At 53.8% G+C, this 57,671-nt stretch carries 44 protein-coding genes (1 of these 44 running past the window's edge); 14 read left to right on the top strand and 30 right to left on the bottom strand.

What is annotated here, in order from left to right; genetic code table 11:
- Positions 1-908 precede the first annotated feature (908 nt).
- The 3 genes from BN8_RS32775 to BN8_RS00235 all read left to right on the top strand — a co-directional run bounded on the left by BN8_RS32775 (position 909) and on the right by BN8_RS00235 (position 16,571).
- Positions 909-12,908 carry an SdrD B-like domain-containing protein gene (locus BN8_RS32775; protein WP_192579001.1) on the top strand — a complete coding sequence of 4,000 codons (12,000 nt, stop codon included), beginning with the start codon at positions 909-911 and terminating at the stop codon, positions 12,906-12,908.
- Positions 12,909-12,913: 5 nt separating this feature from the next.
- On the top strand, positions 12,914-13,894 hold the full coding sequence (locus BN8_RS00230; protein WP_009279733.1) for a PorP/SprF family type IX secretion system membrane protein: 981 nt from the start codon (positions 12,914-12,916) through the stop codon (positions 13,892-13,894).
- A gap of 268 nt (positions 13,895-14,162) precedes the next feature.
- Positions 14,163-16,571, top strand: a complete 2,409-nt coding sequence (locus tag BN8_RS00235; protein ID WP_009279734.1) for an OmpA family protein — start codon at positions 14,163-14,165, stop codon at positions 16,569-16,571.
- Positions 16,572-16,597: 26 nt separating this feature from the next.
- Here the strand turns inward: BN8_RS00235 and BN8_RS31445 are convergent, their stop codons facing one another.
- Both BN8_RS31445 and BN8_RS00245 read right to left on the bottom strand, forming a co-directional pair.
- Positions 16,598-19,621 carry a sensor histidine kinase gene (locus BN8_RS31445; RefSeq protein ID WP_051040972.1) on the bottom strand — a complete coding sequence of 1,008 codons (3,024 nt, stop codon included), beginning with the start codon at positions 19,619-19,621 and terminating at the stop codon, positions 16,598-16,600.
- An 11-nt stretch (positions 19,622-19,632) separates the two neighbouring features.
- Positions 19,633-20,406 (bottom strand): LytR/AlgR family response regulator transcription factor, encoded by a 774-nt coding sequence (locus BN8_RS00245; protein ID WP_009279736.1) that lies wholly within the window; start codon positions 20,404-20,406, stop codon positions 19,633-19,635.
- 284 nt (positions 20,407-20,690) lie between these two features.
- Between BN8_RS00245 and BN8_RS00250 the strand changes: the two genes are divergently transcribed.
- Positions 20,691-21,095 (top strand): globin domain-containing protein, encoded by a 405-nt coding sequence (locus BN8_RS00250; RefSeq protein WP_009279737.1) that lies wholly within the window; start codon positions 20,691-20,693, stop codon positions 21,093-21,095.
- A gap of 55 nt (positions 21,096-21,150) precedes the next feature.
- Here BN8_RS00250 and BN8_RS00255 read toward each other — a convergent pair whose 3' ends face one another.
- The 13 genes from BN8_RS00255 to BN8_RS33830 form a co-directional block, all read right to left on the bottom strand.
- Entirely contained in the window at positions 21,151-21,672 is a 522-nt protein-coding gene (locus BN8_RS00255) for a hypothetical protein (protein ID WP_009279738.1), read from the bottom strand.
- A gap of 3 nt (positions 21,673-21,675) precedes the next feature.
- Entirely contained in the window at positions 21,676-21,987 is a 312-nt protein-coding gene (locus BN8_RS00260) for a hypothetical protein (protein ID WP_009279739.1), read from the bottom strand.
- Between the two features lie 37 nt (positions 21,988-22,024).
- Positions 22,025-22,354 (bottom strand): hypothetical protein, encoded by a 330-nt coding sequence (locus BN8_RS00265; RefSeq protein WP_009279740.1) that lies wholly within the window; start codon positions 22,352-22,354, stop codon positions 22,025-22,027.
- A gap of 8 nt (positions 22,355-22,362) precedes the next feature.
- Entirely contained in the window at positions 22,363-22,881 is a 519-nt protein-coding gene (locus tag BN8_RS00270; RefSeq protein ID WP_009279741.1) for a hypothetical protein, read from the bottom strand.
- Between the two features lie 34 nt (positions 22,882-22,915).
- On the bottom strand, positions 22,916-23,449 hold the full coding sequence (locus BN8_RS00275) for a DUF4468 domain-containing protein (protein ID WP_009279742.1): 534 nt from the start codon (positions 23,447-23,449) through the stop codon (positions 22,916-22,918).
- Positions 23,450-23,630: 181 nt separating this feature from the next.
- A complete protein-coding gene (locus BN8_RS00280; RefSeq protein ID WP_009279744.1) occupies positions 23,631-24,902 on the bottom strand; it encodes an HlyD family secretion protein in 1,272 nt (423 codons plus the stop codon).
- Between the two features lie 2 nt (positions 24,903-24,904).
- The gene (locus BN8_RS00285) at positions 24,905-27,151 is read right to left on the bottom strand and encodes a peptidase domain-containing ABC transporter (protein ID WP_009279745.1); all 2,247 of its coding nucleotides are present in this window, start codon (positions 27,149-27,151) and stop codon (positions 24,905-24,907) included.
- A gap of 4 nt (positions 27,152-27,155) precedes the next feature.
- Positions 27,156-30,341, bottom strand: a complete 3,186-nt coding sequence (locus tag BN8_RS00290; RefSeq protein ID WP_009279746.1) for a lantibiotic dehydratase — start codon at positions 30,339-30,341, stop codon at positions 27,156-27,158.
- A gap of 305 nt (positions 30,342-30,646) precedes the next feature.
- Positions 30,647-30,790: a class I lanthipeptide gene (locus BN8_RS33085; RefSeq protein ID WP_192579002.1), complete on the bottom strand. Its 144-nt coding sequence runs from the start codon at positions 30,788-30,790 to the stop codon at positions 30,647-30,649.
- Positions 30,791-30,975: 185 nt separating this feature from the next.
- Positions 30,976-32,175 carry a lanthionine synthetase C family protein gene (locus BN8_RS00295; protein WP_040005178.1) on the bottom strand — a complete coding sequence of 400 codons (1,200 nt, stop codon included), beginning with the start codon at positions 32,173-32,175 and terminating at the stop codon, positions 30,976-30,978.
- An 89-nt stretch (positions 32,176-32,264) separates the two neighbouring features.
- Positions 32,265-32,450 (bottom strand): class I lanthipeptide, encoded by a 186-nt coding sequence (locus tag BN8_RS33825; RefSeq protein ID WP_192579003.1) that lies wholly within the window; start codon positions 32,448-32,450, stop codon positions 32,265-32,267.
- A gap of 185 nt (positions 32,451-32,635) precedes the next feature.
- Entirely contained in the window at positions 32,636-33,835 is a 1,200-nt protein-coding gene (locus BN8_RS00300; protein WP_009279749.1) for a lanthionine synthetase C family protein, read from the bottom strand.
- Positions 33,836-33,962: 127 nt separating this feature from the next.
- On the bottom strand, positions 33,963-34,136 hold the full coding sequence (locus BN8_RS33830) for a class I lanthipeptide (RefSeq protein ID WP_192579004.1): 174 nt from the start codon (positions 34,134-34,136) through the stop codon (positions 33,963-33,965).
- A 344-nt stretch (positions 34,137-34,480) separates the two neighbouring features.
- Here BN8_RS33830 and BN8_RS00305 point away from each other — a divergent pair, with 344 nt between their 5' ends.
- Both BN8_RS00305 and BN8_RS00310 read left to right on the top strand, forming a co-directional pair.
- Positions 34,481-35,395, top strand: coding sequence for a PorP/SprF family type IX secretion system membrane protein (locus tag BN8_RS00305; RefSeq protein WP_040005193.1), 915 nt, complete (start codon positions 34,481-34,483; stop codon positions 35,393-35,395).
- An 80-nt stretch (positions 35,396-35,475) separates the two neighbouring features.
- On the top strand, positions 35,476-36,591 hold the full coding sequence (locus BN8_RS00310) for an AAA family ATPase (protein WP_009279751.1): 1,116 nt from the start codon (positions 35,476-35,478) through the stop codon (positions 36,589-36,591).
- Here the strand turns inward: BN8_RS00310 and BN8_RS00315 are convergent.
- The 4 genes from BN8_RS00315 to BN8_RS00330 all read right to left on the bottom strand — a co-directional run bounded on the left by BN8_RS00315 (position 36,588) and on the right by BN8_RS00330 (position 39,109).
- Positions 36,588-37,070: a thioredoxin family protein gene (locus BN8_RS00315; protein WP_009279752.1), complete on the bottom strand. Its 483-nt coding sequence runs from the start codon at positions 37,068-37,070 to the stop codon at positions 36,588-36,590. The two genes, BN8_RS00310 and BN8_RS00315, sit on opposite strands and share 4 nt — an antisense overlap.
- Before the next feature lie 29 nt (positions 37,071-37,099).
- Positions 37,100-37,609, bottom strand: coding sequence for a low affinity iron permease family protein (locus BN8_RS00320; protein WP_009279753.1), 510 nt, complete (start codon positions 37,607-37,609; stop codon positions 37,100-37,102).
- Between the two features lie 136 nt (positions 37,610-37,745).
- Positions 37,746-38,318 (bottom strand): hypothetical protein, encoded by a 573-nt coding sequence (locus BN8_RS00325; RefSeq protein ID WP_009279754.1) that lies wholly within the window; start codon positions 38,316-38,318, stop codon positions 37,746-37,748.
- On the bottom strand, positions 38,306-39,109 hold the full coding sequence (locus tag BN8_RS00330) for a thioredoxin family protein (RefSeq protein ID WP_009279755.1): 804 nt from the start codon (positions 39,107-39,109) through the stop codon (positions 38,306-38,308). The genes BN8_RS00325 and BN8_RS00330 overlap by 13 nt, the downstream gene beginning before the upstream one ends.
- Before the next feature lie 134 nt (positions 39,110-39,243).
- Here BN8_RS00330 and BN8_RS00335 point away from each other — a divergent pair, with 134 nt between their 5' ends.
- Genes BN8_RS00335 through BN8_RS00345 form a run of 3 tightly spaced genes read left to right on the top strand, consistent with a single transcriptional unit; the run spans position 39,244 to position 41,665 of the window.
- A complete protein-coding gene (locus tag BN8_RS00335; protein WP_009279756.1) occupies positions 39,244-41,103 on the top strand; it encodes an ABC transporter ATP-binding protein in 1,860 nt (619 codons plus the stop codon).
- Between the two features lie 50 nt (positions 41,104-41,153).
- Positions 41,154-41,408 (top strand): type II toxin-antitoxin system Phd/YefM family antitoxin, encoded by a 255-nt coding sequence (locus tag BN8_RS00340; protein WP_009279757.1) that lies wholly within the window; start codon positions 41,154-41,156, stop codon positions 41,406-41,408.
- A gap of 2 nt (positions 41,409-41,410) precedes the next feature.
- Positions 41,411-41,665, top strand: a complete 255-nt coding sequence (locus BN8_RS00345; RefSeq protein WP_009279758.1) for a Txe/YoeB family addiction module toxin — start codon at positions 41,411-41,413, stop codon at positions 41,663-41,665.
- Positions 41,666-41,754: 89 nt separating this feature from the next.
- On the opposite strand, the gene BN8_RS00350 is transcribed toward BN8_RS00345, so the two are convergent.
- The 4 genes from BN8_RS00350 to BN8_RS00365 all read right to left on the bottom strand — a co-directional run bounded on the left by BN8_RS00350 (position 41,755) and on the right by BN8_RS00365 (position 46,151).
- Positions 41,755-42,399 (bottom strand): carbonic anhydrase, encoded by a 645-nt coding sequence (locus BN8_RS00350; protein WP_040005196.1) that lies wholly within the window; start codon positions 42,397-42,399, stop codon positions 41,755-41,757.
- A gap of 392 nt (positions 42,400-42,791) precedes the next feature.
- Entirely contained in the window at positions 42,792-43,718 is a 927-nt protein-coding gene (locus tag BN8_RS00355; protein WP_009279760.1) for a sugar phosphate isomerase/epimerase family protein, read from the bottom strand.
- 127 nt (positions 43,719-43,845) lie between these two features.
- Positions 43,846-45,237, bottom strand: a complete 1,392-nt coding sequence (locus tag BN8_RS00360) for a Gfo/Idh/MocA family protein (protein ID WP_009279762.1) — start codon at positions 45,235-45,237, stop codon at positions 43,846-43,848.
- Between the two features lie 125 nt (positions 45,238-45,362).
- Positions 45,363-46,151, bottom strand: coding sequence for an NIPSNAP family protein (locus BN8_RS00365; RefSeq protein WP_009279763.1), 789 nt, complete (start codon positions 46,149-46,151; stop codon positions 45,363-45,365).
- A 45-nt stretch (positions 46,152-46,196) separates the two neighbouring features.
- On the opposite strand from BN8_RS00365, the gene BN8_RS00370 reads away from it, so the two are divergent.
- Positions 46,197-46,874, top strand: a complete 678-nt coding sequence (locus BN8_RS00370; RefSeq protein ID WP_009279764.1) for an HAD family hydrolase — start codon at positions 46,197-46,199, stop codon at positions 46,872-46,874.
- Positions 46,875-47,015: 141 nt separating this feature from the next.
- Positions 47,016-47,978 carry an alpha-E domain-containing protein gene (locus BN8_RS00375; protein WP_009279765.1) on the top strand — a complete coding sequence of 321 codons (963 nt, stop codon included), beginning with the start codon at positions 47,016-47,018 and terminating at the stop codon, positions 47,976-47,978.
- 109 nt (positions 47,979-48,087) lie between these two features.
- Here the strand turns inward: BN8_RS00375 and BN8_RS00380 are convergent, their stop codons facing one another.
- Entirely contained in the window at positions 48,088-48,861 is a 774-nt protein-coding gene (locus tag BN8_RS00380) for a hypothetical protein (RefSeq protein WP_009279766.1), read from the bottom strand.
- Between the two features lie 136 nt (positions 48,862-48,997).
- Positions 48,998-51,067, bottom strand: a complete 2,070-nt coding sequence (gene glgB / locus BN8_RS00385) for a 1,4-alpha-glucan branching protein GlgB (protein WP_009279767.1) — start codon at positions 51,065-51,067, stop codon at positions 48,998-49,000.
- A 252-nt stretch (positions 51,068-51,319) separates the two neighbouring features.
- Here glgB and BN8_RS00390 point away from each other — a divergent pair, with 252 nt between their 5' ends.
- Positions 51,320-52,150: a CvfB family protein gene (locus tag BN8_RS00390; RefSeq protein ID WP_009279769.1), complete on the top strand. Its 831-nt coding sequence runs from the start codon at positions 51,320-51,322 to the stop codon at positions 52,148-52,150.
- A gap of 94 nt (positions 52,151-52,244) precedes the next feature.
- Here BN8_RS00390 and BN8_RS00395 read toward each other — a convergent pair whose 3' ends face one another.
- Positions 52,245-52,643, bottom strand: a complete 399-nt coding sequence (locus tag BN8_RS00395; protein ID WP_009279770.1) for a hypothetical protein — start codon at positions 52,641-52,643, stop codon at positions 52,245-52,247.
- 75 nt (positions 52,644-52,718) lie between these two features.
- Between BN8_RS00395 and BN8_RS00400 the strand changes: the two genes are divergently transcribed.
- Positions 52,719-53,264 carry an SMI1/KNR4 family protein gene (locus tag BN8_RS00400; protein WP_144051544.1) on the top strand — a complete coding sequence of 182 codons (546 nt, stop codon included), beginning with the start codon at positions 52,719-52,721 and terminating at the stop codon, positions 53,262-53,264.
- A 644-nt stretch (positions 53,265-53,908) separates the two neighbouring features.
- On the opposite strand, the gene BN8_RS00410 is transcribed toward BN8_RS00400, so the two are convergent.
- On the bottom strand, positions 53,909-54,112 hold the full coding sequence (locus BN8_RS00410; RefSeq protein WP_009279771.1) for a hypothetical protein: 204 nt from the start codon (positions 54,110-54,112) through the stop codon (positions 53,909-53,911).
- Positions 54,099-55,207, bottom strand: a protein-coding gene (locus BN8_RS00415; RefSeq protein WP_374755517.1) for an IS3 family transposase whose coding sequence is annotated in 2 segments (ribosomal slippage) — positions 54,099-54,946 and positions 54,946-55,207 — 1,110 coding nt in all. Because the reading frame shifts where the segments join, the coding sequence is not laid out codon by codon here. Before BN8_RS00415 ends, BN8_RS00410 begins: the two co-directional genes overlap by 14 nt.
- Positions 55,208-55,512: 305 nt before the next feature.
- On the opposite strand from BN8_RS00415, the gene BN8_RS00425 reads away from it, so the two are divergent.
- Entirely contained in the window at positions 55,513-55,983 is a 471-nt protein-coding gene (locus BN8_RS00425) for an anthrone oxygenase family protein (protein ID WP_009279774.1), read from the top strand.
- Positions 55,984-55,997: 14 nt separating this feature from the next.
- Here BN8_RS00425 and BN8_RS00430 read toward each other — a convergent pair whose 3' ends face one another.
- Complete coding sequence (locus BN8_RS00430) at positions 55,998-56,360, bottom strand: hypothetical protein (protein ID WP_192579005.1); 363 nt, start codon at positions 56,358-56,360, stop codon at positions 55,998-56,000.
- A gap of 84 nt (positions 56,361-56,444) precedes the next feature.
- Positions 56,445-57,671: the 3' portion of a M24 family metallopeptidase gene (locus tag BN8_RS00435; RefSeq protein ID WP_009279776.1), read on the bottom strand. 144 nt of this gene lie beyond the right edge of the window; 1,227 of the gene's 1,371 nt are visible here — the last part of the coding sequence; its start codon lies beyond the right edge, outside the window; the stop codon is at positions 56,445-56,447.

Here is a 57,671-nt window from a genome sequence, read left to right on the forward strand (position 1 = left end):
CCGGACTTGGGTGCTTTTTTGTTATGATTGATAAATGATACTATTTATTTGGAATTGTAATTATCACTTGTACATTTGTGCAATCAAAGCGGGCAACCGCTTTCTTTAATACCTTGCCGTTCGGCACATTCTCTCTCTTATTGCGCTTGAAGCCCCTGCACAGGGCACTATTCGTTTCACAAAGCGCATAAAAATCTGTAACTGTTTCTGGGTTATCGTAAAGTCGCAGTTGGCATAATTTTCGCTAACTCCCTTTTGCACACTTGATCATTTGTGCGATTTATCCATCGCTCCAGCGGCCGGATACGCTCATGATTCAAGACCCATCTATCAGGACTATAATTCATTAGCTATCAATTGCTTATGGGTTATCAAAGGCCTGAGAAACAGCACGGTTACTAATTGGCATAGTTTTCGATATTTTCTAAAGGAGTCAAAGCTGCTGTTAGGGCCAGCTTGAACTGAACGTATCATACGCTCGGTTTAGCGGCCCGACCTATGGTTGATGAGAACTGAGCGGTTTTGCAATTCCACCCCAAATTCAGTTGCAGATGAAAGTAACTTCTACGCTTCGTGCTAATCTTCTTGCAATAAAAACCGGCCGGGTGCCCGGACAAGAAGCCGTTGCTGTTACAGCCCAATCCAACCGGCTTGCTTCATTAACCTGCCGACTGGTTCACTACGTCCTGCAACTACTGGGCAGGAGTGCATACGTGTCCAGACCCGCTTCAACCTGCCAGCCATCTACTTCGGCGGATTGGTCAACGGCACCAGCTTTATTCTACTCAGCACTAGCACGCGAGCGATCCGTTCAAGCCGATGGAGAACCACCCGGACGGTACAGAGCAGGCCCTTCCAATTCACTTATCAATCAGACAGCGACCAGTACAAATTTATTCTCAACTCCAATGGATGAGCAACTTTTACGAAGCCAATCCTTTCTTGTAACTACCAGTCACCCAGCCGTCGAACCGGAGTCGGCAACGCATCCGGCAACAACGCGGGGCACGCGTAGTACCAGCTTCGGCAGGCTACTATCCTGGGCAATGGCCTATGCTCATCCGGGCATAGCATTGAGTAATGTTACCCAGCGCGCCATTGCTTTACTGACAACCCTACTGGTAGGGTGTATTGCCGTTTCGGCCCAGGCTCAGTCAGGCAACGTTGATTTAAGCATTCGATCGGCTGTCAGTAATGCCAAGCCGCAACTCAACGATGTTGTTTCATATACGGTTGTTGTCCGCAACGCTGCTGGATCGGCCGGGGCAACCAACGTTGTGGTAAAAGATAGTTTGCCGGAAGGAGCCGTGGCCTTTATTAATTCGTCTGTCATTCGGGGCGGAGGTTCCTATAATACGGCCACGAAGCTCTGGAATGTCGGCGCCATCGCTCAGAATGATTCAGCCATACTCGTAATCACGGCTACGGTATTGCAACGGGGCGTCTGGTTCAAAACAGCCGAAGTTGTCGGGGCTGACGGTACCGACAGCGATTCGCAGCCGGGTAATGGAAGCATACAGGAAGACGACTACGAGGCTGTTTGCTTCTCGGTTCCTTTATTTATATACGCGGGTGAAGAATTCACGGCGACTATTCCGACCGGTTTCCAGAACGTGATCTGGTTTCGGAATAATGAAAACGTAGTGGCTAATGTCTCTGCCGATTCAGCCGTTGTCAATCCTGATAATTCAATTACTATTAAGAGTCCGGGCACGTATCGATTTACCGCCACATTCTCTAACGGGTGCCCGGCACTCAATTGTTGTGATATAGAAGTTATCCCAGGGCCATTGGCGAGCCTGGGTAATCTGGTATTTGAGGACAGTAACGCTAACGGCCAGCAGGATGCCGGTGAGCCGGGCATTGCCGGGGTGAGCGTTTCGCTTTTCGAGAGCGCAACATTAGTCGCTACAACGACGACTAACGCCAGCGGGGTATATAGTTTTACAGGACTCATCCCGACTGTACCGTATTCAGTAAGCTTTGCTGCACCAACCGGCTACACGGCCACGGTGGCCAATGTGGGCTCAGACGAAACGGACTCAGACGCTGATCCCATCACAGGTCGCAGTGGCAGCTACACCCTGGCGGCCAACGAGAGCAACCTGACGGTCGACGCAGGCTTCTTCCGCCCGGCTTCACTGGGTGACAAGGTCTTTGTCGATGCTAACCGGGATGGGCTGCAGGATGCGGCTGAGACGGGGCTGGCTTCAGTAACGGTAACGCTGGTGAGCAACGGTACGGTGGTGGCCAGCGTGGTGACGGGTGCCGATGGGGTCTACAGCTTCACGGGCCTGACGCCGGGCGTGCCTTACTCAGTGAGCTTCACAGCCCCGCACAACTACACGGCCAGTGTAGCCGACCAGGGCGGGGATGATACCTTAGACAGTGATCCCATCAACGGGGTGGTGACCAACATCACCCTGGCGTCGGGTCAGACCAATACGAGTGTGGATGCAGGCTTCTCGCTCTTGACGGCGAGCCTGGGCGACCTGGTGTTTGAAGATACCAACGCCAACGGCCAGCAGGATGCGGGCGAGGCTGGCATTGCCGGGGTGAGCGTACAGCTGCTGGCTGACGGCGGTGCTACGCCGGTGGCTTCGACGACCACCAACGCCAGTGGTGTGTACAGCTTCACGGGCTTGACACCAGGGGTAAGCTACACGGTGGTGTTCGCCACCCCGACGGGCTACACGGCCACGGTGGCGAACGTGGGCAACGATGCCACGGATTCGGACGCTGACCCCATCACAGGCCGCAGCGGCAGCTACACGTTAGCGGCCAACGAGAGCAACCTGACGGTCGACGCAGGCTTCTTCCGCCCGGCCTCACTGGGTGACAAGGTCTTTGTCGATGCCAACCGCAACGGCTTGCAGGATGCGGCTGAGACGGGCTTAGCATCGGTGACGGTGACGTTGGTGAGCAACGGTACGGTGGTGGCCAGTGTGGTGACGGGTGCCGATGGCGTCTACAGCTTCACGGGCCTGACGCCGGGTGTGCCTTACTCAGTGAGCTTCACGGCCCCGGCCAACTACACGGCCAGTGTAGCCGACCAGGGCGGGGATGATACCTTAGACAGTGATCCCATCAATGGGGTGGTGACCAACATCACCCTGGCGTCGGGTCAGACCAATACGAGTGTGGATGCAGGCTTCTCGCTCTTGACGGCGAGCCTGGGTGACCTGGTGTTTGAAGATACCAACGCCAACGGCCAGCAGGATGCCGGTGAGGCTGGCATTGCCGGGGTGAGCGTACAGCTGCTGGCTGACGGCGGTGCTACGCCGGTGGCTTCGACGACCACCAACGCCAGTGGTGTGTACAGCTTCACGGGCTTGACACCAGGGGTGAGCTACACGGTGGTGTTTGCCACCCCGACGGGCTACACGGCCACGGTGGCTAACGTGGGCAACGACGCCACCGATAGTGATGCCGATCCGGTGACGGGTCGCAGTGGCAGCTACACGTTAGCGGCCAACGAGAGCAACCTGACGGTGGACGCGGGCTTCTTCCGCCCGGCCTCACTGGGTGACAAGGTCTTTGTTGATGCCAACCGGGATGGGCTGCAACAGCCCTCAGAGACGGGGCTGGCTTCGGTGACGGTGACCCTGGTGAGCAACGGTACGGTGGTAGCCAGCGTGGTGACGGGTGCCGATGGGGTCTACAGCTTCACGGGCCTGACGCCGGGTGTGCCTTACTCAGTGAGCTTCACGGCCCCGGCCAACTACACGGCCAGTGTAGCCGACCAGGGCGGGGATGATACCTTAGACAGTGATCCCATCAACGGGGTGGTGACTAACATCACCCTGGCGTCGGGTCAGACCAATACGAGTGTGGATGCGGGCTTCTCGCTGCTGACAGCTAGCTTAGGTGACCTGGTGTTCGAGGACACCAACGCCAACGGCCAGCAGGATGCCGGTGAGGCTGGTGTTCCAAACATAACAGTAAGCCTCTACAACGCACTGACCAATGCAATTGTGTCTACTACGGTGACGAATGGGGCAGGTACGTACTTATTCACGAATCTGCAACCGGGTCAGTACTACATCGTCTTCGATACGGCTAGTCTGCCGCAAGGCTTTGTCCTGACGCAGGCCAACGTAGGCAATGACACGACCGACAGCGATGCAGGTGTAGATGGTCGTACGGGTAGCTATACCTTAGTAGCTAATCAAAGCAATCTGACGGTGGATGCGGGTATCATCCCGGCACCAGTGTTTGACCTTGCCTTGACCAAGGTGGTCTCGACTACCGCTGGTATACAACCTGGTGGTTCTGTGAGCTTCGTGCTGACGGTGGCTAACCAGGGTAACCAGCCAGCTTATCGCGTACAGGTAACCGACCGACTGCCAGATGGTATGAGCCTGACGGCTGGTGGTAGCTTCACAACCGGGGCAGGCAATACGGCCGTGGCCAGTGTGGCAGGGCCGATCCTGCCGGGCAACTCGGTGAGTCTGACTCTGACGGCTCAGATCTCGGCAACGTTTGTAGGCAGCAGCCTGACCAACGTGGCAGAACTGACCAGTGCCGACAACGACACGATCGCGGGCAACGCTCCACCGACGGATGTGGATTCTGACTTCGATAACAACGACGCAGGTGAAGATGACCAGGATGCGGTACTCGTACCGATAGGTCAATTTGCAAGCCTGGGCGACTTTGTCTGGTACGATAATAATGGCAATGGGCAGCAGGATACCGGTGAACCAGGTGTTCAGGGTGTGTCTGTATCGCTCTACAATGCCATCACGAATGCCGTGATTTCAACAACGGCAACGGATGCGAATGGTAAGTATCTGTTCAGCGGATTGCAGCCGGGTCAGTACTACGTAGTGTTCGGAACAGCGACGCTGCCGACGGGCTACACCCTGACCATGCCAAACCAGGGTGCAGATACGACGGACTCCGATGCTGATCTGGTAACGGGTCGTACGCAGACCTACACGCTGGCGGCAGGTGAGAGCAACCTGACGGTCGATGCCGGTGTCAAACTGGTGCCGATCTTCGACCTCGCGCTCGTCAAGCAACTGGCCGCTTCACAACCACAGCCGATTCGGGCCGGTGATACGCTGACATTTACAATCCGGGTAATCAACCAGGGTAACGTACCAGCCTACCGCGTACAGGTGACGGATTATATACCGACAAGCCTGTCCCTGGCTGATGCGAACTGGACGGCTGAACCAAATGGTACGGCTAGTCTTACACTGGCCGGGCCGCTGGCCGCTGGTCGGGATACGACGGTGAATATTCGCCTGGTACTGGATCCTGCCTTTACGGGAACCAGTCTGAACAACGTAGCTGAGATTACGCAGGCCGACGATGATATGATCCTCGATGATCTGCCTCCGCAGGACAACGATTCGACGCCGGGTAACGACGCCGAAAACGAAGATGATCAGAGCACGTCACCGATCGTGATTACACCAGCGCAATGCACCAACCCGGCTACGGTTGCGGTTGGTCCGAACAAAGCGATTTGCGCCGGCGAGGTTGTATCGCTGACGGCTACGATTGGCGGCTCAGCGACCAGCGTACAGTGGACGTCGAACGGTACGGGTACCTTCAGCAACCCGACGAGCCTGACGTCAACCTACACGCCGTCGGCTGCGGATAGCGCCAACGGTATGGTAATGATCACGGCTACTACCAACGATCCGGCCGGTATCTGTAACGCAGCCGTTGCGTCGCTGATGGTACAGATCAACAAGCGCCCGGATGCACCGGTGGGTGTAGCCTGCGACGATTCGTTGATCTGTCAGGGCAGCAGTACGAAGCTGATTGCTTTCGCACCGGGCGCACGTATCAACTGGTATGACCAGACGGGCAAACTGGTTGGCTCAACCGAAAGTGCCGGCAAGCTGGTTGTGACACCGACGACAACGACGGTGTACTTCGCCGAAGCGGTTAGCCTGTCGACGGGCTGCACGAGTGCAACTCGCTCGTCGGTGACCGTAACGGTTGGCCAGTGCCTGGCTGATCTGGCGGTTGTGAAACAGATTGTAACGCCTGGACCGTACCAGTTGGGTCAGAAAGTGACCTACTCGATCACGGTGAAAAACAACGGACCGGTTGCTGCCAGCAACGTCATCGTAACGGATAAACTGCCGGCTGCCCTGACCTTCGTAACATCTACGGCGGGTGGACAGTACAACGCGACGACGGGTGTCTGGACGGTTGGTTCGCTGAACGCCGGATCGGACCGCAGCCTGCTGCTCGAAGCAACGATCAACGCAGGCGGACCGATCAAGAACCTGGCTACGGTAAGCAGCCCGGATAACGACCTGAACATTACGGAGAACGATACGTCGTCAGTAACAATCAACCCGGCTGCCTGCAATGTACAGCCGCCGGTCATTGCCTGCGCTACGACGGAAATTTGCAAAGGTGGCCGCGCAACGCTGACGGCTGGTAACTGCGCCGGTACAGTACGCTGGTCGGATGGACAGACGGGGGCAACGATCAACGTAAGCCCGACGATGACAACGGCTTACTCGGCGAGCTGCGTAGTTGGCCAGTGTATCAGTGCCGCTTCGAACACGATTACGATCCGTGTCCTCGATCCGCAGGTGCCGACCATCACCGCCAGCACCGAAACGGTATGTCCGGGTGGTGCAGTTGTGCTGACGGCTACGGGTTGCGAGGGCGGTACGATCATCTGGTCAGAAGGTTCGCAGACGGGCGCCAGCATCACGGTTAACCCGACAACGAAGACTACTTACACAGCTCAGTGCCGCATGAACAATTGCGTAAGCGCACCGGCTCAGAAGGTGATCAACGTGGGCAACCTGCCGACGCCGACGGTGGTATGCAGCACAACGGCTGTTTGCCCGGGCGAAACGCTGACGCTGACGGTGGAAAACTGCCAGGGTACGCCACTCTGGAGCACGGGCGACACGACCGCTTCGATTGTAGTGACGCCGACGGTTGGCAACAACAGCTACACGGTGATCTGCAAGAAAGGCACCTGCACCAGCCCGCGGTCGAAGTCGTACACGATTGGTATCGTGACACCGAAAGTGCCGACCATCACGGCCAGCGCCGACTCCGTCTGCGTAGGTGCTAAAGTGGTCCTGACGGCCGTAGGCTGCGAGGGTACGGTGCTCTGGAGCAACCAGCAGACGGGAGCCAGCATCACGGTTAATCCGCAGTCGAACATCAGCTACTACGCGCAGTGCCGCGTGAACGAGTGCCTCAGCGATCCGTCGAAGTCACTGCCGATTACGGTACTGACGCCGTCAGCTCCGATCATCAGCGCAAACAAGACGCTGATCTGCAGCGGTGAGAAAGTAACGCTGACGGCCGAAGGCTGCGACGGTACGGTTCGCTGGAACGTCGACAATAAGATTGGAGCGAGCATCGACATCTATCCGGGCGAAACGAAGGAGTACTTCGCTACCTGCCAGGTAGGTGCCTGCAACAGCGAAGCATCGAACAAGGTACGTGTGACCGTCAACACGACGGGTACACCGCCGACGGTAACCGCTTCGTCGACATCGGCCTGCAACGGTCAGGTGGTATCGCTGACGGCAACCGGCTGTACTGGAACGGTTCAGTGGTCAGATGGTCAGACCGGACCGGTGGTATCGGTAACGGCGACGATCAACAACAGCGAGTTCTACGCGATCTGTAAGCCAGCCGGTGCTCAGTGTGGTAGCGGTAAGTCGAACACGATCAAGATTAACGTAACGCCGACACCGACACCAGCGGTAGTCTGCAGCACGGATACGATTTGCCCGGGCGAAGAAGTGACGCTGACAATAACCAACTGCCAGGGTACACCGATGTGGAGCACGGGTGAAATGACAAGAACGATCACGGTAACACCGAACGTAACGACTTCGTACACCGTGTACTGCAAAGACGGATTCTGCACCAGCGATACGTCGCAGAAGTACACGATCACGGTGATACCGGTGCCGGTACCGGTGGTGTCGGCCTCGAAGACCGAGTACACGCCGGGCGATACCATCACGCTGTCGGCAACTGGCTGTACGGGTGGGGTAATTATCTGGTCAACAAATGGCCTGGACGGCAGCAACCGCGGTACATCGATCCTGGTGAAACCGGAAGGTACGCAGACCTACTACGCACAATGCCAGGTGAACAACTGCCTGAGCGATCCGTCCGTCCGCGTGACGGTACGTCAGCAGGGTGACTGCACGGCCGACGCCGGTACGCTGGTGGCCGTTAACCCGGGTGCCTGCGCATCAGACGGTAAGCCGGTCATGATCGCGGCCACGCCGAACGGCGGTCTGGTTGTACCGACCAGCTTCACGACGGTCTTCGTCCTGACGAAAGGCGCGAACTTGGTGATTGAGCAGACCAGTATGGAACCGAAGTTCACGGTACCGGCTCAGGCTGCCGACTACATTATCCATACGCTGGTGTACAACGCCAACCCGTCGGATAAGAACTACCTGGATCTGAGCCTGATCAAACCGGGTCTGACAACGGCTGAGGATGTGTTGACGCTGATCGCCGACAAGCAGATCTGCGCTGACCTTGATACCGCCGGTGCGAAAGTGAAAGTCAACTTCGTGGCTCCGCCGGTCGTAACACCATCGCATCCGTTCACTGTCTGCTACGGCACCACAGTAACGTTCCGCGCTGATGGTTGCGAGAATGGCATCGTGAAGTGGTCTGACGGTAGCGAAGGTGCTGTAATTCAGAAAACGGTTTACAGTGATCACTGGGTAATGGCAACCTGCACCATCAATGGTTGCACGAGCCAGTACTCGAACATGGGCGACGCCATTCTGGGTACGCCGGCCGTTCCGACGGTGGTTTGCAACAAGCCGACTATCTGTGCCAACGAATCGGCTACGCTGACGGCACGAGGTTGCGAAGGTGGCCGACTGCTCTGGTCAACGGGCGACACGACGGCGAGCATCACCGTTTCGCCGACGGCAGATACCGAATACCGCGTACAGTGCATTGTCGGTGAGTGCGCCAGTGATTTCTCACCGGTGTGCACCGTGAAGGTTGGTCTGCCGAACGCACCGACCATCGCCATTGCCGGTAGCCCGAACGTATCGAGCACAACGGTTTGCTTCGGCTCGCCGATCACGCTGGTAGCGCAGGGATGCCCCTCGGGCAGCTACGTAACCTGGTCGAACAACCAGGTGGGTACTTCGATCACCGTATCGCCTGCCGCATCGACTACGCTGACTGCCTTCTGCTGCACCTCAAACAACTGTAAGAGTGCCGCGTCGAACGCAATAAGCCTGGCGGTAGGGCCGAAAGTGCCGATGCCGCAGGCTATCGATAAGACGAATGCCTGTCCGTTCAACACGGTTGATCTGACCACGGCCGTTGGTAAGCCGCTGACGCCGGGTGGAGCCTTCGAGTTCTACACCAGCGAAGCCCTGACGCCTGAGTCGCGCGTGCTGAATCCGGGTGCGGTGGGTACAGGTACCTACTACGTCGTTGAGCGTAGCGTATCGGGTTGCATCAGCCTGCCGGCTATGATCCACGTACAGATCACGCCATGCACCGAAGTGACGCCATGTAACCCGGCTAACCCGGCTACGGCCAGCGCCGGTGCGGACGCGACGCTCTGTGCTGCCAAGACCTACAAGCTGGCCGGTGTGATGGGTGGAGCCGGTACCATAGCCCACTGGACTACCAGTGGTACCGGTACGTTCGACAACGCCTACTCACCAACGGCTACCTATACCGCCAGCGTCGAGGACGTAATGGCCGGTAAAGTGACGCTGACGATGTCGGTGAGCACGAACAACGCAAGCTGCCCGGTTGCTACCGATCAGATGGTACTGACCATCAACGGTAGCAAGACCGTGCCGCTGGTGAAAGTAGTTGGCTCGCCGGTACTCTGCTACGGTGATTCGGTCGTTCTTGAAGCACCGGCCGGAGCTGCGGGTTACCTGTGGAGCAACAAAGCGACAACGCAGCGCATCGTGGTGAAAAGCAGCGGTGACTACAGCGTCCAGTTGATGGATCAGGGTGGTTGCAGCTCGGTAGCATCCGATGAGGTAACAGTCAAGGTGGCCGCGTCAATGCCGGCTCCGCTGGCGGTGAACCTGCGGAACACCTGCCCGGCCAACCAGGTGAACCTGGCCAACGCCCTGTCGACAACCGCTGTGGGTAGCACGTATGAATACCGAATCGGTACATCGTTGACGTCCGACGTTGTGATGCGGCCGGATTCGGTGGGCGCGGGCACTTACTACGTATTCCAGAAAACAGAAGCGGGCTGCTACAGCGCCCCGGCTAAGGTGGACGTACGAATCTTCAACTGCGCAGCCGATACGGTGTCGACCGACGTGAGCATCACGAAACTCGCCGACAAACAGGCTGTATCGTTCGGAGAAACGGTAACCTACACCCTGCTGGTTAAAAACGAAGGGGCCAAGACCGCGAAGAATATCGAAGTACGCGACGTTCTGCCGGAGGGTCTGGAACTGGGTTGGATCGGTGGCCCGGCTAATGGATACACTGTCTCGGGTGGGGTGATTACCGCCAAGATTGACAGTCTGCCGGCCGGTGCTTCGGATACGATTTCGTTCCGGGCACAGGTACGGACTAAAGGTCAGATCGTTAACACGGCAGAGATCACGTATCTCGATCAGAACGACACGAATCTGGCGAACAATACGTCGAGCGTGACCGTAACCGATACATCGGCCAGCGCGCCGAGCTACATCGGTCTGGCGAAGGCGGTGGTTGGAACGCCGATGGTTGACAGTGATTCGAGTTTCCGGGTAACCTACGCCTTCAAGGTGACGAACTACGGTGCTGATACGCTGCACCACGTAAAAGTGACCGACGATCTGGCGTATACCTTCCGGATCAATAAAGTTGACTCGGTTGGCATACGGATCAATGACCCGGCCTCAACGCTGGTGGCGAACGCAGCCTTTACAGGTGTCGATCCGACGGTAAATATGCTGGAACCGAGCAGCTACCTGCTGCCGGGAAGCACGCAGACGTTCTTCCTCGATGTGAAGGTGAAACGTATCAACGGCGATAGCACCCGTGCGTTCGACAACTACGCCTACGCCTGCGCCATGAGCGACACGACGAAGGTAGAAGACCTGTCGACGAACGGTGGCGATGCTGACCCGGATGGCGACGGCAACCCGACCAACAACACCAGCCCAGCGTCGTTCACGCTGCTCATCCCGCAGTCGGGTCCGAGCATTGGCGTGGCCCTGGCGGTGGTGAAAGTCGAGAAGCAGGCCGACAGCAGCTACAACGTAACGTATAAGACAACGGTGAGAAACTTCGGCGATGTACCGCTGTACGGCGTACAACTGACCGATAGCCTGGCGCGGGCCTTCACCCAGCCGGCTGCGTTCTCAGTCGTTGGATCGCCGGTGGTCCGCACGGGCAGCAACCTGATGCCGAACTCAGCGTACAACGGTCTCAATGAGCCGAACCTGCTGGCTGCGGGTAGTATGCTGAACGTAGGCGAACTGGATTCGGTGCTGATTACGGTGAACATCAAACCGAATGGCAACGGTGGTCCGTTCTACACGAGTGTGGTAGCCCAGGGTTCGGTTGCCGACTCGAGCCAGACGGTGACGGATCTATCGAACAATGGACTCGATCCATTGCCGGCCGGTTCCGTTATGACGGCGGTGCGGTTCGATCTGCCGGATGCCCTGCTGGGTGTTGCAAAAGCGGTTGGTAAACCGATTCGGGTCGAAAATGGAGTCTACGACGTGCCGTACACGATTACACTGAAGAACTGCGGTACGGTTGACCTCCGGAAGATTCAGGTGGTAGACAACCTCTCGCAGACCTTCGGCAACGGTGCGCTGATCGTGAGCAATCAGATTTCGGTATCAGCCGGTATGGGACTGACCGCCGACGTTAGCTTCACGGGTCAGGGACTGATCACGAAAATGCTGATCGACTCGACAAGTACGCTGGCCGCCGGCGCAAGCCGAAGCCTGAACTTTGTGGTTCGGGTGGACGTGAGAAGCGCCAATACACTGACGTTCTACAACTCGGCCTACGCTACGGCCGAAACGGGCGATGGCACGATGGTGTCGGATACGTCAACAGTTGGTAACAACTACGACCCGGACAACGACCTCGATCCGCGCAACAACAGCGTACCGACGCCGGTTGCACTCGACAACCTCACAACGGAATCGCGCATCGGGGTGGCTATGGCCGTCCGCGATACGGTTCGCCAGTCGGATGGTAGCTACAGGGTGATTTACCAGATCGTGGTGAAGAACTTCGGTCCGGAACAACTGACGCACGTAACCCTGAGCGATACGCTACAGAAGGTGTTTAACAGCACAACGGGAGCCAGCTACACCATCATCGGTGCGCCGGTGATCATCTCGACGGGCAGCGCCCTGAAGGTCAACCCGGCCTTCGATGGCAGCGGTGACTCGAGACTGGTGCTGGGCGACAGTACCAGTACGCTGGCCGCGGGTAAAGTAGATACGCTGTTGCTGACGCTTAACGTAACGACCGACGGCCGGACAACCACGTTCCTCAACTCAGTCTACGCCCGGGCTAATGCCAAAGCGGGTACTGTGATGGACGTATCGACCAATGGCCTGGAACCTGACCTGAACGGTAACAGTGATCCAACCGATGTGAACGAAGGCGAAGCTACTCCGTTGATCCTGCCGGCCGTATTCTCGACGGTGTTCATACCGGAAGGTTTCTCGCCGAACGGTGACGGTATCAACGACCAGTTCGTGATTCGCGGAACAACCGGGCTGACGGTTAGCCTGGAAGTGTTCAACCGCTGGGGTCACCTGGTGTACAAGAGCGATGATTACCAGAACGACTGGGATGGTAAGCCGAACACGGGCGTTCTGGTCGGTTCGGATGCGAACGGTCTGCCGGATGGAACGTACTACTACGTCGTCAAGCTGAGTGATGGCCGCAAGTTTGTGAGATTCATGACGATTAACCGATAATACCAATGTCAAACCAGCTTTCAACCAAGTTTTGGGCAATTACGCTGCTGCTGGCCTTCGTGGCCGGCAGCGGCACGGTCCGGGCGCAGCAGGACAAGATGTTCTCGCAATACATGTTCAACATGATGGCGCTCAACCCGGCCTATGCGGGTAGCCGTGATGTACTCAGCATGTCGGCGCTCTACCGCAATCAGTGGACCGGCGTGGATGGTGCCCCGCAAACGGCCACATTCACGATCGATATGCCCCTGAACCGGGAGCGGGTCGGCGTTGGTTTACAGCTCTACGGCGACAGAATCGGAGTTTTCCAGGAGGCTGGTGGCTTTGCGTCCTACGCCTTCCGGATCAAGGTGGGCGATCGCTCTACCCTGGCCCTGGGCCTGCAGGGGGGCGCGTCGAGTTACCAGGTGAACCTATCGGAGGTACGAACAACACCCGATGGGTCCGGCCAGGTTGATCCCGCGTTTGCCAGCAACATCAGCAAGGTGCTGCCGAACTTCGGTACGGGTATCTACATCAGCAACGACAGGTCGTATCTGGGCGTGTCGGTACCTCGGCTGATCAAGAATAAACTGGGTGAATTTGATTCGGGTAGCCTGCGGGCCGTGCAGCGTCGCCACGCGTATCTGACGGCCGGTTTCGTGGTGGGCCTGAGCCCGGCCGTGAAGATGAAGCCGTCGCTGCTGGTCAAGTATGCCGAAGGGGCTCCGCTGGGTTTTGACGGCAACATCAACTTCTGGTTTGCCGACCGCATTGCCATCGGTACGTCGTTCCGGCGCAATCAATTCTCGACATGGACCAACTACAGCACCGATGCCATCGTGGGTATGGTAGAAGTGCAGTTGTCGGATCAGTTCCGTTTCGGGTATGCCTACGACCATACGATGAACAACTTCCGGACCGTAGCGCCCAGCTCACACGAGATCATGCTACGCTACGAATTTGGCTTTGGTAAGAATCGCATCCTGACGCCCCGCTACTTCTAAGGCACTCTACGTTTTGATTCTGCGCTTTACACCAAACCCCTGAAGGGGCTTAGCGCTGCATTATCAGGTTTTTAACCTAGCGGAGCTAAGCCCCTTCAGGGGTTTGGGGTGAGGATACAGATACGCAAATGCTATTCTGAAGTAGGATAAGGCACTCTACGTTTTCGGCGCAGTATTTGCTACTGATAAGGTATACTTTCCTGGATTCATCCCGGAGGGTATACCTTTTCTTTTGGGCTATAAATCTGTTACCTAATCATTTTTGCGAATGGTACGTTTTTTATTCCTGTCGGGGTTACTTGCCTGTAGCCTGAACCCGCTGCTAGGGCAATCGCTGACGAATCAGGCCGATCGGCAGTTCGATCAACTGGCCTACGCCAATGCAATAGATTTGTACGAACAGGCGCTGAAAAACACGTCGGCGCTGACGGAAACAGAACGTCGGGCGACCCTTGCCAGACTAGGATTCAGCTACCATCAGCAGCGCGATACCAAAAACGCCGAGCGCGTGTACCGGGAACTGATGGGAATGGGCGATCTGCCCGCCGAACATGCCCCGGCTTATCTGTACTACGCGCAGTCGCTGGCGGCAAACGGTAAGTTCCGGGAGGCCCAGGAAGCGTTCGAGAAGTATAATACCCTGGTGCCCGCCGACCAGCAGGCAATGCCCTACTCCCGGCTGTATCGGGAGGCAAACGCCCAGAGCAAGAAAGCCACCAACTACAAAGTGGAGTTTCTGACGATCAATACCCGCAAGGCCGAATTCAGCCCAATGCTCTATCACGATGGACTGGTCTTTGTGTCGGCGTCGGGTGGTAATAAAGGCTCCAAAAAGGTGATTGACTCTAAAAACGGACCGTTTCTGGATTTGTATTTCCTGCCCGAAGCCGGCTCGCTGCGCGGTAAGGTAACCACAACCGACAACGCTAAATCATCGAAGCGTAAAGTCCGGACGGCCGCTTACAAACCAACCCTGGGACGTGATGATTATACGGCCATGACGGCTAACGATTCGCGAACGGTCGGGTTCTACGGGGGCAACAATGTAAACCAGTTTCAGAGCTACGAAGACCGGCCCGTCAGCCAGTCAGAACGCTTCCAGAAGTCGCTGAACACGCGCTACCACGAAGGCCCGGCTACGTTCTCAAAAGACGGTTCCCGAGTGATTTTTACCCGTAATAACTACAACAACGGTCACTACGGTAAGAGCAAAGACGGGGTAAATAAACTGAAGCTATACACCGCCACGCAAACGAACGGCACATGGAGCGAAGCAGAGGAACTGCCGTTCAACAGCGACGAGTTCTCGTCTGGACATCCGTCCCTGGGTAAAGGGCCCAGCGGTCAGCCGGATCAGTTGCTGTATTTCGCGTCGGACCGGCCGGGTGGCTTGGGCGGCACCGACATCTACGTATCAAAATGGGCCGATGGCAAGTGGTCGGAGCCGGTTAATCTTGGCAAGGACGTCAACTCGAAAGGCAATGAGCTTTTCCCGTTCGTCGATGAAAAAGGGAACCTTTACTTTTCGTCGGATGGTCGGCCCGGCTTAGGTGAACTCGACATCTTTTTTGCCCAATTGGGTAACGACGGCCAGCAGGTAAAATCGGTGCAGAACCTGGGCGAACCGCTAAATTCTCCCAAAGATGACTTCGGGATCGTGACCGACGGCGACCGGAAAGCGGGCTATTTCAGCAGTAACCGCAAAAACGGCGGCAGCGACGACGATCTGTACCGGTTCACCCGCGAAGGCTCGCTTTATCCGTGTCGACAGCTAACCATCAGCGTATTTGACGCCCAGACCAAGGAACCTCTGGCCGATACGCCCCTGCACGTCGACGATCAGGTCGGCAGCGCCCGACAGCGTGACTTAAAAACCGACGCGAATGGCCTGGTTCGGCTGTGTCTCGACATCGACAACAACTTCCAGTTTCTGGTGAGCCGCGAAGGCTACCTGGATAATAAGGTGGGTTTCTCGACCAAAGACCTCGCCGACGATAAACCGTCGCGGCTGGACATTGCGCTCGCCAAACCAACTGAAGAAGCCAAACCAGCCGCCGTGGCGCCAACGTCGGTACGGGGTCGGGTGCTTACGCAGGCCGATAACACACCCATCGAGGGTGCAAAGGTCATTCTGGTCAGTGAATGCGATGGCACGTCGCAGCAGGTCATCACCGGCGCTGACGGTACGTATGGATTTCCCGTAACGCCCGGCTGTAATTATTCCATCGAAGCCATCAAAGAGCGCATGGGTACGGCGGGCAGCCGTATCGACAAGGATGGCTCCGGCTCGACGGACATTCTGATGTTTCGGAAGGGCGATGTAATCCGGATCGACAACATTTACTACGACCTCGACAAAGCCGCCATCCGCCCCGATGCGGCCACGGAGTTGGATAAGGTTGTGGCCTTAATGAAGAAGTACCCTGGTATGAAAATCGAGATGCGGTCGCATACCGACAGCCGGGCCACGGCGCAGTACAACCGGAAGCTATCGGCCAACCGGGCAAAGGCCGCAACCGCTTATCTCAAGTCGAAAGGCATTGCTCCTAAGCGGATGGTCGCGAAAGGCTACGGCGAAGATGAGCTGCTGAACAAATGCGCCGATGGGGTCGACTGCCCCGAAGAACAACACCAGCAGAACCGCCGGACGGAGATAAAAGTCCTGACGCTGGAGTAGGTCAGTGTTCCGTTGCTGTAACCTAATTACAGCAACGGAACACTGACCATGAAATGCGTATCGGTTTCGGTGATGTCAATCTCGCGTCGGCTCAGGTAGTGGTACAAAGACCGAAGGCTGGCCAGGCCCTGTTTGTTCGACGTTTCGACGAAAACTTTTCGCTGAAGGTTGTTAACGACAATCAGGGTATTATCGGCTGTGCAAATCCGAATCTGGAGCGGACTTTCCTCATCCATGGTGTTGTGCTTAATGGCGTTTTCGAGCAGATTCTGAATCGTAACGGGAACAATGAGCCGCGCTAGGTAGTCGGGTGCTACGTCAACGGTAATCTGCAGGTCTGTTCCGAATCGGGATTGCTGCAGATCAATGTAGTTCTGCACAAAAGTCAGTTCATCGCCCAGCGTAACCAGTTCCTTGTCCTTGTTCTGGAGAATGTAGCGGTAGATAATCGACAGCTTACGCAGAAACTTTGATGCCTCGCGGGGATTGGCCATGATCAGGCTGTTGAGCGAGGTCAGGCTATTGAACAGGAAATGCGGGTTAAGGTGGTTAATCAGGTTCTGATACTGAATCTCGGTTTTGTCGCGTTCCAGACGGGTAGCCTGCACCTGAAGCTGGTGGAGCTGGTTGGTCTGATCAGAGCGGTACCACATGAAGCCAAGTAGCAGCCCGAGCAGAATCAGGCCGATGCTCCCCCAGAACCATTTCGTTTCGTAGAGGTGTGAATCAATGTGTATGGTCAGATTGCTGACTACCGTATTGGTGCCATCGGGCATGACTCCACTGACGATGAAGCGATAATCACCGCCGGGCATCTTGTTATAAACCGCAAACGTCTGACTGCTTACTTTCGGCGAAGTATCAAATCCTTCAAGCTGGTATTTATATCGGATCATGGAGTGTTCCGGCGTTACAAGCGCGGCAAAGTGAACCGTAAAGTCCTTTTTGTCAGCGCCAATCCGCAACTCCCGGACACCACCGTGGATGAAGTACGTTGTATCGCTGGTGGTGACTTCGTTGATCAGTACCCCGCTGGTTTTGCTAACCGGCGCACGCGCCAGTTTTTCCGGAGCAAACTCAAGCAGATAGCCTTTCATGGCCGCAAGCAGGTGGCCGTTCCGCATAGGAAACAGGTAGTTGACGTATTCCGGATCGGCCTGATTGAACGGTACCCGAAAATTGAAAAAGGAATCGTCCCTGGGCGAGTAAACCGAAAACTTGTTGTAGGCGGCTATCCAGATGCTACCCCGCTGGTCGGGTAGTCCAGCCCAGATCCGATCTGAGTTCAACCCATCACTTTCGTTCCAGTAGGTGTATTGTTTGCGCCGGGGATCGTAGCGAACCAGTCCCTGGCCAATGCTGGTCATCCAGAAATAGCCCTGCTTATCCTGATTGAACGAGGTAAGCGTGAGGCTATAGTCCTCACTCATCGCGGGTTGATCGTTGATAAACTGGTTTTTCGCCTTCGAAAAGCGGAAGAGCCCTGCCGGGTACACCTCCAGCCACAAATCGCCCCGGTGGTCTACCAGCGAGAACCGTACCCGAAATTTTGGGTCCGTCGAAGCGGAGGCAATTGGATAGCGGTGCCACTGCCCGGTCGGGATGGTGTAACACCACACCTGTTTGCTGGCTCCCGATAGCCAGATCTGATCGTGGCGAAGGGTCATGTGGCCTATCTTAGGAATATCGGCCCACAACGAATCAGGGGTAGGTATGGTGGTGTATTGCTTTGTTCGGGGATCAAATGTTGTCAGCCCGGTTTCCATACCGAGGTAGAGAAGTCCGCCGTAATTAAAAATGAGACCAATCGGATGGAGCGCCGTCTGATTACGCTGTTTATACGTTTCCAACTGGCCAGTTTTAGGGAAATAGTGGAGCAGATCCTGCCGGGAGGTCCCTAACCACCACGAGCCATCGGCCGATTCCAGGAACGACGTGATGCCATAGTGATCAGTCAGGGCCGGAAATTGCTGCGCCAGATTATGGGTTGTGTAAAAGCTGCGTTCGAGGTTTGTGATGGAAATGCCGTTGACGGTGCCGAGCCAGACGGAGCCATCGGGATGCTGCCAGGCGGTAAAAAACACGCTTCCAGCTACGGAGTATGGGCTGGCATCGTCGTGGAAAAACTCGGTTACGCGGTACGTATCAGCCTCGGCAAAGAACATCAGATAACTCGATGAACTGATCCAGAGGTTATGCGCACGGTCGGCAAAAATAGCGGGGAGGTCAAACGGATCGCGGCCTTTCTTACTGACAAGCGGAAACGCCTTGATCAGTTGCCCTCGCTGTAGGTCATATACCACCACGCGCTCGTCGGTAGCATCTCCAAAAATCAGGCGGTGGTCGTCTAGGGCCAGGGCCGTTACGTAATGCTGTTTGTAAGCGTCCAGTTGCGGGTGCTTGCCGGGAGAGGGTCCAAATCGCTGGCGGGTAATGTCGAAATACTGTAATCCCTGTTTTTTATCACCAACCCAGAGGCCCCGATGGTCTGGGTCTTCGATCAGACTTTGCAGAGAAATTCGGCTGGAAATCGTTTGCGGTGTATCCCGCGGGTCAAACGGGAAAAACTGAATCTGGCCGGTTTTCACGACGCAGCGATACAGCCCGGCGTAGTAGCTGGCGAACCAGATATCGCCGTTCCGATCGCAGAGGACGTTGGTACACCAGCCCAGTCGGCGCCCCTGCACCGATTTTATGTTGCGAAACCGCCCGGTGGTTTTGTTGTAACTACTGACGCCTACTTCCGTAGCGGCCCAGATGTTGCCCTGCTGGTCTTCGCACAGATCGTAGATCGAGTTATGCAGGAGCGCAGCAGGGTCTTTTTTGTTGCTCCTGAACGTAATGAAATGACTACCATCGTAGCGATTCAATCCGTCGTGGGTGCCAACCCAGAGAAATCCGTCCCGGTCGTGGTAAAAACTGGTGATGGCATTCGACGATAGCCCCTGCTCTTCCTGAATATGACGAAACTCAAACTGGCCGGGGCGGTTTTGGGCCTGTAGCCCGTTCGCCATTCCCAGAAACCAGCTCAGACAGAGTAGCCGGAACACTAAACTACAGCTTATTTTTCCAGCCATTTTTTGAACGACGGCGCTTTGTCGCGGCTGATTTCAATATCGAACTGGTGGTTGGGCGACTTCAGGCGTAGACTTAGCTTAAGATTGGCCAGTCCCTTCACGCTCTGCACGGCGTTGATATTGACGATGCAATGGCGGTTGGCGCGGTAAAACTGACTGGGGTCCAGCAGGTCCTCAATTTCATCGAGGGTATCGTAATCGACAATGTAGCGCTCGTTCCCGTTCGTGACCATGAAATTCAACTGGTCGCGGGTGAAGTAGGCAATGTCCGACACCCGAATGGGCACCCAGCTATTTCGGGCGTTTCCCAGGAAATGTTCTTTGTACGTCGATTTGGCTGCGGCAGGCATATTCAGCGCGTTGAGCAGCTTCTGGACGTCGAGCGACTGGTTTGATTTAGCTTTGATCAGGGACTGGGCCTTCGCGATGGCCTGTTTGAGTTCGTCCCAGTCGACGGGTTTCAGCAGGTAGTCGATTCCGTTGACTTTGAAGGCCTGGATAGCGTACTCGTTGTAGGCAGTGGTGAAAATTATAGGACACGACAACCTGAACTGCTCAAAAATCCGGAAGCTCACCCCGTCGGAGAGCTGCACATCGGCGAAGATGATGTCGGGTTCGGCATTTTCCGAGAACCAGCGAATGGCCGTTTTAACGCTGCCAACGGTTCCGATGATGTTCAGGCCAGGGTCCACTTCAGCGATGCTGGAGGCCAGTTCGAGGGCCACTAATTTTTCGTCTTCAATAATCAGGGCGTTCATGGCTGGATGTTCGTTGCGCCTTCGTGAATGGCTACATAAATTTTGATATTTGTTACCCTGTTTCGCAACTATTTAGGGTTGAATTGCATAAACTGACCAACGAATGACGCATAAATTCAGGTTAATCGGAAAAGAAAACGTGACCAGTACGGCAACGTGGACGTGCTGCAATTGATTAGCTCCAGCTAACGGTTGAAGAGTTGAAAATAGCCATCCATCTCAAAAAGTTTGGGGAAGCTCACGATTCGCTCGTTCTTTGACCCAAACTATGAGATGGAACCGCTGTGACAATCCAGGAGATAAATATTGTAAAACGGACGTGGAAACTGCTGCGCGACGTTGATCCGCAGTTGCTGGGGGATGTATTCTACCGGCGGCTGTTTCTGACGTACCCTTCCGTACGGCCGATGTTTCGGGAGCCAATGACGACTCAGTATCATAAGTTTGTTGATATGCTGAGCCTGATCGTGAGTCGAATTGACCGACCGGAGGAAGTGATGAGTGAAATTGCCCAGCTTGCGCAACGGCACGAGCGATATGGAGTCAAGCCGGAGCATTACCCGGTCGTGGGTGAGACACTGCTCTGGACCCTCGAACAGGGGTTGGGTAACCAGTGGAACAACGACGTTAAGCAGGCGTGGGAAGCCTGTTACCAGACACTGGTGCAGGCCATGCTCGAAAAAGCATAGCCGTATGACCAGACCGAACGGGGGAGTCACTATTCCAGTGACTCCCCCGTTCGGCTTAGCGTAGTGCCTGTTGTTGGGGGTGCGGTTCGGCCACTTCCAGCTTCACGATTCGATTGGTAATGGAGCCGTCTGTAATCTGCCGTTCGGGAATGTAGTGAATGCGTACCGGCAGCCCATCACGAATGGGGTACTGAACGGGTGCAGTGTTGGTAAAACCCGGCATCTCGACGTTTCGGAAATAGCTGAAGGGCACCGTATCGACCCAGAATCCTTCATAGCTGTAGTGGTGGTTTTTTCCGTCGTATCGTTCGGTCCATTCTTTTTCCTGATAACCTGCTACGTTTCCTTCTACCATACGCGGTTTTTGTCGGCTTAGTTGATAATAATCCCAGGCCGGAATAACGACGGCCACCAGAACGGCAATGATGGCAAAGCCCAGCAACCCGTAGCGGCTGAAGCTCGACCGGGCGTAGTAAGCGCAGATCGTTGCCGCCACGGCCAATCCAAAAGGCAACACCAGCGAACGCCAGCTTATGGCCGATTGAGAGGTGAGATCATAAACGGTTGTGTAGTACATGGTTTAGCGTTTTGGGAAATCTCTGAAAGCTTCGGCCATGAGCAGCAGGAACCCGGCTAGCGTAAGGTGAAACTGCACGATCGTAGCAGCCACCAGCAGCAAACTCTTAACCCAGGTCTTATGACCCCGAATGGCCCACCAAACGGCGCGGATTGCCGACCAGCCCATAACCGGATACGCCAGCAGGTAAATCAGAAAACCAACGTAAAACGGACCCGAATCCGAAGAAGGCAGCAGTGCATAGCCCAGCCGGGTCAGTAGCCAGGCTCCGAGCACCAGGCCGATGGCGTAGAGGTTCAGATCGTACAGTTTCATGGACGCATGTAAAATGAATGGTCTAAAAGTCGACGGATCACAGATTCAGTACCCAACGTTGTACATCGGCGAGAGAACCGGAGAACGAACCGGCCGACCCAGTTGCGGTGCCTGAATCGGTAGCCGTATTCAGATGCAGCGTGCAGGAGATGCGCCCCGGATACTTTGCCACCTGCATCCTGACAGTTGCATCGTCGACCCATATTGTCGTAAAAGCTGACCATACATCGCCCGCCAGAGAAAATAGCGTTTGGTTGTCGGCAATCCGGATCAGGTGAGGCTGGTCAATCCAATGGCTCATGCGCACTTCGTAACTGCTGAACTCAACCTTATACGACTGATTAGGCGAGATGATGGCGTCAGGCATGGGGCAGTTCAGTTAAGTATCGTTAGTTCGCCGTTAGGCCGGACCGTGTACGTAACGCGTTTGGTCTGTTCAGTGCCCGTCTCGTCGTAGGTGATGGTCTGCACGATCGCCTGCTGCTGCCGGGGTAGCCACCTGCCCTCGATCTGGCTGATCCCTTCGGCATTATCGTAATAGACGACCTGCTGGGCAATGAGCTGCCGGTTGGTCCGGTTGATGGTCATCAGCCAGCCAATGGTTTCGTTAATATATAGTCGGCCAACCAGCACGAGGTAAGCGGTTTCCGTGGTAGCCAGTGTATCTGTTTTGTAGGCAACCGAATCAGCACCCACCAGTTGGGCGGCATCGTCGCGCGTGAACGGGTTCTGGTCTGGTTCGAACAGGCGGCCCTGCTCCAGCCGATTGGCATCGATGAGCATGGTGTCCTGGTGGCTGGCCTGAGCGTTGTCCTGGGCGGACTGCTGAATTGGAAAACAGCCTATGCACAGAGCGGTAATCGTCAGGCTGCTTATCCAGGAGAGAGGTTTCATCAGTACGTGTTGTCTATCTGGGCAGGGGAATTGGTCAGAAGGCCTTATACTCCGCTACGTCGTGGTGGAGCGAGTCGAGCCGTTCTTTCAGTTGTTTATCAAGTTCGGCGTACACACCGGCCATCTTCTGGCGATACGTGTCCAGGACAATGGGCTGGGTGCCGTTGCTGTCTTCCTGCTCGAAACGGGTTATCCGAACGCGGTATTTCCGGTTGGCACATTCAATCACGATTGTGCAGCGGAAGCGATATACACCCCCAGCCGAACTTTCGGTGCGGGGCATCGCTACGACCTGTTTCAACTGACCGACCAGATCGCCCGTTTGCGGGTCGCTGAGGGCAATGGTTTCGCCAGCCAATGCCTGCACAAGCCACAGCCGGGCCCGCCGGAAAAGTTCGGCCTGCGACACGCTGCCGCAATCAATAACCTGGGTGTACGATTCGTCGGAATGCATGGGTGTTCGTGAAGGGAATGGATTCGATGGTACAGGTATGGCAGAAATGGCCGCGTTCGTGGCCACCGGTAGCAGTAAAACCACCGCAAAAAGCATGGAATAGAACTTATGCATAAACTGGACCGGGGTTAGTGTATTAATCAAGTGAAGGTGTTTGCTGACTATCAGGTCGTTTACTTCCTAAAGGTCGGCTTTCTGGGTGGCCCGCTGCAACAAATTCTGGATGAAGTGCCGGTTCTGGGCAGGCAATCGTAGACAGGAGAAAATGAATCGTAGCGGTCTAGTAAACAGATGGTTAATCAAGTAGTGTGCTGGCGGTCTTTCTGAACTTGCGGAACAGATACCCGTACAGGTTACGCTCGTCGGTGATGACATTGCAGCGGCCCTGCATACCAATCTGGAGCCGATTCGTCAGGTTCTGCTGGCTGGTGATCCGTACCTGTACGTTAAATTGCCCTTTCTCGTCCGGTGTCAGCGATACGTTGCTGACTAGCCCCCGGGCGGCTCCCCACTCGTAGACCGGGTACGCATCCAGTTTCAGGACTACCGGCTGGTTCGGTTTGATCTTGCCAATCTGCGACGACGTTACCTGGGCATGGGCGTAAAGGGGGGCTTCTTCGTAGATCATCTTCAGGAGTATTGTACCGGCCGGAGCCTCCTTGTCGCCCTCGAACACGAACGAAACGGTACTGTTCCGGCTGGCTTTAAGCAGCAGGTGGTGGTTCGCGGTTAGCTCGTAGGTGCCGTACAGACTGGCGATGCGTTGCTGGGCGGCTGTCATGGCACTGCGTAAGCGGTCGTTTTCCAGCAGTAGATCATTGCGGTTTCGGGCAATCTGTTTCTCCAGCCCGTTAATTTCCAGTTGCAGGGAAGCTACTTCGCGGTTCAGACTACTGCGATTGTCCAGGTAGTTTTCGTAGGCCAGATCGTAGGCGCTCTGAGCTTTCACAACGTTCGCTTCGAACTGGTTCAGATCGTTTCGGCTGATGTCGCCGTTTTTGAAAAACTCCCGGTTCATAGCCAGCAGCCGCCTGGCTTCCTGCGTTTCAAACAGTAGCCGGCTCGACTCCGACGCCCACTTTCGGTCGGTGGTGTTGAGTTGTGCCTGTTTTAACGCTATCTGCTCTCGGATACGCTGGATGTTGGTTTCTACAACTTTCCGCTCGTTCTCGGCTGCGGCCGTCCGAAAACGCTGGAAGCTGGTCAGGTTATGTTGCGTTGAACTGACCTCCTGGACCAAAGCGGCAATGTCGGGCGCGCTCAGTTCCAGAACTGGATCGCCGGCTTTTATTTTTTGCCCGTTGCGGACGTACATTTTTTCGACGTACACGGCCGACGGAAAACGGTAAATATCTTCGGCAACTTCCGATTTTAAGACAAACGGCGTCTGAATGGTGTCGGGCAGCACAACCACGTACCCCGCTATCGCTCCGATCATCGTGAGCAAGACAGCCCACCACCCGAGTCGGCTCAGGGCCGGCAACCGCAGATCGGCGATGGGGGCATCATCAACGTGGTAGAGATCAACGTATTGCGTTTCAGTTAGTTCCTGGAGAAGTGCGCTCATGGCTAGTAGTCGACGTAGGTTTTCATGAAATCATAGTAAATGCCGCCTTTGGCGACCAGGTCTTTGTGGCTGCCCTCTTCTACGATGGTGCCCTCGTCGAAAACCAGAATGCGGTCGACATTCCTGAGGGTGTGCAACCGGTGAGCAATCGAAATGGTGGTTTTGCCCTCGTAGCGCCTGTCGATGTTTTCGAGGATTTTCTTTTCCGTTTCTACATCCAGCGCACTACTGGCTTCGTCCAGAATGAGTACGTCCGGCTGGGGATTTGTCACGAACAGCCGCGCAAAGCCGATTTTCAGCACCTGGCCACCCGACAGATTACTGCCGAAGCTGCCGACCATCTGATTATAGCCAACGTGCGTACTTTTTACGAAGGTGTGGAGATCGGCCAGGGCTGCGGCTTCAATTACCTCTTCCGTCGTAGCCGACAGGTTGGCGCAGCGGATGTTTTCTTTAATCGTATCGTTGAAAATGTAGGTGTCCTGCGGGAACATATAGACGTGTTTCCGCAACACCTTCGGGTTGATCTCGCGCAACTCGACACCATCGCAGTAGATCTTGCCTTCGTATTCGGGATACAGATTGACCAGCAGCTTGACGAACGTCGATTTTCCGGCCCCGTTGCGGCCTACGATGCCGATTCGTTCGCCCTTGCGGATTTCGCAGTTGACGTTGCGCAGGACGTAGCGCTCGTCGCGTTGGTTGTAGCGGAACGATACGTTCTCGAACCGGATTACGTTGCCCGAAAAACCATTGACCTGATGCTGGTAGTTGGCTTCTTCGCGTTCTTCCAGAAAAATCTCGTTTACTTTTTCGAAGCTTACGCTGAGTTGCGTGACCATCATCCAGAGCATACTCACGCTGTTGACGGCATTCATCAGCGTCATGAAGATGGACGTAAAAGCCATGTACTGCCCGATGCTCAACGTACCGGTGAACACCTCATAAGCCCCCATCCAGAACACCGCAATCTGGCTGAAAATGAAGATAAGCCGCTGTAGGGAGTTAATGAGAATCTGTTTCTGCTCATCGTGCATGACCGAGTTGATCGACTCGCGATGCACGTGTTTCCACTTCACCAGCTTATACGTCTCCAGCGACAGCAGCTTAACGGTTTTAATACCCAGCAACGCATCCAGAAACCCACCCAGCGACGCCTGATTTTTATGGTAGACCTTCGAGCGCAGGTTTTTGATGATGGGAATGAAATAGGTGGTTGTGACGCAATAGGCCAGGAAACAAGCCAGCGCAATCGCCCCCAGTGCCCCGCTGAACGAAAACAGCAGCGGGAAATAAATCAGCATGAACGCTACGTCGAGGAAGTTCTGGATGATAACCGGGTTCGTGAGTTGGCGAATACCGATTCCTTCCTGAAAGCGGGCCATGAACTCCTCGCGCTTGCGGTTATCATAGTACTTCTGCTTCAGGGAGATCAGCCGCTCGAAGAATTTCGACATGAAATCCATCTCGAAGCGGAAACGGTAGTGCACCATCAGCATGCTGCGCGTGTAGGTCAGCACGACCTGCACGACGAATACCAGCCCGAGCCCAACGAGCAGGCCCATGAGCAGCTTTTTGTTCTGGTTGACCAGTACGTCGTCGAGCATGGTTTGCGTAAACAGCGGCAGCACCAGCCCCACCAGTTCCAGCACGAGCGAGAACAGCAAGACCTCAATCAACACCCGCTTATTCTCCTTAATGATGGGTAGGTAAAGCTGCCTGAACACCGAGAGTTTCTCCTTTTTTTGCTCCTGCACCAGTTCCTGCAACTCGGCGTTCTGGTAAAACTGCTCCGTCGGTTTCAGCTCCAGCACAATGCCGCTCCACTTATTGCAGAATTCCTCCCTGGTGTAGCGCGTCTTTCCGAAGGCTGGGTCAGCCACGCGTACGTGCGTGTCGGTCGCTTCATAAACGACCACGAAGTGCTGACCTTCGTAGTGAGCAATGCACGGCAGGTTGATCCGTTGCAGGTACTCATAATCAAGCTCGTAGCCTTCGGCTTTGAAGCCGTAGTTCTCAGCGATTTCGAGCAGGGCGTAGAGACTGGTCCCTTCCTGCGTAATCTCCGCCATCCGGGTCAGCAGGTGCCTTGTTTCCGACACACCGTAGTGCTTGAAAATCATGGCCAGGCACGTAGGACCGCAGTCCATCATCGCCCCCTGCTGAATGTGCGGGAAGCGATCGACCAGGGCGTAGGGGCTCATCTTACCGCCGAATACGCTTTTGAGTGGATTGGTTAACGTAGTCATCGGTTCAGGCGGCTTCGGTAAGGGCCGGTTGTTGCTTTTTCGCCAGTACGGTCCGACCGTACACGGCGCGGTAGTACTTATGGAGGTGGTAATAGATTGAATACTCAACGAACCGCTGCCGGCTCCGGAACAGCCGGTTGGTGCTCATGTGAATCAGGCTGGTGAGCAGGTCCTCCAGCGGCATGACCAGCAGGTCTTGTTCCCGTAGCGTCTGGATGTACTGCGCCACCAGTTGCAGCCGGTCAGTACGTTGCTGCGCCAGTTCGTAGAAGAACCGATGCTCCTCGTTGGTTTGCGCCAGCAGCTCCGTAATGGCCGGTTCGATCTCTTTGTAGCGGCCGTCCAGTTGTTTTTTCTGCGAGGGATTGTAGCCGAACTCCTTGCCGAAATACGTAGCCTGCCGTTCGGCCAGGTCCAGCCGATGTTTCAGATCGAAACCGAACAGTGTCAACAGGTCGTCGGTTAGTTTCATACCGAATCGCCAGCGGCACTCTTCGCCCTCGATTCCTTCAATCAGGCTCAGGAAACGCAGGATGATTTCGCTGTCGATGTGGAAGTAGTCCTCGACGGCTTCGATGGAATGGCGACCGTAGCGCTCCAGTTCGCGGTTGTACGTATCGTTCAGCACGGCCGTAACGGTCCTGTTCTCGACGTACGGCGCCAGTGCTTCGTGCAGTTCGCGTACTACCTCACCAATAAACTGCGGATCGTTGACGTGGAACCGGATGCGAAAATGACCGTTTGGGTCGGCGTACCGGATAAAGAAAAACTTGTCGATCCAGCCGTTGGCTTTCAGCCGATCCGTGAGCGGCAGCAGTACGTCGGCCAACAGCCAGTCGGCCATCTTAACGCCGGTGTACACCTTGTAATACAGCCACTCGGAACCAGTGAAGAATTTGCGGGCTCTGGCAGGCTGAACAGTTTGTGAAGCAACGGGAACCGGCTTTCTGACAACCGGGGTGTTGGCCGAATCCGGTACGTTCCTGAAGGCTACTACAAACTGGTTGGTGTGCCAGTTCTCCGGCGACCGCACCACGGCGTTGTCAGCGTTGTGTAAAAACTCAATGATGGTTACTTTTTCGCGGCTTTTGATCTCCTGCACGAAGGTTTCGGCCAGCAGTTGATTGTCGAGATCTACGTACAGATCGTTATCCCCATCGGCTACGCAAATGAAGCGGGGAATACGGTACTGCGCCCGCCATTGATCAATCGCGGCTTTCAGCACCGACCAGTTGTTGGCTTTAAAAGCCGCGACGAGGGACTTAAGGTGTTCCTGTTTCAATGACCACTGCGCTTCGCTCAGAATCAGGTTGTCCAGCACAATCCGTGGCGTAAACAGGAACAGGTTTGAAAAACTGCCCGTAAACGCGCTCATTGAATACCGAATCTGCTGGTTTTGCAGCGCGCACAGGAAATGATAGATGTCGAGTGAATCCGGATGGGCGTAATTGTGGGCGTTGGCCAACCGCGGAATGACGTATTTGTTGAGCGATTTTGACCGCAGCCGAAGTTGGTTCCCCCGCACACTGAGCATCAGATCCGTCACCCGGATTTCGTGGTCCTGGTCAACCGAAGCCTTGCCCAGGTACGGAATCTGGTACGCGTTCAGTTGTGGCCGGATGATGATGTTACCCGTACGGGCTTCCGGCAGATGAACAACGTCGGCCAGAATGACCGAGTCGGCGGCTTCGGCTTCTGCCTGACTGATCTCTCGCAGCAACTGAAGCACCGACGGGTCCGTATGCCCGAAGCGGCCCAGCAGGTACGTACCGGTAGCCCCGCCAAACGAGTTGATCAGGACCTTTTCGCCCCCGGTTTCTCGAATGACCGAAAACAGGGCGGTATTGGTCATCGGCAGTTGCGTCTGGCTGGGTTCAATGTGACGTAGATCGTCTTCGCTGATCGTAATCTCGTAAGCCCCGCTCAACTGGGCCTCGGCCACTTTCTGCAACAGATACGTATGTTCTTTGGGTACCGTAAAGGCTTTTCCGCCATCTGTTGTCGCCCCCGGCCAGACCCCGTCGACCAGCGGAGATACGTCGGCCTTAGCCTGACCAGCCGGGTAACCAATCCCAATTTCGGGATCGAGGGCAATGACTAGCGGTACTTCCTCTTCTTCGTACTTTTCGTAGAACTTGTTCTGAAACTCGGCCAACGTCGGATCTCCGCTCGGCGACAGCTTCATCAAGATTGGCATCTTGGCAACCAGCTTGTTAATCAACCCTTTGTTCAACTGCCCCGTGGTGTTAGGCAGGAAGGTATCAATCTGAAACAGCGCCTTGCGATCAAAAGGTACGTCAAGCTGGCTCAATTTTCCGGCAATAGCCTCGTATTGTTCCGTAGATGTTACGTCGCTGGCCTGCTCCATCTGCTTCAAATCAGCCTTCACATCCGTCAGCAATGTTACAATAAAGCGGAGCGAATAAGTAGCGTGCTGCGCGCAGACTCCTTCCAGCGTCTGAATGATCTGGACCAGAAAATCATCACCGGTTAAGGCAGGTTCCAGTTCGCTTACCAGCAGTTGGGTGTCAACTACCTGATCGACAAACGCCTGCGCTTCCTCCACCGATACCTCGTCGGATGTAATGACATCAGCCAGTTCGGCGGGACTTGCCCCGTACCGGGCTCGCGTCAGAATGGCGTCAAGGTATTCGTTCTGGTCGGCGCTGGTCAGGTCATGTACCCGCATTCCGGCTTCGTTATAGGCGTAGTTAACGTACCGATACTGCCCATTGACGCTGTACAGGCTGGTGTTTGGCGTGAAGCGGAGATACGGCTTTACGCCCGGGTGCTTCTCCAGATTCTGCGCCAGGGCACAGAGGAAATTCATATCCAGCCGAACCACTTTCTTCAGGCTATCGCTGGTTTGGGTCTGCACGGTGGTGGGGCCACTGCCGATGGGTAACGTAGCAAACCCACCAAACAATCCGAAGGGAGTACACCGGGTGGCATAACGCGACAGGTATTTAATCAGGGCGTACAGTACCCGCTTCGTTTTTTCGTCAGGTTCACCAGTGATGTTGAGTTTAATCGCTTCATCGTACAGCGAAGGCGAGGCAATGTAAAGGGCTTCAAGGAACTCCGGTCGGCGAATCTGCGCTGCCAGTGTCGACCAATCCAGATTACTGATGGCAGCGTAGCCGGCAATAGGCAAACGAACGAAGGCGGTTGAAAAGGAAGACGTAGGCATAGTGGATCGTCGTTAACTGATTTAAAAGTAGATGGGACGTAGCGGCCGAATCAAAAATTTCGGAACGAGTCGTCGGCATAACCACTTGAATCGTAGCCGGATCGGGAAGAATTGCCAAGCGCCGTAGCCAACTTCCACGAGGGCAAACGTCAGGTCGGTACCAGCCACCTATTCAATGAAAAAGCCCACTTCCGTTGCGGAAAGTGGGCGTCACCTGTAGCCGTCTGGTTAAAAACTATGGCACCTTTAGCTCTCTGATTACGCTACGGTAGCGGAGGCTGAAAAGCCGGAAGATCGCAAGTCTGTTAGCAGAAAATTTTTGTTTTGATGTATGGGCAGAACAAGGTGGCTGGGGGCGCAAGAGCACCGATAACCTGCTGCGCATCCTGTTTTGAGAGAGAGACGATTTTGTCGGTCTTGACGCTCAGTTTGGCAATTTGCTTTTTCATTGTAGTTGTTGTTTGCTTGGTTATTTTTGGTTGCCTACTCTGGTCGGTTTTCGGCGGCCCCGGTGTCGATTGACAGCCCAAAACTGCAACGAGGAGGTGGGTCTTTTCAAAAAAAGCAGGTCCAAGGGCGCTGGCTGACCATTGAAACGTAGCCGGTCGCAGATGAGCTGTTTTGGGACGTAGTGCTATGATAAAAGCAGGAAGCGGTCCCAGTGCGTCTGTCCACCCAGTTCAGAAAGCAGCACCAGGCCGATACCGGCTTCACCGTCGAGCAGCGATACGTTCGACTGGTACGATTTTTCACGGGTATTGAAGCTCAGGAATACATCGTCCGTCCCTTCCGATCCAGCGTAGGTAAGTAATTGCTCGAACCAGTAATCGGCGGCTTCGTTCAGCAGGGGGCGGTTAGTACGGTGCGCAAAACGCCTGAACAGATACGACACACCACCGGCTCCGTGACAAATGCCGCCGTCAGAAATGTGCGCGTCATCGCCACGCCGGGTAGCCGCCTTATGTATTGTCTGAACGGCCAGCGTTTGCCAGTCAGGTCGTCCCAGCTTCTCACCGGCCAACCAGAACGCATTGGCAATGCCTAAATCCCCATAACACCAGCCTAAGGGGCTCTTCTGATCGTCAGCAGAATCCGCAATGATGTTAGGAAAGATAGACACACTGTTTTTGTTACGTACGCGCCACATCCATTGCAGATTTCCCTCAATCAGCTCACGACATAGCGTACGGGCATAGCCTCGTTCATAGAATAAACTCAGCAACGCAACAATACTGGCTGAACCATGCGACAGCCCCAGGTTATACAGAAAGGCGTTTGTCTGGTCAAATTTGTTAAAATTTAAAAATTTCCAGGCAACGTCACCGTTTGGAAAGCGAACAGCCACTTGCGCAAGTTGCCCCACAAGTTGCTCCACATAACCAGCAATTGTAGCCGAAGGTGTACGCTCGAGGAAGTACGGACCGGCACCTAGCCCCCGATGTAGGTAGTCATAATCACCTTCGCTGATTAATTGCATGGCTGACTCGAAAAGTCCTTCGTCCAAATCCTCAACAATGTATTGAGCGTCCAGGTGATCATCCTGTAACAAACCCTGATTGTACAAATGCAGGAACCCCCAGGCTACTCCGGCTACTCCATACGCAAATGACTGTTGAAGGTTGCCAGTCTCTACAGCGTGCAAACAAGCCGATATGCGGTCCCAGAGGTGATCATCACTGGTTAACCCAAAATGCCGCTGGTAATAAGCTTCAAACAAAGCAAACCCCATTTGCCCACCTACGAGGGAAGTATCGCCGTCGATGGGCTGCGCAACGATGTGTGTATGGATTCGGTCCAGCAGCGTTTCTACCGCCAAAGAATTCACGTTGATCATAAGGGTTTCTATTTCATATCGCATGACCAGAATATACCAAAAAAGTGCAATGCCTAATTGTCATTGCACTTTCCCTGGGGTAGATCAGCTTAGTGGCAGCTACTGCAAATGCTTCTGCTACAGCCATCATCCCATGTACAGCATGGAGCTGATCCGCCACCTTCGCAGGTGCTTGAATTAGGCCGGCGACCACCTATTACGTTGCTGGCGGCAGTTTTAGAAAGGCTGACAATTTTGTCTGTTTTCAGACTTAATTTGGCAATTTGTTTTTTCATTGTAATTGTTGTTTGCTTGGTTGTTTTTGATTGCCTACTCTGGTCGGTTTTCGGCGGCCCCGGTGTCGGTTGACAGCCCAAAACTGCAACGAGGAGGTGGGTCTTTTCAAAAAAAGCAGGTCCAAGGGCGCTGACTGACTAGTGAAACGTAGCCGGTCGCAGATGAACTGTTTTGGGACGTAGTGCTATGATAAAAGCAGGAAGCGGTCCCAGTACGTCTGTCCGCCCAGCTCGGAAAGAAGCGCCATGCCAATACCGGCCTCACCGTCGAGCAGGCTCAGGTTAGGTTCATATTGTCCCTTGTGATACGTTAAAAATACGTCGGGCCGGTCGTCTGGCGAAGCATAGTGCGGCAGCTTATCCAGCCAGAACCTGGCGGCTTCGTCCAGGAGCGGCTGAGGCTGTCGAGCGGAAAACCTGCGGAATAGATACGCTGCACCAGCCGCTCCGTGGCATAGGGAGGCATCGGTGATGAGGGTGTCGTCGGGCTCTCGGCGACCCGCAGCCTGCTGCACCGTACGAATGGCGATCATCTGCCATTCGGGCACGGCAAGTTTTTCGCCGGCCAGCCAGAAGGCATTGGCAATACCCAGATCCCCGTAGCACCACCCCAGCCGACTGTGCTGATCACTACGGACGGCCTGGATCGTATTGGGGAAGATGGATAGGCCGGACTGATTTCGGTTGGCCCACATCCATTGCAGACTCCCTTGAATCAGCGAAGCGCAACGGGCGCGGGCATAGCCTCGTTCGTAGAGCAAACTCAATAGTGCCACAATACTGGCCGTGCCGTGGGATAAGCCGACATTATAAACTGGCGGGTCGGTTGGTGTATGCTGGCCGAAATTGTCGAATCGCCAACTGATGCCGCCATCCGTAAAGCGAACGGCGCAACCCGATAGCTGTTCAACGAGGGCGTCCACGAAACGCGCAATGGCCTCCGAAGGACGACGCTCAAGGAAGTACAGACAAACGCCTAATCCGCCATGCAGATAATCATAGTTGCCGGCACTCAGTTCGTTTTTGGCTACTTCGAAGAGGGGCTCATCCAGATCTTCGACAATCTCGTTGGGGTCCAGATCGTCGTCCTGTACCAAGCCGTGGTTAAACAGATGTAGGAACCCCCAGGCAACACCCGCGATACCACTGGCAAATGGGTACGTCAGTTCACCCTGCTGGATGGTAGCCAGGCTATGAGCGATGCGTTCCCAGGTGCGGCTTTCAGTCGTTATACCGTGGAAATGCTGATAATACGCTTCCAATATGGCAAAGCCTATCTGACCGCCCAGTAACGAGGTCTGGTCATCGACTGGCTGGCTCACGATATGGCTATAAATACGGTCGAGAAGCGGCTGGGTCGTGGTTGAAACGCTGGTCGTGTTCATAGAGTTGTCGAATGTATAGGGGGACAGTTTGTGGAGGGAATGAAAACGTAAGAAGGACCCGGCTCATACCAAACCGAGTCCTTTACGTAAGAGCGCTTAGAGTCTGTCAACTGGTCTGGCGCTTTTCTTAGCACTGCCACGAGCAGCATACTGCCTGGCTCTCTGAACAGGTAGCATTGAAGGACCAACAACCACCTCCGTTTGTTTTAGGACGGCCTCCCAGGATGTTAGCCGCGTCAGTTTTTGAGAGAGAAACGATTTTGTCGGTCTTGATGCTCAGTTTAGCAATTTGCTTTTTCATTGTAATTGTTGTTTTGATTGGTTGTTCTTGGTTGCCTACTCTGGTCGGTTTTCGGCGGCCCCGGTGTCGATTGACAGCTCAAAACTGCAACGAGCCGGTAGGCCTTTTCAAAAAAAGAAACATGAGTGGTTATGGACGGGAAACGAAGTGTGTCTGATAGACCATGACTTGCTACTAAGAACGCCAATGCCCATCCGGCCGGGGATCTGATGATGACCATTGAATACGACTGGCCAGCACGCCAATCGCGGAAACCAGGGCCTGATAAATGAATAGATAACCTTACGTTGAATTAGGTTTTTATGGCAAAAGCCTACAACTTGGCTGCCTGTTTACGGCTTGGTATGCATCTACTCAAAAAAGCTACATTCGCTTGCCTGCTCAGCGGCTTTATTTCATTATTAGCAACTGGTTCCGCCGTTGCCCAGAAAGAAGTTTTGTACTCGCAGTACCTGGTCAATCCGCTGGGTATTAATCCGGCTACGGCGGGTAGTCGGGAGTCCTTTCACCTGACGGCGATGCTCCGGCGTAAATGGATTGGCCTGCGCAATGCCCCCATTACCCAGAGCGTTGCGGCCGATGGCGCCATCGCGAACGGCACCATTGGACTGGGGTTTCAGGCGCTTAACGACCGGATGGGCCTGTTCCAGGCAACGGGTGCGTACGGTAGCGTCGCATATCGTTTCAATATGCCTGCGCTGGCTAAACTATCGGTTGGCGTGCAGGGGGGAGTAAGTGTGCTGCCGATTTATGATTTCACGAGTGCATCCAGCCTGAACCGCGCCGTAGGCAGCCTGAGCGTTGGTGTATATTACCAGTCGGATCGGTACTTCGGCGGTATTTCGGCTCCCGAATTGATTGGCAAAGCGCTGAACCTGTCGAACCGGTTCCTGTACCAGAGCGTTCGGCCGATTATGTTCCAGGCGGGGGTTAAAACGGCCGTGGCCGAAAACGTAGTACTCATTCCGTCGGTGCTGGTATCCGCGATCAGTGGTCGCCCCCTCGGGGTCGACGTAAACGCAAAGGCGTGGATCAACGAGCGGTTTGGTTTCGGGCTGGCCTATCGCTACAAAACGCCCGGCCTGATCCAGACAAACTACGTCCACGCGACGGCCGAACTGCAACTGGGTTCGTCGATCCGGGTGGGGTACCTGTTCTATTCGCAGACCCCCGAAAATCCCTACAGCACGTACACGCAAAACAGCACGCATGAGTTCATGTTCCGGTTTTCACCCAATGCGTTAGGATTTTCGTATTGAGATGGGCGGTTATGCGTCGGAATTAGGCATTTTATCGTTTTATGGGTAACTTGGTACGATAAATCGTAATCTGACACTACTTGAAACCTCACGCTGAGCATTCCGGACAAGACCCTTTTCGCTACCTGACGGCCAGTAGTCGTACGCAAAATCAGCAGACGATTCAAAACCTGTATATCCCCAGCGATCTGGATCGGGAGTTTCCACTGGCTCCGCATTTTGTTCAGACGTTTGGCGTATACCCGAATTATCTGCATTTCAACGATGACTTCAGGCCGTCGGCCCGTGAACTGCTGGAAGGGCGTGGCTTTCTGCCGATCAATCACTCAACCCGGGTCAACGATGATGGCTGGCATATCATTGAGCGCATTTATCAGCATGAGGAGGGGGTAGTGCTGAAAGCTGAATTTGTCGGTGACCGCTTTTTCCGGCTGCATGGCTACTTCCGCGACGAAACGACGGCGCGGACGCTGCTGGATGGTGTGCAGGAGCACAAGTATGTTCACGAAGAAAACCAGACGCACATTTATCTGATCCAGAGTGGTCTGGGCGGTCTGCATACCGAGCGCGTTGAAATCCTGCCGCCCGATATTGATCTGGAACTGCACTACAACGACGATTTCCCGCCCGTTCACGAGCGGCTGGTGTCGCTCCTGGCGCAGCCCAAGAGCAAGGGGCTGATTCTGCTACATGGCGAACCAGGAACCGGCAAAACTACGTACATTAAGCACCTCAGTTCGCTGGTCAGAAAGGACATGCTGATTCTGCCGCCCTACATGACCAACTACCTGACCTCGCCCGAGATCATCCCGTTTCTGCTGGACAACAAGGACTCCGTGCTGATTATCGAAGATGCCGAGCGGATACTACAGGCCCGCGAAGCCGGTGGGGATACCAACAGTGTGTCGAATATCCTGAACCTGACCGATGGTCTGCTTGCCGACTGCATGCACATTCAGGTGATTGCTACGTTCAACGCCAGCAAACACCTGCTCGATAAGGCGCTGCTTCGGAAGGGCCGCCTGATGGTTGACTATGCGTTCGGGAAGCTGACAGCCGCCAAATCGAATATGCTGCTGGCTCACCTCGGGCTGGAGCATCGTACCAATGAGCCGATGACCCTGGCTGATATCTTCAATATAGAAGAGCAAACCGTTTCGGGCGAACGGATGGAAACGGTTAAAGTAGGGTTTTAATTCGTTGCGTCGGGTAGTGCCAGATTGGCTGCCTGCCGTCGTTGCCGACGTATAAACTTTCGCATGGTTGGCATCCGTAGCACCTGGTCAACCTGCGTCAGCATGGCATTGACGCCCGCGTACCCGACGGCCCGGTGCACCAATTCCCCCTCGGCGGTCAGGTAGAGCGCCGTCGGATAGCTTCTGACCCCGAATCGCCGGGCCAGTTCGGGTCCCTCGCCAATCTCGGCGTCTACCTGGTAGTTGATAAACGTTGCATTGAATTTTTCGCCAATGGCCGGATTGGGAAACGCTTCGCGGGCCATCTTGTGGCAGGGCGGGCACCAGTGCGTATGAAAGTCAATGAAAAGTGGTTTATGCAGGCGCCGGGCTTCGGCCATAGCCGCGTTCCACGATCCATTGAAGAACCGGATGCCGACTGATTCGCTGGCGTGACCGGGATTCAGCAGGAGACAGAACAGAAGAGTAAGGCGCTTCATACACCAAAGGTAAGCAGCTACCTGCAACCTTACCCATTGGCTGACGGTTCCGTATGCGAATTGTTCTTTTGTGATTTGTGCCGATCCCGTTTTTCCTCCAGCTTTTCCTGGTGAATTTCTTCCGCTTCCTCAACCGAATGCGACTCCGACAGGCTGTCTTCCTGCTTTGCTTTCTGGGCCAGCCGACCGAAAAACTGGTGCAGGGCCAGCAGTTCGGCCTCGGTCAGGTCTTCAATGTTGAGCAGCCGATTGCTGGCTTTTCGGTTTACGGCGAGCAACTCATTCAGCTTGATCTGCATAGCCAGCGAATCCTTGTTCTGCGATTTCTGAATCAGGAACACCATTAAAAACGTTACGATGGTTGTTCCGGTGTTGATAACCAGTTGCCACGTATCGGAGTACTTGAAAATCGGGCCTGTAATGAGCCAGATGATCACCGTCAGCAGGGCCAGTAGAAAGGCGGTCGAGGAGCCAGTGGCCCGGGTAGCGCGGGAAGCAAACGTTTCGAAAAAGCGAGTGAAGCGATTATTAGTTTCCATAAAGCAGTGTCAACGCATATGTGTTGTGTAAACGAAGGAAAAACCCTGGTTGGTAAAACAGCTCAAAAACGAGCCAAATAACAAGAGCTAACTTATCGTAAGTTAGCTCTTGACTGTACCCGTGACCCTATGGCTGCTACTTCATGCTGGCCAGCGCTTGTTCGAGGAGGGTAGTATCATTGCCGGCCTTCTTTTCGAGAGCAATGGCTTCCTGCTGCACCTTTACCGCTTCATTTTTGCGGCCAAGCTTGTAGAGTAAGTGCGCGTAGGTATCCATGAATGAGCCGTTACGTTGTAGTTCCAGGGAGCGGGCCGACCACGCCAACGCCTGATTCAGATCGGTTTTGTCGGTAAGATTTTCGTAGTAAGACCAAGCCAGATTGTTCAACTGCGTAGCGGTTTGCATCGCTTCGGCGGTTTTCATCATGGCGGCCATTTGTTTATAGTCACCTGTGTGCTTAACAGAGTCGGGCTGCGTACTGTCAAACTGGTTGAAGTTCGCTTCATCTTTTTTACGAATGATGTCGACGGGTGTAGCCATTAGCCGTTTCGCTTCGGGGACTACCAGCGCTCTGTATTTATCAAACATACGGGTAGTCCCGTAAAACCCCACCCGCATGGCAGTGGCTCGTTCGTCAAGAGCTGTTGCAGGAATCTCGGGCCTAAACGCGTGGATGGCCTGTCGCTGGCCATCAATTACCTGTTGCATAGTTGTTCATTTTTCGTCGACACTGCTTGTTGCCAGCTTTTACCGATGATTTGCTGAAGCCCCGAAAAGACATCAGCACCTTGTTGCGCCGTGGCTGGTGCCTGCGAAAGCCGGGCGATTTCCTGTACCAGCTTTTCAAAATCGGCTGATTTGACCGACGTTATCGTTCGACTGTACCAGCCAATGTTTTTTTCGGAAAGCCGCTCGGCGTCTGGAATCGATTTGATATACTCGGCTACAACCGTTTCGTCCTGCCTTTCCAGGCTAGCCATTTTTTTGAGGTAACCGTATAAAAAATCAGCATCACGCTTCCCACTCTTGTATTCCTGCTCCCAGGCAGTGAGCGGTTTTGGGTCTTTGGCTTCTTCAATCGCTTTATCGGCTTCGGCCATCATTCCCTGAATACCCGTGTAGCCGCTGGTTTTATAAATTAGATTACCATCGCCTAACACAAACAAGGAAGTCGGATAAGCATCGACAGCGTATTGCTTCGCAATCGTAACACCCTCGCCTTTCTCGGCATCGATCTGATAGTTGATAAAGCTGGCATTGAATTTCTCGCTGACCTGTGGATTTGGAAACGCTTCCCTGGCCATCAATTTACAGGGGCCGCACCAGGTTGTATAGACATCCACAAACACCGGTTTATTCTGCCGTTTGGCTTCGGCCAATACGTCGTTCCAGGAGCCTTTGAAGAAGCGGATTCCAACCGTATCGTCAGTCAATATGGGCGTACTTTGGGCGGTCAAAGTGGCCAGGCAGCAGGCCAGCGCGAGGAGGAAAGTTTTCATGAACGAGAAGGTTTTACAGTGAAGAAGTGCGCCTAAGTGGCTCGTTTTAAATGTACTAAGGAATCACATACGATGGATTCGATTACATACGAATTTGATGAACTAATCGGCGGTAGCCCTTGTCTTTTTAGTGTATGGCTAAATCACAAAAACCAACTGATAATCCGACCTCTACGAAAGAATCTGAACTTTCCTGGCGCGAACGGTTTGCGGCCCTCGGTAACCTGCCTGCGTTCTTCCGGCTAGTCTGGGAAACCTCGCCCGGCCTGTTCATCGGCAATGCCGCTCTGCGACTGATCCGGGCGGCTATTCCGGCGGCTACGCTCTACATCGGTAAGCTGATTATCGACGAGGTGGTTCGACTTAACCGCCTGCCGGGATTTGATGACACCAGTTATCTCTGGACGCTCGTAGCGGCTGAGTTTGGCCTGGCGATCCTGTCGACGGGCATCGGCCGGGCAGTATCGCTGCTGGATGGGCTGCTGGGCGATCTGTTTGCCAACCGCACGTCGGTCCGGCTGATGGAACACGCGGCTACCCTCGATCTTGAACAGTTTGAAGATGCTACGTTCTACGATAAACTCGAACGCGCCCGCCGACAAACCACTGGACGGACAATACTGCTGTCCGGGGTGTTCGGGCAGGTGCAGGAACTGATTTCGGTAGGCTTTCTGGCGGCTGGTCTGGCCGTTTATAACCCCTGGTTGCTGCTGCTGATTCTGGTGGCCGTTACGCCCTCGTTCATTGGCGATAATTATTTTAATCAACGTAGCTACTCACTCTCGCGGAGCTGGACGCCCGAACGGCGCGAACTCGATTACCTGCGCTACATCGGGGCCTCGGACGAAACGGCCAAGGAGGTAAAAATTTTTGGTCTGTCGGGGTTCATCATCGATCGGTTCCGTAGTTTGTCGAATGAGTTTTTTCAGAAGAACAAACAACTGGCAATCAGCCGGGCCGGCTGGGGTGTGCTGCTCACCGGTCTTGGTACGGCGGGCTATTACGGAGCTTACGTCTGGATTGTGGCGCGGGCCGTCAACGGGCAGATTTCGCTTGGTGACCTGACGTTTCTGGCTGGTTCGTTCCGGCAGGTGCGGGGTTCACTGGAAGGTATTCTGCTCCAGTTCAGCAGCCTGACGCAGGAAGCGATTTACCTCCAGGACCTCTTCGATTACTTCGCCATCAAGCCGTTGATTCACTCGCAGGTGGATCGGAAACCGCTGCCGTTCCCCAGGCCTGTTCGGGAAGGGTTCGTCTTTGAGAACGTTGGGTTTAAGTATACCAACTCCGACCGCTGGGCCTTGCGAAACCTCTCGTTTACGCTTCATGCCGGTGAGAAGCTGGCGCTGGTAGGCGAAAACGGAGCCGGTAAAACGACGCTTGTTAAACTTCTGGCCCGGCTCTACGACCCTGCCGAAGGACGTATCCTGCTCGACGGCCATGACCTTCGTGATTACGATCTGGATGAACTCCGGCGCAACATTGGTGTCATTTTTCAGGATTACACCCGCTTCAAGATGTCGGCCGGGACGAACATTGCCGTGGGTGACATCGACGAGCGAACCAACCAGCCACGTATCGAAACCTCGGCGCAGCGGAGTCTGGCTGATACGGTCATTGCCAAGCTGCCCGAGGGTTACGAGCAGCAGTTAGGCAAGAGCTTCAACAAAGGCGTCGAATTGTCGGGAGGGGAGTGGCAGAAAGTGGCGCTGGGCCGGGCTTATATGCGCGACGCTCAACTGATTATTCTGGACGAGCCAACGGCCGCCCTGGACGCCCGCGCTGAGTACGAGGTGTTCCAGCGGTTTGCCAAGTTGACCGAAGGCCGCTCGTCGGTGATTATTTCACACCGGTTCAGTACGGTCCGGATGGCCGACCGGATTCTGGTGCTCGAAGGTGGTCGACTCCTCGAAATCGGTTCCCACTACGAGCTGCTGGAGCAGGACGGTCGCTACGCGGAGTTGTTTGGCCTGCAGGCGCGGGGGTATCAATAGTAGGTTTTACCAAATTAAGTACCTATTTTTGTACGTAAATCGAAAAGATCATGCAGGTAGTCAACTACAGTGAGTTTCGGCGCTCAATGAAAGCTAAACTTGATCAAGTCAGTGATGACGGTGATATGGTGATTATCAACCGTAGCGAAAACAAGAACGTAGTCCTGATTTCGCTGCGGGAGTACAACTCAATGAAAGAAACACTTCATCTGCTTGGCTCGGAGAAGAATAGGAATCGGTTGATGAATGCTGTTGACCGTGCTAATCGGGGCGAGTATGAAAGTCACGGGCTGATCGAGGAGTGACGATGGATTTATCGTGGGATAAAGATGCCTGGGAGGATTATATCTATTGGCAGCAAACTGATAAAACGATTCTTCGGCGTATCAACGAATTGATCAAGGAAGCTTTACGGACCCCGTTTGAAGGAAAGGGTAAGCCAGAGCCACTTAAGGAGAACCTGAGCGGTTTCTGGTCGCGGAGAATTACGGATGAGCACCGGCTTGTTTACCGGGTTGACGCCCAGCGATTACACATTGTTCAGTGCCGGTATCATTATTAGTCGCGTCTGGTGCGTATTATACCGAACTCTCGAATTTGTCGATAGTGAATAAACGAAAAAGCCCCGGCGCAACCGGGGCTTTTTCATTATTAATGCGTCTGCGTTTCGTCAATTCGGTACAGTTCCAGGTCGCGCAGCATGGCCTCCATGTCGATCTGGAGGTCATGCACCAGCCCGTTTTCGATGTCGTAGACCCAGCCGTGAATCTGAATATCGCGGGTATCAAAGTAGCGGTGCTGCACAAACGACATCTTCATGACGTTCAGGCACTGCTCCCGTACGTTCAGGTCAACCAGCCGGCGGTGTCGGGCTTCTTCGTCGGTGATGGCGTTCAACTCGTCCCGGTGCAGGCGATACACATCCTGAATGTTCCGGAGCCAGATGTTGATTTTGCCAAAATCCTGGTGCGATACGGCCGCCTTAACACCCCCGCAGCCGTAGTGGCCGCAAACAATGATGTGCTTGACGCCGAGGTGCTCAACGGCGTACTGAATGACCGAAATAGCGCTGATGTCGTTGTTGGGGATAACGTTGGCGATGTTCCGGTGTACGAAAATGTGACCCGGCTCAACGCTCATGAAATCTTCGGGCTGTACGCGGCTGTCGGAGCAGCCGATATACAGGAATTCCGGGCTTTGGCCCTTGGCCATGCGAGAGAAATACTCGGGGTCTTTTTCCACACAGGAAGCCACCCACTTCTGGTTGTTTTCGAAAACCTGCTGATACAGTTCCACGTTGACAAAAATTAGTTGATACGAGTGATGGTTCAGTCCAATAGCAAGTTGGTGCCCGGCACCGCAGCCGTTGGGAGTTAATAGGTATAACCTGATACGGGTTTCAATGTTAGGAAGTAGCAATACGAATCAGAGAGGCTACACCCATCAAAGAAAAACGCGACCGAAAGCTAATTAAAAACAGATTAAAAATAGCATCTTCCGATCTACAGGTTCTTGGTGCCGGAACAGATGCCAAGATCTAGGAAGTTGGTGCTTAATAGATTGAATGTCGCGTAATACATTAAACGGCCGGTACTGAACAGACCAACTGGCAGGTGATATTGTGAAAGACAACGATTGATCGCGACAACGGCGGTAGTGAAGGAATTAATCAGGCAACTGTAAGTCGATCAGGTGTTGAGATATCCTCTTACTTGCTGTAAATCCCGCTTCAAAGCTGCTTTGACTACGTCCGGCGAGATGCTCAACTGCCGTGCGCCGTTTTCGGCCCCGCCCAGGGAATACTCAGCGTGGAGCGAGATAGGTACCGATACGTTCAGTTGGTTGAGGGTTTTAAAATAAGCTGGCCAGTTCACCACGCCTTCGCCCAGTGGGCAGCTTTGATGTTCGGTTGTTCGGCCTTTCATTTCCCAGCGGAAATCTTTGGCGTTGATGGTAAAGAAGCGCGGAGCCAGCATTCGTAACCCAGCTTCCCACGAGCTATGCCCTTCAATCATGGCGTGGAAGACGTCGTACTGTGACCCTACCCATTGCGGAGATACACCGTCCAGTAGCCAGGCCAGGTCCCAGACTGGTCCGCCTACGTAGCCCCGACCCGAGTGATTCTGGTAGCTGGCCCGGATACCGATGCGTTCGTTCAAAGCCGCCAGCCCGCTCAGGTGTCGTTTGAACTCGTCCAACTGCGGTTGAATCGGGCGGTTGAGATCGTAGCGGTAGTAGCCCATACGGTAGTGCTGAACACCGTGCTCTTTAGCAATGGACAATACTCGTTCGGCGGTAGCATCGGCGCGGTTGATGTCCGTGGCCATCATCGGCACCTGCAGCCCAGCGGACTGAATGGCCTTGATCGCTTTCGGCAAGTCTGTCGTGACGCGGTCCGGCAGCACATGGCCGTTGTTACGAACGGTAAGATCAAGGCCGCCGAAGCCCAGCTCAGCCGTGGTCGTTGCTAATTGGGCATAGTCTGGCAACCACTGCAAATGCTTGGAGAACAAACAGATTAGTGGTTTAGCGGCTGGCGCGGCTACTGACCGAAAGGCGGTGGCTACGCCTGAGGCAACAGTAAACTGGAGAAACTGACGGCGGCTGACGGGCATACGGGTGTACCAGGTGGTATATGCGCAAAAAGCTATAACCAACCCGGAATCTACCGTAGCAGCCGCCACCGACACACTTAAAACCAGGGCGTTCTTATGAAATCAGTAGCGGCTATCAGGCTCTCGCCTATTGCATCTCCGGCTTATCCCCTCGGAACGCATCTTTTTTGGTTATCTCTGCCAGCTTGACCGGCCGACCTTCCCGCGCCGATTGATAGATGGCTTCCATGATTTTGTGATCCTGCAACCCTTCCTCACCGGGCGTAAAGGGCGTTTTGTTCTGCATAATGCAGTCTGAGAAGTGGTCAATCTCAGAGGCAAACTGGTTCTTTTCAGCGATTTTGGGTGATTCCTTGTGCTCTACCTTTCCTTCGGCGTACGAAATCTCCGGTTGCAGACCATTGTAGGCAAAGGCCGGGTCGAGGCCCATCCAGCCCTGTTCGGCCATGACACGATACCGGCGGGTTTCATGAACGCCATAGTTTGTGCCGCAGTTGGCGATAACACCGCTCGGGAAACGCATCTGCCAGCTTACCATTTCCTCAACTTCCCGGAAGCGCGGGTCGCCGGGCGTACTATACTGGTAGCCGAACACCTCCGTAGGTTCTTCGCCCAGCAGGTAGCGGATGGTGTTGAGACAGTACAGGCCAATATCGGGAAGCGCCCCTCCGCCAGCCAGGGCTTTGATGTGTCGCCAGTGCTGCGGATTGGCCGAATTTTGGACGTTGAAGGCTTCAATGAATTTGGTCGTGCCGAATCGCTTCGATTGAATCATTTCGCGGATCATCCGGTTGTTTGGCTCGTACTGAATACGGTAGGCGACCATCAGCTTGCGGTTAGCTTTTCGACACGCACCAATCATGGCCTGGCACTCCGCCGACGTATTAGCCATCGGTTTTTCGCACAGGATATGCTTACCGGCCTGCGCCCCCCGGATGGTGTACTCGGCGTGCATGCCGTTGGGAAGCACGATGTAGATAGCCTGCACCTCCGGATTGTCTTTCAGGCGGTCGTACTGCTCGTAGCTGTACAGGTTTGACGGCTTGATGCCGTATTGCTGCGCTACCTTCTGGAGTTTATCCTGGCTGCCACTCACCAGCGCCACCACCTTCGATTTCTTGCACTCACTGAAAGCGGGCAGCAGTTCTTCGAGGGTGAGGTGACCCAGTCCCACGAGGGCGTAGCCAATGCGTTGGTCGGGTGGGGTAGGAGAAGGCGTAGGACCGGATTCGCGTTCGGTGTCGGCTTTCCAAGCTTCCAGCTTGATCGGTTCCGTTACTTTTTCGGGTACCTTGGCCGGGGGCGACTGAGCCGGGAGTTTCGGTACGTTGCCGCTCGATGAGGTGTACGTTCCCGCCGAGCCCATGCTGTTCTGGCTGGTTTTGCAGGAAGCGGCCAGTCCACCGGCTACCCCCACGGCCAGGCTCCGCCCGGCGAAGGATAAAAATTCTTTACGCGACACACCGGTTTCTGTCGGTTTGTCGAGCAGCAGTTTAACGAGGTGATCAATGTTTTTCATAACGTCCAGACAGGGATTTATCTGATTAAATGAATTAGCCTGATTTTGTTTAAAGTGCGGCAAAGCAAAATCAGGTAAGTTAGTCTAATCAGATAAATCCGGCTGGGCGTCCCAGCGATCCAGACTTATTTAATGGGCGAATAATCCGTCGGTTTCATGTACACCGACTCGACTTTCACCGTCAGCGGGCCGTTCTTTTCCGATTCTTCCTTGGCCTTTACCCACTTGGGGTCTTTGCGGAACTCATCGAAGTGCTGCTTGCCGGCCGCTTCACTTGGGTGGGCCAGGATATATACCAGTTTGGGCTGTGTGCTGGGGTCTTTCTCCACCGTTGTCCAGTAGCCAATATGCTCCATACCGTGTTTGCTGAACAGCTTGATGGTATGGTTGCGGAAGCGGTCGATCAGGTTGTTCAGGTTACCGGGCGTGGCGGTGTACGTACGCAGTTCAAAAATCCGCTCGGGCGACTTCGCCTGAGTTTTGATAGCCGGTGAAATGTCAGACTCGTTCATGAAAATCTGGTCGACACGCTCCACAATTTTACCGTTGGCCTCCGTTTTGGCCACTACGGCTTTCCATTCCGGGTCGCTGCCGAACGCTTTCCACGACGCGTCGCGGGCAGCCCGGTCAGGGTAGGAGAGGATATAAACCAGTTCTTTGCGGCTCGTGTCGGTTGGGGTCCAGTAGCCGATGTTGGTCATGCCGTGCTTTTCGAACAGCTTGGTTGTGTACTGCCGGAAGCGGTCAACGATGGCTGCGTAGTTACCGGGCGTTGGGTAGTAAATCCGCATTTCATAGAGTCGGTCGCTGGGTTTTTTCGGCTTTTTGGGCGTGGAGGCAGCCAACGCGGTAATGGTCGACACGGCTAATAAAGATAATAAACTCAGAAAAAACGTCAGGTTGCCTTTCTTCATGGTTTTATTGAGAGGGTTTTAAATAAGTTGCAAAATAGAGATGGTATGACTCGAAAAAAACTGCCGGAGCTGGCCTTAATTTTCGATATGGACGGTACGTTGATCGACAGCAATCCAACGCATAAAGAAGCCTACCGGCAATTCTTTACCCGTTTTGATATCAATTTGACCGACGACGATTTTGAGCAGCATATCGCCGGACGTTCAAACCCCGACATTCTGAAGCATTTTTTGGGAGATGACCTGAGCCCTCAAAAAATTACGGCTCTGAAGCAGCAGAAGGAGTCGTTGTTTCAGGAATTATTCGAATCGAAGATCAAGCCAATTCGCGGCCTGCTTCCTTTTCTGAAGCAGGTGAAAGACGCCGGTCTGCTAACCGCGCTGGCTACGTCGGCCCCGATGATGAACGTTCGTTTCTTATTCCAGCACGTACCGATTGAAGCGTATTTCGACAAAATTGTCTGCGACCGCGACGTAACGGATGGCAAACCAGACCCAGCTATTTTCCAGGTGGCAGCCCGCAAGTTGAAGGCTGATCCGGCCCGGTGCATCGTGTTCGAAGATTCGCAGGCGGGGGTTGAATCCGCCCGGGCCGCTGGTATGCGGGTAGTGGCGCTGACAACCAACGGCCAGGAGAAGGATACCCGCCACGCTGATCTGGTTATCGATACCTACAGCGAGATTACCGTAGCCAAGTTGCAGAAGCTGATGAGTGAAGAATGAGTCAGATGAGATTGATCGGCGAATTGGAATAATATCAAAATAAACAAAGATTATTTTGTACTTTATATAAATAGGAGAAACTTCACTTGTGAAACGTGATTGTCATGTTATTTTTGTTGACTACCCTCTCGATTACTGCTTATGTTGAGCCGTGTTGCTAATTCAGTTTACTGGATGCATCGCTACGTGGAACGGGCCGAAAATTATGCCCGGTTCATGAGCGTTAATTTTAACCTGGCCCTTGATCTGCCCCCCAACGTTGACCAGCAGTGGGAACCGTTGCTCATCGCTACCGCCGATAACTACCTTTTCTACCAATTCTACGCTGAGCCGACCCCCGAGAACGTGATTGAGTTCATGACGTTCGACAAGCGTAATCCGAATTCGATCGTATCGTGTCTGAGCAATGCGCGTGAAAACGCCCGTACGATTCGCGAGGTGATTTCGAAAGAGATGTGGGAGCACCTGAATCAGTTCTACCTGATGGTGCGCGATACGGGGCCGCATCAGGACTGGAGCCAGAACCGCACGCAGAGCTTTTTCACCGACATCCGAAACGGTACGCAGTTGCTGTATGGGATCATCGACGCAACCATCACGCGCAACGAAGCCTGGCATTTCGGGCGGATGGGGCGCTTCCTGGAGCGGGCCGATAAAACGTCGCGGTTCCTCGACGTAAAGTATTTCACCTTAATGCCGGAAGCGGATTCGGTGGGGTCGACCATCGACCTGATGATCTGGTCGGCCGTACTGAAGTCGGTGAGTGCCTACAACATGCACCGCCAGCAGTACCGGACGCTGACACCCTCCAACATTGTGGAGTTCCTGATTCTGGACAAGATGTTCCCGCGGGCGGTGTTTCACTGCATCCGGCAGGCCGAGCTTTCTCTCTACGAAATCTCGGGCAACAACATCAGCCACGGCTTCGGGAACATTGCCGAACGAATGCTCAGTAAACTCCGCACGGAGATTGAGTTCACCGAACCGGCCGACATCTTCAAAACGGGCCTGCACCAGTACCTCGACCGCTTTCAACTCCGTACGAACGAAGTAGGCGACGCCATTTTCGAAACGTACTTCGATCTGAAAGCAGTGGAAGCGTGAATAAAGAGTGAATGAGTAGAGTCGGATCGCCGAAGCGGAGCGAAAATGGAATGTATCCGGCAAAATTCGCTCTTTCGCTCATTCACTCTTTCATTCGTTTGCTCTTCGATCAATAAAATATCGGTAACGTCAGGGCGATGTAGGGGAAACCGGTGCGGTTGCGGAACCGGTTGTTGTCTGCAACAACATCCCGGTTGTCGACAACCATCTCGGTTGTGAGCCACTGATAGCCCGCTTTGACGGCAAAACGCTGATTTATCCGAACACGGGCGTAGACCTCCGTTGCCAGCATTCCGTAATCGTTGTCGCCCAGCAGCCGAAGGTTCCAGCGCTGGGCCCTGGCCCGCTGAAAAGCGTCGGGGCCCTGAAACGGTTTCTGGACCTCGCGGTTCAGGGAATCAACCGCCGTAAATGCTCCGGTCGATGATCGGTAGCGGCCCGTCCGGTAGCGTCGCAGCAACGTAATACCCAGCAGATCCGCACTGGCCCCCACCTCCACAGGGCCAAAATTGAACTGAGCCCGCAAGCCGAGGTTGAACGACGTCATCGTGACGTAGTCGAACCGGACCGTGTCGATATTCTGTACAAGGAGGGATTTGCCCAGCGAGCCCAAACCGGCCTGACCCCGGGTTAGCCGGGCGGGGGCGGTGTAATAGTTCAGGTTATCGCCGTAGAAAGCGCCCAGTCGGCCGGTCCAGCCCAGCGAAAACAGCCGCTGATCGCCGAGGTTGATTAACTGGTAGTAAGTAATCGAAGGATTGTAATAATCATTTTTAATGGCAAGGCCCACATCGAAGCCACCGCGAAGGCGACTGGCAACGGGCGATTGGGCGTATGAGTGAAGAGCGATGGTGGTTAAAAGCGCAACCAGAATTTTTCTCATGCAAACGTATCAGGTCGTTCAGGCGGGCAAAGATAGGCAAATGGTTGAGTGGTTAATTGGTTGGCCTGAACAGCAGACGTCGAATATTATCGTAGCATCTGTTTCTGGATCACCAATTAACCACGTATTCAGTTCATTAGGCGTTAATTTTCAGGACAACTGCCCCCAGAGGTGGTACGTTCAGACATAGGGACTGCGCCCGGCCGTGCCACTTTTCTGCTTCGGAAGCAATCGGATCTGCGTTGACAACGCCACTGCCGTAAAAATCCTGCCTATCACTGTTGAAGATTTCCTGATAGCTCCCCTCCGCTGGAACACCAATGCGGTAATTGGGGCGCGGAACCGGGGTCATATTCAGCACGATCAGCAGCGTATCTTCCGGACGTTCCCCTTTGCGGGCGTAGGTCAATACACTGTTTGTGCGGTCAGTCGTATCGATCCATTCGAATCCTTCCGACGAAAAGTTTTTCTCGTAGAGTGCCGGTTCCGTGCGGTACAGGTGGTTGAGCGCCTTCACACAGGCCGCCACACCTTTGTGCGGAGCGTAGTCCAGCAGGTGCCAGTCCAGACTAACGTCGTATTTCCACTCGCGGGTCTGGCCGAACTCCCCTCCCATGAAGAGCAGTTTGGTGCCCGAGTGGGTGAACATATAACTGAACAGCAGCCGCAGATTCGCAAACTGCTGCCATTCGTCGCCCGGCATTTTGTACACCAGTGATTTCTTGCCATACACCACCTCATCGTGCGATAATGGCAGCATGAAGTTTTCGGTGAAAGCGTACACCGTACTGAACGTAAACTCGTCCTGGTGGTATTTGCGGAAAGCCGGATCGCGCTCGAAATACCGGAGGGTATCGTTCATCCAGCCCATCATCCACTTCATGCCAAAGCCCAGTCCGCCCGCAAATACCGGCCGCGACACGCCCGGGAAGGCCGTCGATTCTTCGGCTACGGTTTGCGCGTCGGGGAATTCGCGGTAAACGGCCTGGTTTATTTCTTTGAACAGTGAAATGGTTTCCAGGTTCTCGCGGCCACCGAATACGTTCGGCTCCCACTCGCCGGCGTTCCGCGAATAGTCGAGGTACAGCATCGACGCTACGGCATCGACCCGCAACCCATCAGCGTGAAAGCGATCAAGCCAGAAGAGCGCATTCGACAGCAGGAACGAACGAACTTCGTTGCGGCCGTAGTTGAAAATATAGCTCTTCCAGTCGGGGTGGTAGCCTTTGCGCGGGTCGGGGTGTTCGTACAGGTGCGATCCGTCAAACTCGTACAGACCAGTGGCATCGCCGGGGAAGTGAGACGGCACCCAGTCGAGATACACGCCAATGCCGGCCTGGTGCAGCCGCTCAATCAGGGTCATGAACTCCTGCGGGGTTCCAAACCGACTGCTGGGGGCGTAGTAGCCCGTGATCTGATAGCCCCACGACGGCGCGTATGGGTATTGCATGACCGGCATGAACTCGACGTGCGTGAAACCCATGTCTTTGACGTAGGGAACGAGCGCATCGGCGATTTCGAGGTAGGTTAGTTCGCGGTCAGGGTCCGACGGGTCGCGTCGCCACGACGACAAATGGACTTCATAGACCGAAATCGGAGCGTTGAGGGCGTTCGTATTCCGGCGGTTTTCCATCCATTCCTGGTCGTTCCACTCGTACCAGGTATCCCACACGACCGAAGCCGTCTGCGGAGGCAACTCCCAGCGGTGGGCGTAGGGATCGCCTTTCTCGAGTTCGCGGCCGCTTTCGTGTACGATAAAATATTTGTACACTTCGCCCCGCCCAATGTGGGGTATGAAAATTTCCCAGATGCCCGAACTGTCCCAGCGGACGTTCATGGCGTGCGTGCCACGATTCCAGCCGTTGAAGTTGCCGATTACCGATACAAACCTGGCTGCGGGTGCCCACACGGCAAAATACGTTCCGATGACGCCGTTATGCTCCACCACATGACAGCCAAACTTCTCGTATAACCGGGTGTGTTTACCTTCCCGAAACAAATGGATGTCAAAATCGGTGAATCGCGAATACATCCCTGACTGCGTGGCCGGTTGCTCCAAAACCGCCGGCTCGGGCGTGGATTGGGCGTCGTGGACTATAGCCGCCTGAACGGCTTCGTCGGCTGCCTTCAGCTTTCGGGCGCGACTGGCCGTTTTAGGATGCGTTAAGGTGGATACGTCGTTGGTTGCGGGTTTCTGTTTAGCCATAATGAAAGATGCTATCGGCAAAAATGTCCGGAAAAATAGTGAAAAACCTCTACCTATTGGATAACCCCCATTTTGAGTAAGCTGTTTACAAATTCGTAAGGAGCGGGCGGGCCATTAGCGGTTGGATAAGCGGGTTGATAACTGGCCTGACGTAGCTAAATGGCAGATACGGACGTAAAATCCACCGATAAAATAGCGACCTTTACGCCGGTTCAAGGCCAAACGAAACCTATGAACTTTTGTTGATACCCCATGATCAGAATTGGACAGATGAATCGGTTGCGGGCGCTGCGGGAAACCAGCGTCGGTGTTTTTCTGGGCGACCGGGATGGTAACGACCTACTGTTACCCAACAAATACGTACCGGAAACGCTGGAGATCGACGACATGATCGACGTATTTGTGTACACCGATTCTGAAGATCGGCCCGTGGCGACAACGCGGCTGCCGTATGTGGAGCGTGATGAGTTTGGATTTCTGGAAGTTGTGGCCGTAACCAACTTCGGCGCGTTCCTCGACTGGGGCCTGGAAAAAGACCTGCTCGTACCGCTGAAAGAACAGCAGCTACCCATGAAGGTCGGGCAGCGGTACGTCGTGTTTCTCTACCTCGACCGGGACACGGGGCGGCTGGTGGCATCCAGCCGGATCAACTCCTTTCTCGACGACGATGCCTCTGACCTGGAAGCCGGGCAGGCGGTGGACCTGATGGTGTATGAGCGGACGGATCTGGGCTATAACGTAATTATCAACAATCGGTACCGGGGACTTTTGTACACCAACGAACTGTTCAAACGCGTAACGGTGGGCGACCGGCTGGAGGGCTACATCAAAACCATACGCCCCGACAAACGTGCCGACGTAACGCTGCAAAAGCCCGGCTATGAGGGTATTGAGCCGAATGCACAGCTTATCCTGGATAAGCTGAAAGCAGCAGGCGGTTTCCTGCCCCTGAACGACGAAAGCGCACCCGAAGCGATTTATCGCACCCTCGAAATGAGCAAAAAAACGTTCAAGAAGGCGATTGGGTCGTTGTACCGTGAGCGGGCGATCCGGATTGAGCCGGATGGAATTCGGTTGGTTTGAGGGAGAATAAGGGCTTACGAAAGAGAAAGTTTATCATTTATTGCTCTTAGGTTAACATAAACCAGATCATACAACTGGGCTGGGCTCTTGTGACTCACCAATTGAGTGCTGCTTTGATGACTAAATGCCCTTTCTTAGTACCTATAGGCTGATAGGTAATCAACAGATCTCTATTTTCGTAAAAGTCTCGTACCGCACTATCCGCAATAATACCTTTTAAGGGAATACGAACGTATTCAGCCGTTTCCGTTCGGAAACTCACGATGGCACTTTTATCAATTACCCCTTCTATCTGATAACGGATGACGACAGGATTGATAAGTTTACCGGGAATAATGAACTGTTGTGGCTTTGATACATCCTCAATAATGTACTCCTGATAAGGGCCAACACCTTGGGAAGGCGGTAAAAAAATAAACAGTACTACAAAGCTTACCAAAAGAAGAACGAATAGAACAATTGCAATTCGAGTGAAGCGAGGTATCCTTTTCATTGCGCATTTGATGATTGTAAATTGGTAATCGCTCTACTTAACATAATACTCACTTATACAACACTTGACTCACCAGTGAATTACGACTTCAACAATGCTTCGGTTAAGCCACCAATTGATCAAGAGAGCTTATCAATGTTTGATTCTAACCACAAAGCTCCATTAGGTAAATCACTTAACGAATTGCTGTTGAAGTTCAATGGTAGTTCCTTTGATGAGTATGTCATTCAAGCCCCTAATGACAAAAAGTGGCTATGCTACACAATGCATGAAAAGTATTTTAGAGTTTATTCCTTTTTTTCCTTAGATGAGATTCAGGATAGGATCGAGTCAATAACAGAGCATTGTCTAGATTATGAGATAGATGTTGAGAGTCCATTGTTTTTTCTCAATTCTATGATTCCCTTTACAGAAGTGGACGGCTTCAATCCTTTATGTATTGTCACTAAAGGCGATGATGAAGGCAAAATTTACCTAGTTGAATGGTATTTTCATCATCAAAACAATGGCAGTCTTCCATTTCCCAGGCAATTAGTGGCCGACTCATTTGAGGAGTTTCTATCTATGTTGAGTCTTGCGGATGAAGACGTACGATACAAAAAGGCAATTTCATCATACTAGAACAAGCTAGATGATTTGATTCAAGAGTTACCGAGAAATTGTACTTTCCCTAAACAGCTAATAGAGTTCTAAACACAGCCGTTCCAAGAATATTTTTCTTACATAAGATTATTTATGCAACAGTTCCCCAAAAAGCACCAAATCCAGCTACTGCAATCAGTAGTCAAGCATTGTACTTTTTCTTGTTATCTGGTCTTCCTAAATAATCTGATCTCAATAACTTTGTTCTTCACAGTATCAAATACAGGTTGAACTTTATACTTTCCTGAATTAAGCAGTTCATAAAAATTCTTTTCCTTGATGATGTTATTCGAGGTATCTCGATAGATGGTTCTTCGATTAGTGCGGTAAGTTTGGCCATATGAAACCATGGAAGTAAGGAAAAAGAACAGATATATAGTCAGCTTCATAGTTTTACATTTCTTTCTAAGATGTAGTTGGTATCTATAATTCCACAAAGATGCCTTATAATAATAGGGAAAAAGTACAATGCTTGACTACTGATTGCAGTAGCTGGATTTGGTGCTTTTTGGAGAACTGTTGAATAACTATCATTATGTCAAGATGAAATTTTTAGAAGGCCTCATTTAAATTAATAAGCGCTTTCCTGGTTTTAGCTAAAGCTGGATGGCTGGTACGCTGCCTTAGGCTCTAATTACCTTCACATACGCCAGCTTCCTGAGAATGCTATAAATCTCCGTCTGCCACTTGCCGATGTAGTGGAGGCAATGGCTGTCGAAGCAGCGGTCTCCTTCGAGCATGATGCAGGCAGCTTCCTGTCCCTGAACGACGAAAGCGCCCCAAAGCGATTTGCCGGTGTAAGTACCCCTAATCTCAGACAGTACCAATTAGAGTTTCTTCGTTTTCAATCACCCTGCTTTTCCACTCTTCGGGCGTGAGATTACCCAATGACTCATGGGGTCTTCTTAGATTATATTCCTCTATCCAATCGCTCGTCAATTGCCGGACCTGTTCAAGGTCAAAAAATAGGTAAGCATCCAAAATAGCCTCCCGGTATAGTCGATTGAACCGTTCAACGTACCCATTTTGCATCGGTTTGCCTGGCTGGATGTATTGAATCTCAATCTTCTCGCCCCTACACCAAAGCTCAAAATCACCCGAAGTAAATTCCGGGCCATTGTCGGTTCGAATGGTCTTGGGCTTTCCTCGTTCTTTTATCACCCGTTCCAACGTTCGGATGATCCTTTTGCTGGAAAGTGAGGTGTCGATCTCAATCGCCAGCACCTCCCTCGTACAATCATCGATGACGTTGAACGTCCGGAATTTACGGTTACCTACCATCGTATCACTCATGAAATCCATACTCCAACTGCTGTTAATTGCGGTCTGTTGTTGCAGCGGATGCTTCACTCGAGTTGGCAGCCTACGCTTCCCCTTACGTTTTCTATTCAGCTTGAGCAGTTTATAAATCCTATACACCTTTTTATGATTCCAGGTCTGGCCAGATCTTCGGATATAGGCAAACAGTTTCCGGAACCCATACGAAGGATGGGCAAAAGCCAAATCCTGCAATACCTCAATCACAGCCGTATCATCCTTCCTGGTGTTATAATAGAATTGCGAACGCGGTAAAGACACTAGCTGACAGGCCCTGCTCACGGGAATAGCGTGCTCCTGAACAATCTCCTCGGCTAATTGCCTTTTGGTGGCAGGGCCCAACCTTTTTTTGTGAACAGATCCTTCAGGATTTGATTGTCCATCGCCAGATCAGCGTACATCTTCTTCAAGCGAGCGTTCTCCTCTTCGAGGTCTTTGAGCCGTTTGACATCGGAAGCTTCCATACCACCATACTTGCTCTTCCAATTATAAAAAGTAGCTTCAGAAATGCCATGTTCGCGGCAAATTTCCTTGGTGGGGATGCCATTCTCCTGCTGCTTAAGGATTTTGACAATTTGGGATTCGGTGAATCGGGTCTTTTTCATGGGAATCAGTTTAAAATTAGCATTTTTCTCTAATTCAAAACTGTCCGAATTTTAGGGATACTTACACCGGCCGCTCGAAATGAGCAAGAAGACGTTCAAGAAGGCGATGGGGGAGCTGTAAAAGGGGCGGGCGATCCGGGTTGAGCCGGATGAAGTTTATCAGGTTTAAAAATTCATCGCCCGGAAAACCGTATTCGTCCTCGCCTTTGCCGGGTTGACTCCCCTTTGCCGGCAGCAGCCGCAGTCAGCATGTAGGTTTGAGTCGTAAAACAACGCCATGTGCTTGGCTCACAAACAACTACGGTATGACGACGGCTGACATCCTATTACTACTGTTTATCATCAATCTGGGGACGGCTTTTGGGGCGGGGCTGTACGAGACCCGTATCATTCTGCCACAATGGTTTTATAAGTCGGCCGGTGATGGCTACCTCGTTAACACAGACGCTATGCGCACCGTTGACTCCGGTCGACAGTTTTGGGCGTTCGTTACCACAGGGCCGCTTACCCTGATTACGTTGGCGAATCTCGTCGCGGCCTGGCAGTCAGCGCCACCCAGGCATGACTGGTGGCTGGCCGCTGCGTTGGTGGCCCTGGTCGAACGGATCAGTACGTTCGCGTTTTTTATTCCAACGGCTATCCGGCTCGAAAAATCGGACAGTCTTCCACTGGCTACCATCAGCCGTTCGGTCAGGTCATGGATGTCGCTCAATTACGTTCGAAGCGCGCTGACGCTGGTAGCGTGGATTTGTGCCCTGTGGGCGTTTTCGTTGTGAGTCTGAATACGTAATTAAAAATTCACGTCGATTACCAGCGAACCTTTATTGGCGGTTATTGGCTGGTAAATTAAAGGGAAATCCCGTGGTATCATTTCGCAGGTCATTTGCTTATCAACAGCACCCGGAGGAAGTTTCAGCGTGTAAAACTCATTGCCAATGGGTAAGCCGCTACTGTCTTGCGTACCGTTAGGAATAAAGACTACTGCTCTGCCGTCGAGGTGGCCTTTCACGTGAATGACGGCGGGAGCATCAATGGTGGTTGTGAAATTGGTAGGCTTAACGGTAAATTCATGGCGCTTAGCTACATCGTCTACGTCGAACGAAGACCCATTGCACCGCTTGAAATAGAGAAGTACACCCAAAAGGAGAATCACAACTAGGATGTACTTGTTCCTGATCACCATGTCATATAACGGTGTTGAGGCAGTATAAGCGTTCGTTTTGAATTGTAGCAAGCTCTACTTCACATACCCCAGCTTCCTGGGAATCGTATAAATCTCCGTCTGGCGGCCGTCGATGTAGCGGAAGTGCTGACCGTCGAACAGACCGTCTTCTTCGAGCATAATCCTGACGGTTTTCTTCCATTCCGGAATCTCCACGGCGGCATTCAGTTCAATCGAGTAGGCCGTGTTGGCGAACAACGGATAATCACCGGGGCCGGGAACGCCCTTCTGCTGGTCCCACAGGCCGATGGTCGGGCCAGCCGCGTGGCCATGCACACCAATGGGGTGGGAGTAAATCGTGCCTTTGATGCCTTCTTTCTGGGCTTGCTCCAGGGCTTCTTTCAGTAACTGGTTGCCGGATTTTCCTGCCTGGAAGCGTTCGGTCAGAATGTCCTGAAGCCGATTCCCCTGCTGAAACGCTTTCTGAATGGCCATTGGTACCTCCGTCTCGCCGGGGCGCAGTACGTAGGCGTGTTGCTGCTGGTCGGTGTTCAGGCGGAGGTACGTAATGCCGAAATCCACGTGCAGCAGGTCGCCGGGCATGATTACTTCACCCGAGGGGCGCTTGGCGAAGGTGCGTAAGTGATCAAACTTTTTATCATCTGCCCGTTGTACGTCCACCGTCGGGTGGAACCAGGTATCCAGCCCCAGTTCCGTAATGCGCTGCCGAAACCACCACACTACGTCGTCGGTCGTGGTGACGCCCGGCTGAATGACCTGCTCCGACAAGCCTTCCTGAACGATCTGGTGCGACAACCGGCAGATGAGCGGGTAGATGGCCAGTTCTTTCGCCGTCCGCGTTTCGAGCCAGCCGACCGCCAGTCGTTCGGCCGGGACGATGCGCTTCTGAAAGTCGGCGGGAAGTTTCGCCATAAACTCGTCATATTCCGTATGGCTCAACCCATCAGCATGCCCATAGTTCTTCGATATGTTAAGGCCTATTTTTTTGGGATTACGTTTCTGGATAATGTCAGCCAGGGCGTCCCACTGATTCGGCCGAACGTCGATGTCCCACGCCCCCTTGAGCAGATTGCCTACGTCGTAGCGGGCAATGGCTAGCTTTTCAACGGGTTCCGGGGCGTCAGCGGACGGCTCTTTGCCCGTATCGAAAAAGACCATGATTGTCCGGCGACGGGCCGACAGCCAGGTCGACGGCAGCATCGTTTTCAGGACGGGGTCCTCGTTGTATTCCCGCGAGATGATGACCCACATGTCGATGCCTTCGCGACGCATGAGCTGCGG

Source organism: Fibrisoma limi BUZ 3, assembly GCF_000296815.2.
Lineage (GTDB): Bacteria > Bacteroidota > Bacteroidia > Cytophagales > Spirosomataceae > Fibrisoma > Fibrisoma limi.

Bases quoted from the DNA above. Each gene is read 5' to 3' on its own strand.
- BN8_RS32775 (WP_192579001.1), top strand. From the start codon at position 909: ATGGATGAGCAACTTTTACGAAGCCAATCCTTTCTTGTAACTACCAGT.
- BN8_RS00230 (WP_009279733.1), top strand. From the start codon at position 12,914: ATGTCAAACCAGCTTTCAACCAAGTTTTGGGCAATTACGCTGCTGCTG.
- BN8_RS00235 (WP_009279734.1), top strand. From the start codon at position 14,163: ATGGTACGTTTTTTATTCCTGTCGGGGTTACTTGCCTGTAGCCTGAAC.
- BN8_RS00245 (WP_009279736.1), bottom strand. From the start codon at position 20,406: ATGAACGCCCTGATTATTGAAGACGAAAAATTAGTGGCCCTCGAACTG.
- BN8_RS00255 (WP_009279738.1), bottom strand. From the start codon at position 21,672: ATGTACTACACAACCGTTTATGATCTCACCTCTCAATCGGCCATAAGC.
- BN8_RS00260 (WP_009279739.1), bottom strand. From the start codon at position 21,987: ATGAAACTGTACGATCTGAACCTCTACGCCATCGGCCTGGTGCTCGGA.
- BN8_RS00265 (WP_009279740.1), bottom strand. From the start codon at position 22,354: ATGCCTGACGCCATCATCTCGCCTAATCAGTCGTATAAGGTTGAGTTC.
- BN8_RS00270 (WP_009279741.1), bottom strand. From the start codon at position 22,881: ATGAAACCTCTCTCCTGGATAAGCAGCCTGACGATTACCGCTCTGTGC.
- BN8_RS00275 (WP_009279742.1), bottom strand. From the start codon at position 23,449: ATGCATAAGTTCTATTCCATGCTTTTTGCGGTGGTTTTACTGCTACCG.
- BN8_RS00280 (WP_009279744.1), bottom strand. From the start codon at position 24,902: ATGAGCGCACTTCTCCAGGAACTAACTGAAACGCAATACGTTGATCTC.
- BN8_RS00285 (WP_009279745.1), bottom strand. From the start codon at position 27,151: ATGACTACGTTAACCAATCCACTCAAAAGCGTATTCGGCGGTAAGATG.
- BN8_RS00290 (WP_009279746.1), bottom strand. From the start codon at position 30,341: ATGCCTACGTCTTCCTTTTCAACCGCCTTCGTTCGTTTGCCTATTGCC.
- BN8_RS33085 (WP_192579002.1), bottom strand. From the start codon at position 30,790: ATGAAAAAGCAAATTGCCAAACTGAGCGTCAAGACCGACAAAATCGTC.
- BN8_RS00295 (WP_040005178.1), bottom strand. From the start codon at position 32,175: ATGATCAACGTGAATTCTTTGGCGGTAGAAACGCTGCTGGACCGAATC.
- BN8_RS33825 (WP_192579003.1), bottom strand. From the start codon at position 32,450: ATGAAAAAACAAATTGCCAAATTAAGTCTGAAAACAGACAAAATTGTC.
- BN8_RS00300 (WP_009279749.1), bottom strand. From the start codon at position 33,835: ATGAACACGACCAGCGTTTCAACCACGACCCAGCCGCTTCTCGACCGT.
- BN8_RS33830 (WP_192579004.1), bottom strand. From the start codon at position 34,136: ATGAAAAAGCAAATTGCTAAACTGAGCATCAAGACCGACAAAATCGTT.
- BN8_RS00305 (WP_040005193.1), top strand. From the start codon at position 34,481: ATGCATCTACTCAAAAAAGCTACATTCGCTTGCCTGCTCAGCGGCTTT.
- BN8_RS00315 (WP_009279752.1), bottom strand. From the start codon at position 37,070: ATGAAGCGCCTTACTCTTCTGTTCTGTCTCCTGCTGAATCCCGGTCAC.
- BN8_RS00320 (WP_009279753.1), bottom strand. From the start codon at position 37,609: ATGGAAACTAATAATCGCTTCACTCGCTTTTTCGAAACGTTTGCTTCC.
- BN8_RS00325 (WP_009279754.1), bottom strand. From the start codon at position 38,318: ATGCAACAGGTAATTGATGGCCAGCGACAGGCCATCCACGCGTTTAGG.
- BN8_RS00330 (WP_009279755.1), bottom strand. From the start codon at position 39,109: ATGAAAACTTTCCTCCTCGCGCTGGCCTGCTGCCTGGCCACTTTGACC.
- BN8_RS00335 (WP_009279756.1), top strand. From the start codon at position 39,244: ATGGCTAAATCACAAAAACCAACTGATAATCCGACCTCTACGAAAGAA.
- BN8_RS00340 (WP_009279757.1), top strand. From the start codon at position 41,154: ATGCAGGTAGTCAACTACAGTGAGTTTCGGCGCTCAATGAAAGCTAAA.
- BN8_RS00345 (WP_009279758.1), top strand. From the start codon at position 41,411: ATGGATTTATCGTGGGATAAAGATGCCTGGGAGGATTATATCTATTGG.
- BN8_RS00355 (WP_009279760.1), bottom strand. From the start codon at position 43,718: ATGCCCGTCAGCCGCCGTCAGTTTCTCCAGTTTACTGTTGCCTCAGGC.
- BN8_RS00360 (WP_009279762.1), bottom strand. From the start codon at position 45,237: ATGAAAAACATTGATCACCTCGTTAAACTGCTGCTCGACAAACCGACA.
- BN8_RS00365 (WP_009279763.1), bottom strand. From the start codon at position 46,151: ATGAAGAAAGGCAACCTGACGTTTTTTCTGAGTTTATTATCTTTATTA.
- BN8_RS00370 (WP_009279764.1), top strand. From the start codon at position 46,197: ATGACTCGAAAAAAACTGCCGGAGCTGGCCTTAATTTTCGATATGGAC.
- BN8_RS00375 (WP_009279765.1), top strand. From the start codon at position 47,016: ATGTTGAGCCGTGTTGCTAATTCAGTTTACTGGATGCATCGCTACGTG.
- BN8_RS00380 (WP_009279766.1), bottom strand. From the start codon at position 48,861: ATGAGAAAAATTCTGGTTGCGCTTTTAACCACCATCGCTCTTCACTCA.
- glgB (WP_009279767.1), bottom strand. From the start codon at position 51,067: ATGGCTAAACAGAAACCCGCAACCAACGACGTATCCACCTTAACGCAT.
- BN8_RS00390 (WP_009279769.1), top strand. From the start codon at position 51,320: ATGATCAGAATTGGACAGATGAATCGGTTGCGGGCGCTGCGGGAAACC.
- BN8_RS00395 (WP_009279770.1), bottom strand. From the start codon at position 52,643: ATGAAAAGGATACCTCGCTTCACTCGAATTGCAATTGTTCTATTCGTT.
- BN8_RS00425 (WP_009279774.1), top strand. From the start codon at position 55,513: ATGACGACGGCTGACATCCTATTACTACTGTTTATCATCAATCTGGGG.